The organism is Nitratireductor sp. PBL-C9, assembly GCF_050877045.1.
GTDB lineage: Bacteria > Pseudomonadota > Alphaproteobacteria > Rhizobiales > Rhizobiaceae > Nitratireductor > Nitratireductor aquimarinus.
In genome coordinates this window covers 1-56,459 of the sequence record NZ_JBPAXW010000007.1, presented here as the reverse complement: position 1 = coordinate 56,459, position 56,459 = coordinate 1, and the positions used below count along the sequence as shown (strand labels likewise).

Here is a 56,459-nt window from a genome sequence, read left to right as displayed (position 1 = left end):
AAGAGCTGACCGATGGCGGTTCGCTCTACTGGGTGATCAAGGGCACGGTTCAGTGCCGCCAGAAGCTCATCGATATCCGCCCGTTTCGCGATGCGGAAGGTGTGTCGCGCTGCCATCTGGTGCTGGAGCCGAAGCTTGTGCGCACGCAGTTTCAGCCGCGCCGCGCGTTTCAGGGCTGGCGCTATCTCGATCCCAAGGATGCGCCGGCCGATCTTGGCGCTGCCGGAGACGATGCGGAGATGCCGCCGGAACTGCGCCGCGAACTCACCGAACTCGGCTTGCTGTAAGCGCTGTTCTGGCGCAGGCTGCGGGATAGTCTTGCAACCGCTCTCAACGAGCCCATCTTTTTCATCATGAACGACAAAAAAACGCCTGCGCCGCGCCGCGTCGAATCGGACATCGCCAAAACCCGATCGTCATCGGGAGCGATTGATGCCTTCGTGCGCCATGCGCGCGCCGTCGCACCCGTGCGTGGCGGAGAAGCCGGCAGTGGCCGGCTCATTCTGGCGCTTGATGCGACCATGAGCCGGCAGCCCACCTGGGACCTGGCCTGCAAGCTGCAGGCGGAGATGTTCGATGCGGTGGGCAAGGCGGGCTCGCTCAACGTCCAGCTCGTCTATTTTCGCGGGTTCGGCGAAAGCCGCGCCTCGCGCTTCGTGCGCGACACGGATGCGCTCAAGACGCTGATGACGAAGATCGACTGCCGTGGCGGCCACACGCAGATCGGCAAGGTTCTGTCGCATGCGCTGAAGGAGACCGGACGCGAGAAGGTCAACGCGCTCGTCTATATCGGGGATGCGATGGAAGAGAGCGTGGATGACCTTGCCGAGAAGGCGGGCAGGCTGGGGCTGGGCGGCGTGCCGGTGTTCGTCTTCCAGGAAGGGCATGACCCGACAGCCGAACGCGCCTTCCGCGAGATCGCGCGGCTTTCCAAAGGCGCATGGTTCCGGTTCGATGCGCGCGCGGCCGCAGAACTTGGCAAGCTCCTTTCAGCCGTCGCCGTCTATGCGACGGGCGGGCTGAAAGCGCTGAGCGACCGCAACCGGCCCGAAGACCGCAGGATGCTGGAGCATCTGCGCGGCGGACGAGAGCGATGACCTATCCGTTTTTCTTCTTCGCACTTGTCCTGCTCGTGCTTCTGGCGGGCATGGCGTTTGTGAAGTCCAGCCCGCGCAGCATCGCAAACACGCTGCGGATCGCCGGGCCGGCGCTCATGGCGCTGGTCGGTGTGGTGATGCTTTTCATCGGAAGGGCGGGCCTGGGAGGAATGCTGCTCTCAGGCGCTGCCGCCTGGTATGGCTCTGGACGTCTCAAGATGGGGCAGAGCAAAACGCCTGGGCAAAGGTCCACCGTTCGTTCGGCAGCGCTCGAAATGGAGCTTGATCACGACAGCGGAGGATTATCCGGTGTGGTGCTTGCCGGCCGGCATGAAGGACGCCGGCTCGGCGAGATGACGCAGGGTGAACTGCTTGATCTGTACGCTGAACTTGCCAGCGACGAAGAGAGCCTGAGGCTCCTAGAAACCTACCTTGACGGAGAATTCCCCGCCTGGCGCGACAGCGCGGACACGCACGGAGACGCGGGGCAGGGACGTGCGGCGGGCACGGGCCCCATGACCAAGGAGGAGGCCTATGAGATCCTTGGTCTTGAACGCGGTGCGTCCGTTGCGCAGATCCGACAGGCTCACCGCCGCCTGATGCAGCGCCTGCATCCCGACATGGGAGGAACCTCTTCTCTTGCCGCCCGTATCAACGAGGCGCGCGACGTTCTGCTCTCCACTCACAACTGAACTCCCGGTGTGCAAGACACTTTCCTTGCTGTTCTTCAAACTGGTTCTCACTGCTGCACCGCGTAGCAGGAGATGCTCTTTTTCTTCAGAGACGCACAGGCGCCCCAGGCGTCGGATTTGCTGTTGAAGCCGACGAAGCGGGCGCGGTGATAGACGACGCCGCCCTTTTCGAAGGTCTCGGTGATCGGAACGGCGCGGGCGAGAACACTGCCGGCCTTCTGCTCCGTCTGGGCGAGAACCATGAGGGCCTCATCCTCGGTGGGAAGCGACGCAACCTGAATGACCCAGCCACCCATGGCGGCGGTCTCGGTTGCCGCGGCATTGGTGGAGGCCGTCGGCATCGGGTCGACGGCTGCGACGGCAACACGCGGACGCGGAACGGCTGCGTTCACCACGGCTGCTGCCTTGACGGGCGGCTCGGGCGCATAGGCGGTCAGGGTCTGCGGCTGCGCCTCGGGGCGATCGGTCGGAAGCGGAACATCGCTGCCGGGGATCATCGCGGCAAGTGCTGTGCGGGCGCCACCGGGCGCCTTGGCGATCAGCATGCGGTCGCGACCGGTCGAACCCTTGTTCAGGTAGCGCTTGATGAGGTCGGCCATGTGCGCGTCACGGCTGCGGGAGGTGCGTCCCCCCATGACGACGGCAACGATGCTGCGGCCATTTGCCTGCACGGAGCTGGCGAGATTGAAGCCGGAAGCACGCGTGTAGCCGGTCTTGATGCCGTCCACGCCCTTGACGCGACCGAGAAGCCGGTTGTGGTTGCCGTAACGGCGCTTCTTGTAGGTGAAGGAGCTGGTCTGGAAATAGCTGTAATACTGCGGGTAGTGCTCACGCAGTGCGATGCTGAGTTTCGCCATGTCGCGCGCAGTGGTCTTCTGCTTGCTGTTGGGCAGGCCATGCGCGTTCTTGAACGTGGTGCGGGACATGCCGAGCTGGCGGGCCTTGGCGGTCGTCATGGCCGCGAATTTCGCTTCCGAGCCACCGAGGAACTCGGCCACTGCCGTTGCCACATCGTTTGCCGAGCGGGTGACCAGCGCGCGGATCGCCTGGTCGACGGTCAGGCTGTCGCCGGGCTTGAGCGCGATGTTGGTGGGCGGCTCTGCTGCCGCGTTGCGTGAAACGGGAATGCGGGTGTTCTTGTTGATGCGACCGCTCTCCATGGCTTCGAAAAGCATGTAGGCGGTCATCATCTTGGTGAGCGAGGCCGGGTAACGCAGCGAGTCGGCATTGGACTCATAGAGGACCTTGCCGGTTTTGGCGTCCATCACGATGCCCGCATATTTGGAGTTGGCCGAAGCCTGCCCAATCACACCGAATACCATGAGACATGAAAGAAAAAGTGCGGTGAGAATCTTGCCCGGGAGCCGCACAAGATTCGCTCTACCCAACAACGCCTGACGCACAACAACACCTATTTGCACCTGGTTTCAGGCCGCGGGGCATCCCAACCCACAGGCCCATTTCCCGAAACTTTAGTGCGAGCGGCGTTACCAATCCGTTTATGGTGACCCAAACGTTGACGGAATTTCTTAACATTGAAGCGAAATTGAGCCATTCCGCAGGGGAATTGGGGGTAGAGAATCGTCTATCCGTTTGATGGCGTAGTTTTGAACGTAAAAGCCCCTGCGCCGTATTGTCAGGAACTGAGAAGGTCTTAAAATTGTCGGAAGGGTACCTACATGTCCTACGTAAGGGCTCGGCAAAGGGAATGGAATTTTTGAGCACCGGCAGCGAAGCCATGCAGCGTTACGATTGGCGATTGCAGGATGGTGAGGGCGATGGCGACGAATCCGATCGCGGAACGGCTGTCATCACGCGCACGAAGACCAAGACAAAGAAGCCGAGTCTGTATCGTGTTCTGTTGTTGAATGACGATTACACGCCGATGGAGTTCGTCATTCATGTGCTCGAGCGGTTCTTCAGGAAGGACCGCGAGGCTGCGACGCGAATTATGCTGCACGTACACAATCACGGTGTTGGTGAATGTGGCGTGTTCACGTTCGAAGTGGCCGAGACCAAGGTAACGCAGGTGATGGACTTCGCCAGACAGCACCAGCATCCACTTCAATGCGTGATGGAAAAGAAATGAGGTACTGAATGCCGGCTTTTTCCCAAGGCTTGGAGCGGGCTCTGCATCAGGCGCTCACATTTGCCAATGAGCGCCACCACGAATATGCGACGCTGGAGCATCTTCTCCTGGCGCTGATCGATGATGCCGATGCCGCCGCCGTCATGCGCGCATGCAATGTCGATCTCGATGCGCTCAAGGGGACCGTGGTCAAATATATCGACAGCGAGCTCGACAATCTCGTCACGGGCTATGACGAGGATTCCAAGCCCACCGCCGGATTCCAGCGGGTCATCCAGCGGGCGGTTATCCATGTGCAGTCTTCCGGTCGTGAAGAGGTGTCAGGCGCAAATGTGCTCGTGGCCATTTTCGCCGAGCGCGAGAGCCACGCCGCCTACTTCCTGCAGGAACAGCAGATGACCCGCTATGACGCCGTCAACTATATCAGCCATGGCATTGCCAAGCGGCCGGGTGGCTCGGAAGCGCGCACGCCGCGCGGGGCCGAGGACGATGATGCCGGCGCACCGGGCGCCGAGGCGGAAGAGGGCGCCAAAAAGAAACAGGCGCAGGACGCGCTGACGGCTTACTGCGTCAATCTGAATGACAAGGCGCGGGCCGGCCGCATCGATCCGCTGATCGGTCGCACGGCCGAGGTCAACCGCACCATTCAGGTCCTGTGCCGCCGTTCGAAGAACAATCCGCTCTATGTGGGCGATCCCGGCGTCGGCAAGACGGCGATTGCCGAGGGTCTGGCCAAGCGCATCGTCGAGGGCGATGTGCCGGATGTTCTGTCGGACGCAACCATCTTCGCGCTCGACATGGGCACGCTACTGGCCGGCACGCGCTATCGTGGCGATTTCGAGGAACGCCTCAAGCAGGTCGTCAAGGAGCTTGAGGATTTCCCGGGCGCGGTTCTGTTCATCGACGAGATCCATACGGTTATCGGCGCGGGCGCAACGTCGGGCGGCGCGATGGATGCATCGAACCTCCTGAAGCCGGCCTTATCGTCCGGCTCGATCCGCTGCATCGGCTCGACCACCTACAAGGAGTTTCGACAGTTCTTCGAGAAGGACCGTGCGCTGGTGCGCCGCTTCCAGAAGATCGACGTCGCCGAACCCTCCGTTGAGGACGCTGTCGAGATCATGAAGGGGCTGAAGCCTTACTTCGAGGACTTCCACAAGGTTCGCTACACGAACGAGGCGGTGAAGGCCGCGGTGGAACTGTCGGCGCGCTACATCAACGACCGCAAGCTGCCGGACAAGGCCATCGACGTTCTGGACGAGACCGGCGCATCGCAGAAACTTCTGCCGGAAACGAAGCGTCGCAAGACGATCAACGTCAAGGAAATCGAAGCGACCATCGCCACCATGGCCCGCATTCCGCCGAAGACCGTTTCGGCCGATGACGAGAAGGTGCTGGCGACGCTCGAGGACGAGCTGAAGCGCGTTGTTTACGGTCAGGATGCCGCGATCACGGCGCTGTCGTCGGCGATCAAGCTGGCGCGGGCCGGTCTGCGCGAGCCTGAAAAGCCGATTGGCTCCTACCTGTTCTCCGGCCCCACGGGCGTCGGCAAGACGGAAGTCGCCAAGCAGCTCGCCGCGTCGCTGGGTGTCGAACTCCTGCGTTTCGACATGTCGGAGTATATGGAGCGCCACACCGTGTCGCGCCTGATCGGCGCGCCGCCCGGCTATGTGGGCTTCGACCAGGGTGGCCTTCTGACGGACGGTGTCGATCAGCATCCGCATTGTGTGCTGTTACTCGACGAGATCGAGAAGGCGCATCCGGATCTGTTCAACATCCTGTTACAGGTCATGGATCACGGCAAGCTGACGGACCACAACGGCAAGAGCATCGACTTCCGCAATGTCATCCTCATCATGACGACCAATGCGGGCGCGGCCGATCTCGCCAAGCCGGCCATTGGTTTTGGATCGACGAAGCGCGACAGCGACGACATGGAAGCGATCAACCGGCTGTTCACGCCGGAGTTCCGCAACCGTCTCGACGCGGTCATCCCGTTCGGCTCGCTGCCGGTTCCGGTCATTCACCAGGTGGTACAGAAATTCGTCATGCAGCTCGAGGCGCAGCTCGCCGAGCGTCGCGTCACCTTCGACCTGTCGGATGACGCCATCGCCTGGCTGGCGGACAAGGGCTATGACGAGCGGATGGGCGCACGGCCGCTTGGCCGCGTGATCCAGGAGCACATCAAGAAGCCGCTGGCTGATGAAGTGCTGTTCGGCAAGCTCAAGAAGGGCGGCACGGTGCGTGTCAGCGTCGAGAAGGACGAGGCGGGCAAGAGCCACCTCAAACTCGACGCGCTTCCCGATGATGCACCGATCAAGCCGCGCGACGAGGTGCCCGAGAAGAAGGCGAAGCCGGCGGCCAAACGGACCCGCAAGCCCAAGGCGGCAGCGGCCAAGCCCAAGGCGCAGAAGCCCAAGGATCCGCCAAAGCGCAGCCTTGTGCCGCAATTGCCGCGCAAGGACTGACAGGCAGGCCCGGTACTGACAGGCAAGTCCGGTCTCGGAACTGGTCCAATTTCGAAGGCGTGGGTGCCCCAAGCACTCACGCCTTCGTTGTATCGCAGGCCTGCATGCGCTGTGCTAAATCATTTGACCGATGAGCGAGAACACGGAAGTCGAATCGGACAGTCAGGAAAAGCACGTCACCTGGTATCTGCGGGGCGTGCGCCGCTGTTTCTCCATTCCGGGTCTGGTGCTGGTCAGCGCCTTTATCGGTTTCGCCGGTCTGGCGCGCGAGGCCGGGCTTTCGCTTCCCCAAACCGTTTTCATGACAGGGGCTGTCTGGGCCCTGCCGGCGCAGGTGGTGCTGATTGGCGCCGTACTGGCGGGCAACAGCCTGTTTGCGGCGGCTTTCGCCGTGGCGCTGTCATCGGTTCGGCTTGCGCCCATGGTGGTGGCGATCACGCCTGAAATGCGCACGGAGAAGACCCGGCCCTGGGTGCTCTATTGCCTTTCGCATTTCGTTGCCGTGACCTCATGGGTGCTGGCGATGGAGAGCTTCAAGAACGTTCCGCGCGCAATGCGCACGGCCTATTACACCGGCATCGGCTCGACGCTTGTTCTGGTGAATATGGGCGTGGTGGCGACCGTCTTTCTTCTGGCCGAACGTCTGCCGCCGCAACTGACGGCCGCGCTCTTCTTCCTGACACCGCTCTACTTCCTGACATCGCTCTGGGGTTCTGCGCGGGAGCGGGCAGGGCATGTCGCCATGGTGCTCGGCCTCGCCGTAGGCCCGGTCTTTCACATTCTCCTGCCCGGTTTTGACCTTTTGGCAGCCGGGGTTATCGGTGGCTCGGTGGCCTATCTCTGGCACCGCGCGCGCGTCAGACGGGAGACTGTCGGATGAGTTTCGACGCCTTTGATGCCTGGTGGTGGCCTTATCTCTTCATCCTGCTTGCAGGCTGGCTCGCCACCGATTCCTGGCGCTATCTGGGTGTCTATCTTGGCGGCAAGCTTTCGGAAGGTTCGGACATTCTGGTGTTCGTGCGCTGTGTGGCGACGGCGCTGGTCGCCGCTGTCATCGCCAATCTGATTGTCTTTCCCAGCGGCGCTCTGGCCGATGCACCGCTCACCCTGCGGGTCGGCGCATCCATAGCCGGCTTCGCCGCCTATCTTTTCTCCCGCAAGCAGATCCTCGTCGGCATCGTGGTTGCAGAGATCATCCTGCTCACAGGTCTCTACCTGATCGATTAGTTCTTTTTTAGAACAATCTGAGGTAGAGCGGCATCAAGGGGTGGGCGATGCTTTTTCCAGCTGAACGTTTGGTTGCGCTTGTCATTGGCGCTTTCCTGATTGCTGATCTGACGCTTGTGGCCGGAAGCGCCATTTCGGTCGACTGGCGTGGTTATGGCGCTGTCGTTTCCTGTGGTGCAGTCATACTTGCGGTTGGCCTCGCATACCGCTGGAGCGGGCGTGACCAGAAGATTGCACTGGCCGCTATCGCCGCCGGGCTCTTCATCCTTTTCACCATTGTCGGTGCGGCGCTCAATTATCTGCTCATACCGGTCGGCGCCGAACGCATCGATCCGCTGTTGATCAGGCTCGATGGTCTCGTGGGCTATTCATGGCCGGGGCTTGTGGGGTGGGCGAGCGAGCATCCGGCGCTTGGAACACTGCTTCGCTGGACCTATGTCAGCTCACTGCCGCAATTCGTGATCGTCATCCTGACGCTCGGCATGACGGGGCGACGGGCGCAGCTTCACGCATTCCTCCTGACCGGCGTGCTTGCCGCCATGCTCACCATGGCCTTCTGGCTGGTTTTCCCAAGTTCCGGGCCGTCGGCCTATTTTGCGATCCCGGTCGAGACTGCTGAACGTCTCGGAATGGTGGTGGGGCCTGACTATGGTGTGGAGCTCAACCGCGTGATGACACAGGGCGCTCAGCGTCTGTCGCCGCAGGACGCACTGGGGCTGATCGCCTTTCCCTCGTTCCACACTGTCATGGCGCTGATGGCCGTCTGGTTTACCCGGTCCATCAGGGGGCTGTTTCCGGTCTTCGTCGTGATCAACACGCTCATGCTGCCCGCAATCCTGAGCCATGGCGGGCATCATCTGATTGACCTGTTCGGCGGTCTTGCTGCTTTCCTGATCAGTGTCTGGCTTGCCCGGAGTGTTCTCGCACGGGTTTCGGACACAAGGCAAAGGCCGGAGCCAGCGGCCCCGGCCGAACAGGGGCTTTAAAGCGCTGCGCGAATCTTTTCCGCCTGCTCTGCGAGAACAGCCTGATCCGCCATCTCGCCCGTGTGGGGACGCAGGGCGACGCCATCAAAACGCGGGATGATGTGGACGTGAAGGTGAAACACCACCTGACCGCCGGCTTCCTCGTTGAACTGCTGGACCGTCACGCCATCCGCCCCAAAGGCGGCCTTCGCGGCGCGGGCCAGTTTCTGCACCGTGCGCATGACGGCGGCGAGCGAATCGTGCTCGACATCGAGAATGTTGCGTGACGGCTTCTTCGGGATCACCAGGCAGTGGCCGTCGCCGCGCGGCATGATGTCCATGAAGGCAAAGGTTTCGTCGTCTTCGTAGAGCTTGTGCGAAGGCAGTTCGCCGCGCAAAATCTTGGCGAAAACATTGTCGTTGTCATAGGCGGCGCTGCTCATGGAAACCTCTCGTCTGGGCAATTGCGGCCGCATTTTTCTGCGCTAATGTCGCGCCCGTCAACTCCCGGAAGCGGGCGATTCGCCGCGCTTTTCGAAAAGGTGCCGTCCGTGACCTATCTCTTCCTGCTCGTGGCCATTCTGTTCGAAGTCGTGGCCACCACCGCACTCAAGCAGACCGAGGGGTTCACGCGTCTTGTGCCGTCGTTGATCACGCTGATCGGCTATGCGGTGGCCTTCTTTTTCCTGTCGCTGACGCTGCGCACCATGTCGGTGGGCATTGTCTATGCGCTGTGGTCAGGGGCGGGCATCGTCTTCATCACCGCCATTGGCTGGCTGTGGTTTCAGCAGTCGCTCGATACGCCGGCGCTCATCGGCGTCGCGTTGATCATCGCCGGCGTGCTGGTCATCAACCTGTTTTCAAAATCCGTGATGCACTGAAGCGTCAGCCCTTGCGGAAGGGCGTGTGGGTTTCGAGCACGCGGTTGATCTCGGCCACGTCGCGCCGCTCCAGTTCGAGATACTGCGCCACTGCGCGCCGGAGACCCGGATGCGGAATGTAGTGCGCCGAGCGCGTCGTGACCGGTTCATAGCCGCGCGCCAGCTTGTGCTGCCCTTGCGCGCCGGCCTCGACCGTCGACAGGCCGCGCGCGATGGCGAATTCGATGGCCTGATGGTAGCAGACCTCGAAATGCAGGAACGGGTGATGCTCGATACAGCCCCAGTTGCGGCCGAACAGCGTGTCGGAACCGATAAAGTTGATCGCGCCGGCGATGTAGCGGCCTTCGCGGCGCGCCATCACCAGAAGAGTGTCGTCGGCCATGCGTTCGCCGATCAGCGAAAAGAAGCGCCGGTTGAGATAGGGGCGCCCCCATTTGCGGCTGCCGGTGTCCAGATAGAAGGCGAAGAAATCGTCCCAGACGGCTTCGGTGAGCCCGGCTCCCGTCAGCCATTCGATCTCGATACCGTTTTCAAGCGCCGTGCGGCGTTCCTTCTTCAGCGCCTTCCGCTTGCGTGAGGCAAGCGTGCCCAGAAAATCGTCATAGTTTTCATAGCCGCGGTTGAAGAAGTGGAACTGCTGGTCGGTGCGCAGAAGAAAGCCCGCATCATCGAGCGCTGCAATGTCCTCGTCACGGGCAAAGGTGACATGGACAGACGAAACGCCAAGCCTGTCGGTCAGCGTCTTCAATCCTTCCGCCAGCGCATGGCGCACCGCGTCGGGCGCTATGCCATCGCGGACCAGAAGGCGCGGACCCGTTGCCGGGGTGAACGGCACCGAAACCTGCAGTTTGGGGTAATAATGTCCGCCGGCGCGCTCGAAGGCATCGGCCCAGCCATGGTCGAACACATATTCGCCCTGGCTGTGGGATTTCAGGTAACAGGGGACTGCGCCGAGCAGTACGCCATCTTCCGAGCGCAGGAAAAGATGCTGGCCAAGCCAGCCGCTTTCGCGCACCGCACATCCGCTTTCTTCAAGACTTGAAAGGAAAGCGTGGGAAACAAAGGGATTGTAGGGCGCGCCCGCTGCCTGCGGGCCAGCGCCGGCAAGCGCTTCCCAGTCGGATGCCGGCATGTCGGCGAAGGACGGTGAAACCGTCAGCGTTACATCGCCTGACATGGCGGCACTCGTTTGGGCTGATGACATGCCAGATAAGTAAGCGCGTGAGGCAGGGCGCTTCAAGGGGCAATGCCCCTTGAGGGCATGTGGATGGAGCAGCGGCATTGCCCAAAAGGCGGAAACTCCCTTCGGGTCCGGTGCTTCAGGGCGTGAAACCCTCAAACGTCATCTGGTCGGCATGCCGGAAGGTGCGGTCAACGGCTTCCTGATCCTGCACCGTCCAGGTAATGACGGGCAGCGAAAGGCGCTCGCGCACAAAACTGACGAACGGGTTCGGCAGTTCCTTCACTGCATAGGACACGAAGGACAGATCGTGCGCCAGCATGGAGAAATGCGCCTCCATGGCTTCGGGCGAAAGCCCTTCGGCCGTCAGTCCGCGCGGAATGTCCGGCGCGAATTTGGCCAATTGCCGGACAAGACGGTGCGAGAACGACATCAGCACCACTTTTCCGGAATAGTCCTGAAGCGTCTCCACGACTTTCCCGACAAGCGCGTCGTCATGCCCTTCCGAGCCCTTGAGCTCGATCACCAGCGGCACCTGGCCGGCAACCAGATCGAGCATTTCGCGAAGCGTCGGAGCGCAGTCCGACGTGCCGCCGATGGGCATTGCGCCCATTTCGGCGGCCGTTTTCTCTGCAATGGTGCCTTCCTGACCGGTGAGACGGCGCAGCGCGTGATCGTGAAAGACCATCGGAACGCCATCGGAGGAAAGATGGAGATCGCACTCGATGGAGAAGCCGCCATTGATGGCCGCCTGAAACGCGGGGAGGGTGTTCTCCCAGCGCACATTGTTCATGTCGTGCAGACCGCGATGGGCAATCGGCCGCTCGGTCAGCCAGGAAAGCGCACTCATTATTCAGCGACCTCGATGACGGCGTCGATCTCAACGGGCGCATTCATCGGCAGGGAGGCCATGCCGACGGCTGCGCGGGCGTGACGGCCACGGTCGCCCAGAGCGGCGACGAGGAAATCCGATGCGCCATTGGCGACGAGATGCTGGTCGGTGAAGTCGGGCGTGGAAGCCACGAAGACGGAAATGCGCACAACGCGCTTGATGCGCTCCAGATCGCCGAGCGCGGCGCGCGCCTGGGCGAGAATGTTGACGGTGCACCATTTGGCGGCAAGCTTGCCGGCCTCAACGCCGAGCTCGCGGCCCAGAAGGCCCATCGCCATCAGCTTGCCGTCCTTTACGGGCAGCTGGCCGGAGGTCATCAGCAGGGAGCCGGTCTGGACGTAAGGCACATAGTTCGCCACGGGGGCTGCCGCCTCGGGCAGTTCCACACCCAGCTCCAACAGTCTTTTCTCGATCTCGCTTGCCATGATTGTCTCCCGGCATTTTTTGAATTCAAACAGAGCGGGCTCCGCACTGTCGGCAGATCTAAACGTCACTCGTGACAGTTACGCAATCGAATCCGCCGTTGATGGGGAAAGCGCCGCAGGGCGAGAGGTTGCATATTTGCCTCGCTTCCGCCACGACTCTTGTCCAAACGATAACGCTCCAGGCGGTCAATCCACTCTCCGACCGCGACAATGCCGAATACCGGGAGGTCGTACATGCGCGCATCGCGCTTATTTGCCTTGGCACTCACCGCCGTTTCGAGCGCCGCGATCAGTGCAGCGGCGGCCGAGCCCAACCTGCTCCCCCATCGGGCGGTCTATGATCTCTCGCTGGAACAGGCGAGCGACCGCTCGGGCATCAATGGCATATCGGGGCGTATGGTCTATGAGTTCGCCGGCTCGGCCTGCGAGGGCTACACGACGACGTTCCGCTTCGTCATGCGGCTCGAGACGGATGAGGCATCGCGGCTTTCCGATCAGCAGACCACCACCTATGAGGATGGCAAGGGCGAGGTCTTCCAGTTCGTCAACAAGATGTATCTGGACAACATGCTCGACCGCGAGGTGAAGGGCGTCGCCCGGCTGGAAGGCGATGAAACCCTGGTCGAACTGTCAAAGCCAGAGCGGCGCAGCGAAACGCTCGAGGCGACGCAGTTCCCGGTTCAGCACATGATTGAAGTGCTGGAGAAGGCGGCTGCCGGCGGCGGCTTTTATCAGACGACACTCTATGACAGTTCGGAAGATGCCGACCGGGTCATGATGACGTCGGTCACCATCGGCCAGCCGAAGCCGATGGAGGAGGGCGATGCCGAGAAGGACGCGGCAGCGCCGCTCGACAACCAGTCCTACTGGCCCGTGAGCATCGCCTATTTCGACCCCGGCAATGAGCGGGGCGAGACGCTGCCCGACTACGATATCGGTTTCCTGCTGCATGAAAGCGGCGTCACGCGCAGCCTCGACATGAACTATGGCGAGTTTTCGATTCGCGGTCAGCTTGTCGACCTCACCCTGTTCGATAAGGCCGAAGAAGAAGCAGACTGCGCTGAATAGGCGCTTTTGCCGGCGAAACGCTTGCATTGTGCGCGATTAGTTCGTATATGCGCGCGCATTCCACACACGGATCTTGGTTCCGGTCGGGAGAAATCCGGTCGGCGCCCCCGGTGGCGGTTTCCGCCTGACGGTCCGTGGAGGTTCAACCGGAAAGGAAAAAGAATGGCACTGCCCGATATCAGCATGCGCCAGCTTCTCGAAGCTGGTGTTCACTTTGGTCACCAGACCCACCGCTGGAACCCGAAGATGTCCAACTACATCTTTGGCGCCCGCAACAACGTTCACATCATCGACCTCAGCCAGACCGTGCCGCTGATGCACCAGGCGCTGAAGGCCGTGTCCGACACGGTGGCCAAGGGCGGCCGCATCCTGTTCGTCGGCACCAAGCGCCAGGCTTCCGAGATCGTTGCCGACTCGGCCAAGCGCTCGGCTCAGTACTATGTGAACGCACGCTGGCTCGGCGGCATGCTGACCAACTGGAAAACGATCTCTCATTCCATTCAGCGTCTGCGCAAGCTCGACGAGCTGCTCGCTTCGGAAGCACAGGGCTTCACCAAGAAGGAGCGCCTGAACCTTGAGCGCGAGCGCGAGAAACTCGACCGCGCGCTGGGCGGCATTCGCGACATGGGCTCCACGCCGGACCTGATGTTCGTGATCGACACCAACAAGGAAGCGATTGCCGTTCAGGAAGCCAAGCGCCTTGGCATTCCGGTTGTCGCAATCGTCGACTCCAACTGTGATCCGGACGTTGTCGATTACCCGATCCCGGGCAATGACGATGCCGCACGCGCACTCGCACTTTACTGCGACCTGATCGCTAAGGCCGCAATCGACGGTATCGAGCGTCAGCAGGGTGCACTCGGCTTCGACATTGGCGAAGCGGTCGATGCGCCGGAAGAGGCTGCATTGAACGATGCCGCCGAGGGCGAAAACAAGGACGCCTAACAAGCGCCGTTCCGAAAATGTGGGGCTTATGGCCCCGCGACGGCCGCGCGGCAGACGACCAGCTACGCGGCCGTTTTTGTTAGAATATTGATGAAGAGGCGACGATGAGCATTACAGCTGCACAGGTCAAGGAACTGCGCGAGAAAAGCGGCGCAGGCATGATGGACTGCAAGACGGCCCTGAAGGAAAACGACGGTGACATGGAAGCAGCCATGGACTGGCTGCGCAAGAAGGGCATCGCCAAGGCTGACAAGAAGGCCGGCCGTACGGCTGCTGAAGGTCTGGTCGGCGTTGCAGGCGACGCAAACAGCGCCGTTGTCGTCGAAGTGAACTCCGAGACCGACTTCGTTGCGCGCAACGACGCGTTCCAGTCGCTCGTCAGCAACATCGCAACCGTTGCTCTGGGCACCGATGGCTCCATCGAGGCCGTTGCTGCTGCGACCTACCCGGAAACCGGCAAGTCGGTTGAAGACACCGTCAAGGACGCGATCGGCACGATCGGCGAGAACATGTCGCTGCGTCGTTCGGCGAAGCTTTCCGTCGAGAACGGTGCGGTTGCCAGCTACATCCACAACGCCGTGACCGACGGTCTTGGCAAGCTTGGCGTTCTGGTCGCCATCGAGACCACCGGCAATGCGGAAGCTGCCCGTGCATTCGGCCGTCAGGTCGCCATGCATGTTGCCGCGACCAACCCGCTGGCTCTGACCGAGGCCGATGTCGACCCGGTTGCCGCAGCGCGCGAGAAGGAGATCTTCTCCGACCAGGCACGCCAGTCCGGCAAGCCCGAGAACATCATCGAGAAGATGGTCGAAGGCCGCATGCGCAAGTTCTACGAGGAGGTTGTCCTCCTGAAGCAGGCTTTCGTCATGAACCCGGATCTCTCGGTCGAGAAGGCGCTTGCCGAAGCCGAGAAGGAAATCGGCGCACCGGCGAAAATCGTCAGCTTCGTCCGCTTCGCTCTTGGCGAAGGCATCGAGCGCGAAGAGAGCGATTTCGCAGCCGAGGTTGCGGCAGCCGCCAAGTCGTAAGACTGGTTGTATAACTGCTTGATGATAAAGGGCGCCGCGTGACAACGCGGCGCCCTTCGTGTAACGCAGGGGCAAATTTGGAGACTATGAAGATGAGCGAAGCACGCTACCGGCGCGTTGTCCTTAAGGCATCCGGCGAAGCTTTGATGGGCGAGCAGGGATTCGGTATCGATGTTTCGGTGGTCGACCGGATTGCCCGCGATATCGTCGAGGCGCGCAAGATCGGCGTCGAGGTTGGCGTTGTCATCGGCGGCGGCAACATCTTCCGCGGTGTGGCCGTTGCCTCGAAGGGCGGCGACCGTGTGACGGGCGACCATATGGGCATGCTCGCCACGGTCATCAATTCGCTCGCCCTGCGCACCTCGCTGGTCAAGATGGGCGTTGATGCGGTGGTCATGTCGGCCATTGCGATGCCGGAGCTGTGCGAAAGCTTCTCCCAGCGTCAGGCGATGAGTTACATGGACGCAGGCAAGGTGGTCATCTTCGCCGGTGGCACGGGCAACCCGTTCTTCACGACCGACTCGGCCGCCGCTCTGAGGGCTGCGGAAATCGGCGCAGACGCGCTGTTCAAGGGCACGCAGGTGGATGGCGTCTATTCCGCCGACCCCCGCAAGGACCCGGACGCCACGCGCTTTGACACTCTCAGCCATGCACAAGTTATACGTGACGGGCTGGCGATTATGGATACCGCTGCGATTGCTCTTGCGCGCGAGAACCACATTCCGATAATCGTTTTCTCGATTCATGAAGAGGGCGGATTTAACGCCATCTTGAAAGGCGGCGGACATTGCACCATCGTGTCCGATGACGCCGATACCGAACAGCGTGCCGGTGCGTAAGGAGATTTAAGAATGGCCGACGGCGTTGATTTCAAAGATCTGAAGCGACGTATGGAAGGGGCAGTCAGTGCGTTTCAGCACGATCTTGCTTCGCTTCGTACGGGCCGTGCTTCTGCCAACCTTCTGGACCCGATCCAGGTGGAGGCTTATGGCACGCCCATGCCGATCAACCAGGTGGCCACGGTGTCCGTGCCCGAACCCCGCATGATCTCCGTGTCGGTGTGGGACCAGAGCATGGTCAATGCCGTGGACCGCGCGATCCGCGAATCGAATCTCGGGTTCAACCCGATCATGGACGGTTCGACCCTGCGCATTCCGCTGCCCGAGCTCAATGAAGAGCGGCGCAAGGAACTCGTGAAGATCGCCCATCAGTACGCCGAGGGCGCCAAGGTTGCCGCGCGCCACGTGCGCCGCGACGGCATGGAGCACCTCAAAAAGGCCGAAAAGGATGGCGACATAAGCCAGGACGAACTGCACACGCAGTCCGAACAGGTGCAGAAGATGACGGATGAGACCATCACCGTCATGGACAAGCTCCTGACCGAGAAAGAAGCCGAGATCATGCACGTCTAGGTCGCCCTGCGTCCATCCGGACGCATAGGGGACGATCCAGACCAACGATGGAGCATCGGAACAATCGAAAACCGGATTCCCGTTTCGGTCCGATGCTCTACCAGCCCCAGGGCTGCTCGAACGCGAGGGGAGGCAGATACGTGAAGCCGGCGCATGTGGCGATCATCATGGACGGCAACGGTCGCTGGGCGGAAGCGCGCGGCTTGCCACGCCGTGCCGGCCACCGCGCCGGTGTGGAGGCGCTGCGCAAGGCTGTGCGCTCTGCCGGTGAGCTGGGCATCAACTGGCTGACCGTTTACGCCTTCTCCTCCGAAAACTGGTCCAGACCGCGCTCCGAGGTGAACGACCTCATGGGCCTCCTGCGCCTGTTCATCAGGCGCGATCTTGCGGAACTGCACCAGAACGGGGTTCGCGTTCGCATTATCGGCGACCGCGAAAACCTCGAAAAGGACATCAAGTCCCTTCTGCTTGAAGCGGAGAACCTGACGGCGGAAAACACCAGCATGAACCTGGTGATCGCCTTCAATTACGGTGCGCGTGACGAGATCGTGCGCGCTGCCAAATCGCTCTTCGCCGATGTGCAGGCGGGAAAGATCACCGCCGACGACATCGATATCGATGGTTTCGGAAACCGTCTCGATACCGCCGGTATTCCCGATCCCGACCTCATCATCCGCACAAGCGGCGAGCAGCGCCTGTCGAATTTCCTTCTGTGGCAGGCAGCCTATGCGGAATTCGTCTTCCTGCCGTGCCACTGGCCGGATTTCGGCCGATGCGAGCTGGAGACGGCTCTGGCCACGTTCAACGCGCGCGAGCGCCGCTTCGGCGGTGTTGGAGCACGCGAAGCGGCTCTATGAGCAAGCCCGGCGATGAAGGCGGGCCGACACGGCGCCCGCGCAGCAATCTTCAGGTGCGGGCCGTTTCAGCGCTCGTTCTTGGAAGCGTCGTCCTTCTGATCACCTATCTGGGTGGCCTGCCGTTCCGTCTCATGGCGGCGGTCATGGCCGGCGCGATCCTTTATGAATGGCTCGCGATGCGACCCGGCTCGAAGACCGGCGTTCACGCGACCATCGCCATCGCACTTCTGGCGGTGGTGATGGCAATGATGATACTCGGCCTTTCAGCGGGCGCGGTTTTTCTGGCGCTGGCCGGTATTCTTGTCGTGCTTGCGCTTCATGGATGGGCGTCGGGCGAGGGGCTCGGAACCACGGCCGGCGTCGCTTATGCCGCAGCACCCGCAATCGCCCTGGTGCATTTGCGGGCGGACGACCAGTCCGGTTTCCTGGCAATCCTGTTTCTGTTCGCCGTGGTCTGGACCTCGGACATCATGGCCTATTTTACCGGCCGCAGTCTGGGCGGGCCGAAGCTTGCACCTTCGATTTCTCCCGGCAAGACGTGGAGCGGCGCGATTGGCGGCGCGGCCTTTGCGGTTGTCGCAGGCGCGGCTTTCGCCATGCATGAAAGCACCGTCCATGGCGTGGTTCTGCTGGCGCTCATCGCGCTTGTTCTCTCTGTCATCTCGCAGCTTGGCGACCTGTTCGAATCAGCCCTGAAGCGCCGCAGCGGCGTGAAGGATTCGAGCAATCTCATACCCGGCCATGGCGGGGTCATGGATCGTGTCGACGGGCTGATGGCGGCAGCGCTCGCCCTATATCTCGTGGCGGCGCTGCTCGGCAGTCCGGAGATGCCGGCGCACGCCTTTTTCCGGTTCTAGGGGCTGAGGGCGTTTGCCTTCGCCATGCCGGAATGGCATTGAAGTGTCGAATTCCGGGATTCGCCGTACAGCGTCGACGGAATCCCGCAGGCTGTTAAGCAGCAGCTTATTGGAACAGTGCAGCTGACGTTCTGAAAGTCATGCAGACATTTCGGATCGAGGCGCTGATGCAAACCGTAATCGAGTGGAACAACCGTGACCGATTTTTTCAGCACCATATTCAGCACGGACGGATTGCTGATCGGCACCATCGTGCCGTTTCTCTTCGTCCTGACCGTTGTCGTGTTCGTGCACGAGATGGGGCATTATCTGGTGGGGCGCTGGTGCGGCATCGGCGTGAAGGCGTTCTCGATCGGTTTCGGGCCGGAACTCTTCGGCTTCAACGACAGGCATGGCACACGCTGGAAGCTCTCGGCCATTCCGCTCGGCGGCTATGTGAAGTTCACCGGCGACATGTCGGTGACCAGCACGCCCGATCCCGAATCGACGGAGCGCCTGTCGCCCGAAGAGCTGCGCGTCGCCTTCCATACCCAGCCGGTATGGAAGCGCGCGGCCACGGTTTTTGCCGGCCCGCTGTTCAACTTCCTTCTCACCATTGCGGTTTTCGCGGTGATGTTCGCCGGTTTCGGGCGCTATGTGATGGAGCCGATGGTGGCCGAGGTTCGGCCCGACACGCCGGCCGCCATTGCCGGTTTCGAACCGGGCGACCGCTTCGTTTCCGTCGATGGATCGCAGGTGCGCAGCTTTGGCGATGTGCAGCGTCTCGTGTCCGGGCGGTCGGGCGACGAACTCTCCTTCGTGGTGCGTCGTGGTGATGAAGAGCTGGAGCTCAAGGCGACGCCCGAAATGGTCGAGCAGAAGGATGCGCTCGGCAACACGGTGAAGATCGGAATCATCGGCGTCGTCAATGATGAGGAAATGGGCCAGCCGCGACTGGTTGAGTATGGCCCGCTGGATGCGCTGGGCGAGGCGGTCAAGGAAACCGGCTATGTGATCTATCGCACCGGCCAGTTTCTAAAACGCTTTGTCGCAGGGCGTGAGGACAGGTGTCAGCTTGGTGGCCCGGTGAAGATCGCCGATATGGCCGGCAAGGCGGCCCAGCTCGGCTTCGAATGGCTCGTACAACTTGTTGCATTATTGTCAGTCGGTATCGGTGTTCTTAATCTTTTGCCCATTCCCCCCCTTGATGGCGGGCATCTGGTGTTCTACGCCATAGAAGCTGTAATGCGTCGTCCTGTGTCCGAGAGGGTCATGGATGCGGTTTACCGCGTCGGCTTGTTCGCCGTTCTCGCATTCATGGGATTCGTTTTCTGGAACGACCTGTTCGGATGCTGAGGGAGGATCGGGAAGGCGGAATGTGTAAAAATTGAGACGATATTTACCATGGCTTTGAATTTCGCGTGACGCGAATGCCACTAAGCGGTGGTTCGTAAACGCAAATTAACCAGAAGGCTTGCGTGTAGGGAAAATCTGGCTATTACGATAGCTGCTTTTTTAGATTGTTCCTATTTCTCGCTGCGGGGACAAAGAGAATAGAGGTTTTCAGGCCCAATGAAGGCATCTTCTAGCTTTAAGAACGCCGTTTCGGCAGTAGCCCTTTCGGCGGGGTTGGCGATGACGGGGACGGTTGCCGTCCAGCTCGCCGCCATGGAAGCGGCCGAGGCCGCGACGGTCAGCCGTATCGAGGTGCGTGGAAACCGCCGCGTCGAAGACGAGACCATTCGCAACTATATCGACATTCGTCCGGGGCGCTCTTTCTCGAACGATGATGTGAACGAGGCCGTCAAGCGCCTGTTCGCAACCGGCCTGTTTGCCGACGTGTCGATCAGCCAGTCCGGCGGCGCGCTGATCGTGACCGTTGACGAGTATTCGATCGTCAACCAGGTCATTTTCCAGGGCAACAAGAAGATCAAGGACGCGAATCTGGCGCGCGCTGTTCAGCTGCAGCCTCGCAAGTCCTTCTCCAACCAGTCGCTCCAGGCTGATGAGGAGACGATTCGGGAAGCCTATCGCCGCATCGGTCGCGACGACGCAACCGTTACCGGCCGCACGCAGGCGCTTGACGACGGTCGCGTCAACGTCATCTTCGAAGTTCAGGAAGGTGGCCGCACGAAGATCGCCGCGATCAACTTTGTTGGCAACGAAGCTTTCGGCAATGGCCGTCTGCGCGACGTGATTTCGACCAAGCAGTCGAACTTCCTCTCCTTCCTGATGCGCGACGACATTTATGACGACAATCGTCTGCGCGCGGATGAAGAGACGCTGCGCCGTTTCTACTACAACCGTGGTTATGCGGATTTCCGCGTGATCTCGGCGACCGCCGACTTAGACGAAGTCGAGAACGCCTACACGGTGACCTTCACCGTGGACGAGGGCGAGCGCTATCGCTTCGGCAATATCGGCGTCGAGAGCACGGTCACCGGTATCGACACGGACGCTCTCAATGCAGAGATCAAGACCCGTCAGGGCAATGTCTACAGCGCCAAGAACGTTGAAGACTCCATCATTGCGCTGACCGAGAATGTGGCTGGCAAAGGCTATGCCTTCGCCCAGGTGACGCCGCGCGGCAACCGCAATTTCGAGACCCGCGAGATCGACGTCGTGTACTCGATCGACGAAGGTCCGCGCGCTTACATCCAGCGCATCGAGATCCGCGGCAACCAGCGCACGCGTGACTACGTGATCCGTCGCGAGTTCGATCTGAGCGAGGGCGACGCCTTCAATCAGGTGCTCGTGCAGCGCGCAAAGCGCCGCCTCGAAGGCCTCAACTTCTTCCAGACCGTCAACATCTCGACGGTTCCGGGTTCGCAGCCCGATCAGGTCATTCTGGTCGTTGATGTGGTTGAGAAGTCGACCGGTGAGTTCTCCATCGGCGCCGGTTACTCGACGGCTAGCGGCGACAGCAGCAGCGGCGGCTTCTCCGTTGAAGGCTCCGTCACCGAGCGCAACTTCCTCGGCCGTGGCCAGTTCGTCCGCATCGCGGCCGGCGGTGGCAAGGACTCGCGCGACTACTCGTTCTCCTTCACCGAGCCGTATTTCCTCGGTCGCCGGATTTCGGCTGGTTTCGACGTCTACCGCCGCACCCGCAAGTTCGACGACAAGTATGATCGCGACACCACCGGTGCGACGATCCGCTTCGGTCTGCCGATCACGGAAGCCCTGTCTTCGCAGCTCGCCTACAACTTCTCCCAGGAGGAGTACACGGGCGTCGGCGTTTGCGAAAACCCGTATGACGCAAGCTGTAATCTGGCCCCGGCTCTGCAGGACGCCATCGACGACGGCAAGTGGATCAAGTCCTCGGTTAGCGGCTCGCTGGTCTACAACACGATCGACGACATGAAGAACCCGCATTCGGGCCTTTATGCGAACCTCACGCTTGAGGTTGCCGGTCTCGGTGGCGATGCGAAGTTCGTGAAGGCGACGGCGCGCGGCACCTACTACCAGACGCTGTCCGAAGAACTCGATCTCGTCGGCCTGTTCACGGTTGGCGCCGGTCACATCCAGGCTCTGGATGGCGATCTGCGCGTGTTCGACCACTTCTCGAGCAGCGACCGCATCATTCGTGGCTTCGATTACAACGGCATCGGCCCGTACCAGAACGCTTCGGGTGGCGGCATCGACCACATCGGCGGCAAGACCTACTTCAACGCTTCGGCAGAAGCGCAGTTCCCGTTCCCGGTCCTGCCGGAGAGCTTTGGTCTTCGCGGCGCGGTCTTTGCTGATGCGGCAACGCTCTATGGCAGCGATATCGCAGGCGCCATCGGAACGGATCTGCAGTGGCGCGCTTCGGTCGGTGCCGGTCTGATCTGGGCTTCGCCCTTCGGTCCGCTGCGTGTCGATTACGCATACCCGATCTTGAAAGAAGACACAGACGACGTGCAGAACTTCAACTTCGGTATTTCGACGCGCTTCTAACCGGTTGACGTTTTCTGGCACACCCTGTTTAGCCCGGGCCCCGGTGGCCCGGGCGAAAGGTTTCCATGAAGGATCCTGAATTCTTTGCTCCCGCGCGCCGCATAACGGCAGGCGAGATCGCCTCGCTGACGGGAGCGAATCTCACGCATGCAGAGCATGCCGGGATTGTTATTGAAAGCGTTGCGGCAGCCTCTGAGGGCGGTGCCGGAACGCTTGTTTTCGTTGAAGGAAAGCGCAACGCCGATCTGGCAAAGGGCACAACGGCTTCAGCCGTTCTGTGCAGGGATGAGATCGCGGGCCATGTTCCCGAAGGTGTTGCCGTCCTCGTGGTCGACAAACCGCAGGCCGCTTTCGCGCAGATAACACGCCTTCTTTTCCCTCAGGCCATGCGCCCGGGCTCTATGACCGGCGAAACCGGTGTCTCCGCCCGTGCAAGCGTGGCCTCCGATGCAATTCTTGAAGACGAAGTCACCATCGAGCCGGGAGCCGTTATCGGCTCCGGCGTGCATATCGGCAGCGGAACGATCATCGCCCCCAATGCGGTGATTGGAGCGGGCACGCGAATCGGACGCGAAAGCTATATCGGCCCCGGCGCCACCATTCAGTGCGCGATGGTCGGCGACCGCGTGATCATTCACGCCGGTGTGCGCATCGGTCAGGATGGGTTCGGCTATCTTCCAGGCCCCACCGGGCTCGAAAAACTGCCCCAGATCGGACGCGTCGTCATTCAGGACGATGTGGAGATCGGCGCAAACACCACAGTCGACCGTGGCGCGCTGGTCGACACGATCATCGGGCAGGGGTCCAAGATCGATAATCTCGTGCAGATCGCGCACAATGTCCGCCTTGGCCGGGGATGCATTGTTGCAGGCCATTGCGGGCTGTCCGGTTCTGTCACACTTGGCGATTTCGTGATGCTCGGCGGACGTGTCGGCATCGCGGATCACATTACCATCGGCTCAGGCGCGCAGCTTGCGGCTTCCAGCGGCGTCATGAATGACGTGCCGCCGGGAGAACGCTGGGCTGGCTCGCCGGCGCAGCCGATGCGGGAAGCTTTCCGCGAACTGGCCGCGCTGCGCGGTCTTGTTGGTGGAAGGAAGAAGAAACAGAGGGATGGGGATGACTGACTCCGCTTCGACCACGCTTGAAAGCCTCGACATCATGGACCTGATGCGGTTGCTGCCGCATCGCTATCCGTTCCTGCTGGTCGACAAGATTATCGAGATTGACGGCGACCGCTCTGCCATCGGCATCAAGAACGTGACGGCCAATGAGCCGCACTTCACCGGTCACTTCCCAACGCAGCCGGTCATGCCGGGCGTGCTGATCGTTGAGGCCATGGCGCAGACCGCCGGTGCAATCTGCATTAACAATGCGGGTGATGAGAGCCCGTCTCTCGTCTATTTCATGACCATCGACAATGCGAAGTTTCGCAAGCCCGTCGTGCCGGGGGATCGCATGGAGATCCACGTCACCAAGGTCAAGCAGCGCGGCAGCATCTGGAAGTTCGACTGCGTGGCCAAGGTTGATGAGGCGAAGGTTGCCGAGGCCACGATTTCGGCACTGATGTCTGTCGAACAGGCTGGCTGACGGAAGAATATAGAATAGATGACCCGAGAGACCGTCATTCATCCCTCATCCATCATCGAACCCGGCGCAGAGCTGGGCGAGGGGGTGCGGATTGGCCCGTTCTGCCATGTTTCCGCTCAGGCGAAGCTGCACGACGATGTGGAGCTGATCGGCCATGTCACCATCATGGGCGACACCACGCTTGGCGCAGGCTGCCAGGTCTATCCGCAGGCGGTTCTCGGCGCTCCGCCGCAGAATTTCGGCCACAAGGGCGGTCACAGCACGCTTGAAGTGGGCGAACAGTGCGTCGTGCGCGAGGGCGTGACCTTTCACGCCGGCACGGACACCAGCCGTGGCAAGACCACGGTCGGTTCCCATGGCCTCTTCATGGCCTATTCCCATGTCGCGCATGACAGCGCGGTGGGCAATCATGTGACCATGGCGAATTATGCCGGTCTTGGCGGACATGCCGAGATTGGCGATCACGTCATCATCTCCGGCTATGCTGCGGTTCATCAGTTCGTGCGCATCGGTCATCACGCCTTTCTGGGCGGCTTTGCTGCCGTTGTCGGCGATGTGATCCCCTACGGCATGGCTGTGGGCGACCGTGCGCGCCTGCGCGGCCTCAATCTGGTCGGGCTCAAGCGCTCGGGCATGCCGCGTGAAGACATTTCGGCGCTGCGCAAGGCCTACAGGATGCTCTTTGCCGAAGGCGCTTCGCTTGAAGAGAATGCGGCCGCCGTTCTGCGCGCGTATCCCGATTCGGAACTGATCGGCGACGTGGTGGCCTTTGTCGGTGCAAAGGACAAGCGGCACTTCACGCTACCGGCGCGCGGCAAGGGCGCGGCCGAGGATAATGAGACAGCCTGACCCCAAGTCGGTCCTGCCAGCGGGCGCCCGCGTTGCCGTGGTCGCCGGCAGCGGCGGTCTGCCACGCGATGTGGTGCGCACGCTGGTGAAAAATGGCCACAGGCCGCTCGTCGTCGCCATGGAAGGCGAGGCAGACTGGGTGGCCGGTGAAGATCAGAGCGCATTTGATCTCTGGCCGACGCCCGTTGAGCGTCTGGCGCTCTTTCTTCCAAAACTCAAGCGCGCAGGCGTGACGCATCTGGTTCTGGCCGGCGGCGTCAGCCGGCGACCGCCCATCCGCAAGGTGCGGCTCGGCTGGGACGTATTCCGGGCGCTGCCGAAGCTGATCGCCGCTTACGCCAAGGGCGACGATGGCCTGCTGCGGGCGGTGATCGCCTATATCGAATCAAAAGGTATCCGGGTTCTGGGCGCGCATGAGATCGCGCCGGAGCTTTTGTCGCCTGAAGGTGTCATGACCCGCACAAAGCCCGGCGCCAGGGATCGCAAGGATCTCGCCGCCGCTTATGAAGCTGCGCGCATGATCGGTGGTCTCGACATCGGACAGGCCGCCATCGCCGTCGGCGGGCGCGCTGTGGCCCTGGAAGGCATTGAGGGCACGGCCGGCCTGTTGGACCGGATGCGCGACATGCGCAACCATGGCCGCCTTGCAGGCAAGTCCGGGGGCGCTTTGGTCAAATGTGTGAAACCGGATCAGGATGAACGCGCAGACCTGCCGACCATCGGGCCGAACACCATCGAGGCGGCGCATGCAGCCGGCCTTGCCGGTGTGGGGCTGGAGGCGGGCCGCTCGCTGATCATAGATTATGCCGACACGATTGGCCGGGCCGACGCGCTTGGCCTGTTCATCGTTGGCCTTGAGCCGGAGGGGCGGGCATGAGCGCGAAAGGCGGGGCATTGAAACTGGCGATCATCGCCGGCGAGGAATCCGGTGATCTGCTTGGCGCGGATCTGGTCAAGGCGCTGCGGGTCGAAAGCGGCGCAGAGGTCGAACTCACCGGCGTCGGCGGGCGCAATTTGATGGCGCTTGGGTTGGAGCCGATCTTCAATGCCGAGGAAATAGCGCTGATGGGCGTCAGCGCCATCCTGCGCGACCTGCCGCGTCTCCTGCGCCGTATCGGCCAGACAGCGCAGGCCATCGTCAAGGCGAAGCCCGATTGCCTCGTCACCATCGACAGCCCCGAGTTCAGCCTGCGCGTGGCGAAGAAGGTCCGCGCCCTCGATCCCTCCATCCCCATCATCCATTATGTCTGCCCCAGCGTTTGGGCCTGGCGACCGGGCAGGGCCATCGCGATGCGCCCGCATGTGGACGAAATCCTCTGCCTGCTGCCATTTGAACCGGCGGAGCTGGAACGGTTGAAAGGTCCGCCCGGAACCTTTGTCGGACATCGTCTGGCCACCGACCCCGATATTCTTGCAGCCGCCAGCGCACATCTTTCCGGACCCGCCAAGCCTGGCGATGCGCAGCGCGCGCTGCTGCTCCTGCCCGGATCGCGCCGGGGCGAGGTGTCGCGTCTTCTGGAGCCGTTTGGAGAGACTGTTCGGCACCTCCATGAAGCCGGGCACGATTTCCGCCTGCTCATGCCCACCGTGCCGCATGTCGCGCCCATGGTGGAAGCCGCCGTGAAAGACTGGCCCGTTCAGCCGGAGATCATTCTGGAGCCTGCGCGCAAGTGGGAGGCCTTCGCCGAAGCCGATGCAGCCCTTGCCTGTTCGGGCACGGTGTCGCTGGAACTGGCGCTTTCACGGGTTCCGACAATCCTTTGTTACAAAACGGATTTTGTTGCGCGGGCGCTGATTCCGCTCATCACCGTCTGGTCGGCGGCGCTGCCCAATCTCATTGCCGGCTGGCCTGTCGTTCCGGAGCACTTCAACCAGTATGTCCGCCCGTCCTATCTGGCGCGTCAGCTCACCGGGCTGTGGGCGGACAAGCCGCCGCGCGCAGCACAGATGGACGGTTTCCAGCAGGTCGCAGATGCGCTCGAAACGCCGCGCCCCTCCGGCCAGATCGCGGCCGAAGTCGTTATGCGGCACATCGCAGGCGCGGCCTGAAAACGGTGTATTCAGACGCCGAGCGCTTGCCGTTTGATCAGGCGCGCTCGTGTTCCGAGACAGGTCAACACCGAACGGCTTCTTGACGTTTGCCATCGTTCCCGCTAGATGGCGGTTGGCTGCAGACGCCCGCCGCCCGCTGACACATGTCCCGGTGAAGTTCTGCCTCAGACTGATTTCTTCGTCCTCCACGCTCGTCGCGCGGATGGAAATGCGGGCCCCATCCAGTTCCAGCGCGGCCTTTGCGACAGGAGAATGGGGATTTGTCTGAAACGTCCTCCAATACATTTACGGAAGGCCCACTGGGGCCGATCTACGCAAAAACGGCGCTGCCGATCATCTTTGTGATGGGGATGAACGGTCTTCTTGCCGTGTGCGATGCGCTCTTTCTGGGGCATTTTGTCGGCCCGGATGCGCTTGCCGCCGTCACGCTGATGTTTCCCGTCTACATGCTCATCGTCGCAATGGCGACGCTGGTCGCAAGCGGCATGTCCAGCCTGCTTGCCCGCCACCTCGGTGCATCCTCGATGGATGATGCGCAGGCGGTGTTCGCAGGCGCGCATGGTCTCGCCCTTCTTCTGGGCGGTGTCCTCATCCTCCTGTTCCTGCTCTTCGGTGCTCCGGTTGCGCTGCTTGCCGCGGGCGGCTCGGTTCCTCTGGCCGAGATGGGGCTCGTCTATCTGCGGATCACGGTGTTCTGTTCGCCGCTTCTGTTCATCCTCTCGGTCAATTCCGACGCTCTGCGCAATGAGGGGCTCATCAACCTCATGGCGGGCATGAGCCTTCTGGTGTCCGTCGCGAATATCGGTTTCAACTATCTGTTCATCGCCATTTTGGAGATGGGGGTTGCCGGTTCCGCCTATGGCACGGCGATGGCGCAGGCGCTGGCTTTCGTCATCATTCTGGCGTTTCGGCTGCGCGGACGCACGCAACTGCGTCCCAGCGTTCTGCTGCGCCACCGGCTCGATACGGCCTGGACGCGCATCCTGGCGCTCGGCGCCCCCCAGAGCCTCAACTTCATGGGGCTGGCGCTCGGGTCTGCGGCGATCATCATCGCCCTGCAATGGGTGAACGCGCCCGGTTACGGCGATACGGTGTCCGCCTATGGCATCATCACGCGGGTGATGACCTTCTGCTTCCTGCCGCTTCTGGGGTTGAGCCACGCGATGCAGACGATCACCGGCAACAATTACGGCGCGCGCGACTGGGCGCGTTCCGACCGGAGCCTGCGCATCGCCGTTGTCACGGCCTTCGTCTACGCGCTGGTGGTCCAGTCCTTGCTGACCGTCTTTGCCGCGGACATCGGACGAGGCTTCGTTGATGATCCGGCTGTGGTCTCGGAGGTTGAGCGCGTTCTTCCGATCATGGTGGCGCTGCTCTTTGCCGGCGGGCCGCTGATGATGATTGCGATGCATTTTCAGGCCATCGGCGACGCCAGTCGCGCCGCACTGCTTGGTCTGTCAAAGCCCTATCTGTTCGGCATCCCGCTCACCTTTATCCTTGCCGACATGGTGGGTGAGCGCGGCATCTGGATGGCCGGGCCCGTTGCGGAACTGCTCCTGTTCTGTCTGACACTGATCGTTCTCTTCCGCACGGCGCGCACGCGCTCTCTGAAATGGGGCCTGTTTCAGGCCGGTGCAGCGGAGCAGGCATGATGAACCAGATCCCGACCATGGCGGAAGCCAAGGCGCTCGCAAAGAAACTGCGGGCGCATCTGGAGAGCCAGGGACGTGCAACGTCTCATGCGCAGGCTCTGGAAACGGTCGCGCATCAGCATGGCTATCGCGACTGGAACACGTTCTGCGCGGTGATTTCCGCCCGTGAGGAAGACCCGTGGGAGCCTGGCATGCGCGTGCAGGGGGCCTATCTGGCCCAACCCTTCAAGGGCAGCATCATCGCCAAGATGAAGCAGGGGCCGGGCTGGTTCAGGCTGGTGCTCGATCTGGACGAGCCCGTCGATGTGGTGATGTTTGAAGGCTTCTCCAACTACCGCAGGCGCATTCGCGGCATTGTGGGTCCGGATGGTCATTCCAGAGAACGCACATCCAACGGCGTTCCGCATCTGCGCGTCGAAGCCGAAAAATAGGCAGAAGCTTCTCCGTCCCTGAGAGAGGAGCAACGGCTCAAAGAAAAAGCCCCGCCAGTCTGGCGGGGCTTTTTTTGAATGTCGAACAATCAGCGCTTGGCGATCGGAACGTAGTCGCGGTGCGTTGCGCCCGTGTAGAGCTGACGCGGACGGCCGATCTTCTGCTTCGGATCCTCGATCATTTCCTTCCACTGGGCGATCCAGCCGACGGTGCGCGCGAGCGCGAAGAGCACCGTGAACATGGTGGTGGGGAAGCCCAGCGCCTTCAGCGTGATGCCGGAGTAGAAGTCGATGTTCGGGTAGAGCTTCTTCTCGATGAAGTACTCGTCCGTCAGGGCGATGCGCTCCAGCTCCATGGCGATGTCGAGCTGCGGATCGTCCTTGATGCCCAGTTCGCTTAACACCTCATGGCAGGTCTTCTGCATGATCTTGGCGCGCGGATCGTAGTTCTTGTAGACCCGGTGACCGAAGCCCATGAGACGGAACGGATCGCTCTTGTCCTTGGCGCGGTCGATATATTCGGGGATACGGTCAACGGAGCCGATTTCGTCGAGCATGTTGAGCGCGGCTTCGTTCGCGCCGCCATGGGCAGGGCCCCAGAGGCAGGCGATGCCGGCAGCGATACAGGCAAACGGGTTTGCGCCCGAAGAACCGGCCAGACGCACCGTCGAGGTGGAGGCGTTCTGCTCGTGATCGGCATGGAGGATGAAGATCCGCTCCATGGCGCGGGCCAGAACCGGGTTCACCTTGTAGTCTTCGCACGGCACCGAGAAGCACATGTGCAGGAAGTTGGCCGCGTAACCGAGATCGTTCTTCGGGTAAACGAAAGGCTGGCCGACATGGTACTTGTACGCCATGGCCGCGATGGTCGGCATTTTGGCGATCATGCGCAGGCTGGCGACCATGCGCTGATGCGGATCGGAGATGTCGGTGGAGTCGTGATAGAAGGCAGACATCGCGCCGACAACGCCGCACATAACGGCCATCGGGTGCGCATCACGGCGGAAGCCGGTGAAGAAGCGGTTCATCTGCTCATGCACCATGGTGTGGTGCGTCACGCGGTAATCGAAGTCTGCTTTTTCCGTCTTCGTCGGAAGCTCGCCGTAGAGCAGGAGGTAGCAGGTTTCCAGAAAGTCGCCGTGCTCAGCGAGCTGTTCGATGGGGTAGCCGCGGTGCAGCAGAATGCCTTCATCGCCATCGATATAGGTGATCTTCGATTCGCAGCTTGCGGTCGACGTGAAGCCGGGATCGTAGGTGAACAGTCCGGTGTCTTTGTAAAGCGAGGCGATGTTGACCACATCCGGGCCCACGCTGCCCTTCAATACCTCGAATTCGTGCCCTTCTTCCTGGCCGCCAATTTCCAGCTTCGCAGTTGGTTTGGTCATCGCAATCACCTCTCACTTCAAGGAACTTGGCGCCAGAAATCTGTCGCCCAAAATAATGGCTGGCGGTCGAGCGCGCGAAATAGCTAACGCATTTCCCCCGTGGTGCCAAGCGCGTGCAGCATGCAAATATTGCAGTGCAGCACGCACTCGGTGATCAAACCCGTTCCGCAAGCCAGGTCCTTTGCGGGACGAAGCTAGGCAGCCTGATCGCTGATACGCGCCAAACTCTCCTCGCGCCCAAGAACGGAGAGAACATCGAAGATGCCTGGCGATGTGGTGCGCCCGGTGAGCGCTGCCCTGAGGGGTTGGGCGACTTTGCCAAGCTTGCGTTCGGTCTGCTCCGCGAATTTGCGGACAGCTGCTTCGATGTTCGCAAGGGTCCAATCGCCGACATTTTGCAATACGGGAAGAATTTCCGCAAGAAGCTGACGCGCATTCTCATCGAGAAGCTGCTGTGCCTTCTCATCGAAGGAGAGTGGCCTCTGATCGAAGATAAACGCTGCACTTTCAACGAGTTCAGTCAGTGTCTTCGCACGCTCCTTAAGGCCGGGAAGGGCGGCAAGAAGCTGCGCCTTGCGCTGCTCGTCCAGCGCGGAAAGAAGCGCTTCGCCACCTTCAAGATGCGGCAATGTGTCTATCAGTCGGGAAAGCAGCTCTTCATCGGCCATCTGGCGCATGTGAACGCCGTTCAGCGCCTCCAGTTTCTGGAAGTCGAAGCGTGCAGCGCCCTTGTTCACATCGGTGATGTCGAACCAGCGAATCATGTCCTCATCCGACATGATTTCGTCATCGCCATGGCTCCAGCCAAGGCGGGCCAGATAATTGCGCAGTGCCGAAGGCAGGTAGCCCATGGCGCGGTACGCCTCGACGCCGAGCGCGCCATGACGCTTGGAAAGTTTTGCGCCATCGGCGCCATGAATGAGCGGAATATGCGCCATCACCGGCACGTCCCAGCCCATGGCCTTGTAGATCACCGTCTGGCGCGCAGCGTTGGTCAGATGGTCATCGCCACGGATGATGTGGGTCACGCCCATGTCGTGATCGTCGACCACCACGGCATGCATATAGGTCGGCGAACCGTCGGAGCGCAGGATGATGAAATCGTCCAGATCCTTGTTCGGGAAGCGCACCGTGCCCTGCACCTGGTCTTCGACGACCGTCTCGCCTTCCTGCGGGGTCTTGATGCGAATGACGGGCTTCACGCCTTCAGGCGCTTGGGAAGCATCGCGGTCGCGCCAGGTGCCGTCATAGCGCGGCGGGCGTCCCTCTGCGCGCGCCTTTTCGCGCATCGCCTCCAGCTCTTCGGGAGAGCTGTAGCAGTAATAGGCTTCGCCCTTGGCCACCAGTTCCTCGGCCACCGCGCGGTGCCGGTCTGCGCGGGCAAACTGGGAAATCGGCTCGCCGTCGCAGTCGAGGCCCAGCCAGGCAAGGCCGTCGAGGATCGCGGCGGTTGCGGCTTCGGTGGAGCGCTGACGGTCGGTGTCCTCGATGCGCAGAAGCATCTTGCCGCCCGTATGCTGCGCATAAAGCCAGTTGAAGAGCGCCGTGCGTGCCCCGCCGATGTGCAGGTAGCCGGTGGGTGAGGGCGCAAAGCGCGTGACGACGGGTTTTGTCATGGGGTCTTTCCCGGGAATTGTCGCGGTCTCCCGGCCCGCAAGGGGTAGGTGATACCGCAGGTGGCATTCGACTGGCAGTCATGTAGCATACAACGCTCGGGGCGCAAGCATTGCACGGGGGACCACGCCATGGGGGGCGAGGTGGCATCGGCGCGCGCCGATGAACGCATGCAGTTCACCGACACAGAGCCGGCTCCCGTCGCAGTGGACAGTTGCGGCCCTGCGCCTGCCATTGAGGCGCGCGCGCTTCGCTCTTATGAGGCGCGTAAGATCCCGAGCCATGGCGCCAGGCCCGTTGCGGCAGGAATCCGCTTCGCCATCGCGCAGGAAGTGGCGCGGGGCACGATTTTTCTATGGCTTCCGGTCCTTCTGGGCAGCGGGGCGCTCATCTATTTCGCCCTGCCGGTCGAACCGCCGGCCTATGCACTGGTCAGCGGGCTGGCGCTCTGTGTTCTGGCAGCGCATCTGGCCGGCGCAAAGGCCCGGCTGCGCCTTGCCCTTCTGGCCGGTCTCGTCGTGCTTCTGGGGCTCGTGGCCGCAAAGGTGGAGACCTGGCGCGCCAGCACGCCCATGGTCGGCTCCGACATCACCACACGCATCACCGGGCGCGTGCTCAAGGTCGAGCATCGCGCCGATGGCCGGTTCCGCCTGACCATCGATATTCTGTCCACGGCACGCCCGCAGCTGCGCTATGCGCCGGAGCGCGCGCGGCTTTCCGCCCGCACGATCCCGCCAGACCTGAAACCCGGCGAGGGTCTGAGCGGGCTTGTCCGGCTCATGTCGCCTTCAGGTCCGGTGCGCCCCCATGCCTATGATTTCTCGTTCGAGAGCTATTTTGACCGCCTTGGCGCAGTCGGTTTCTTCATGCGGGAGCCGGCGCGCATCGCCCTTGATCACCCTGTCGGGCTGCTGCAGCGGCTTGCCGCCCGCCTGCAGGCGGTGCGCGAAGCGCTTGCCGCCCGGCTGCGCGAGAAAATCGGCGGCGCGGAGGGCAATGTCGCCGCGGCACTCATCACCGGCCTGCGCAGCGGCATTCCGGAAGAGGTCAATGAGGATCTGCGCCGGGCCGGGCTCGCGCATGTGCTGGCGATCTCGGGCCTGCACATGGCGCTCGCAGCCTTCACCATCATCGGCGCGGCGCGGCTGGGCTTTGCGCTCTTTCCCGGTTTCTCCTCAAGGCACCCGGTCCGCAAATATGCGGCCGGCGCAGCACTTATGGTCTGCTTCCTCTACCTTTTCATTTCCGGAGCGGGCGTGGCCGCGCAGCGCAGCTTTCTCATGCTGGCCGTCATGCTTCTGGCGCTTCTGTTCGACCGCGCCGCGCTCACCATGCGCAATCTGGCCATCGCTGCGCTGGTGGTGATTGCGGTTTCGCCGCATGAGGTGGTCGGTCCGGGGTTTCAGATGTCCTTTGCTGCGACGGCGGCGCTCATTGCCGGCTATGCGGCCTGGAACCGACGTCGTGAAAGGGCATTCGGACGCAACTCAGCCGGGATCGAACCTTCGGGCGCGCGCCGGCTTTTCCGCCTTGTTCTGGTCTATGTGGGCGGTCTGGCGCTCACTTCGCTGATCGCGGGTGTGGCGACCACGCTCTATGGCGTCTGGCATTTCCAGCGCGCATCGCCACTGGCGCTTGGGGCCAATCTCGCGGCCATGCCCGTCGTCTCTCTTGTCGTCATGCCATCGGCGGTCGCGGCCATGGCCACGATGCCCTTCAATCTCGATGGCTGGGCGCTTGCCCTCATGGGGCGGGGCATCTCGACAGTCATGGCTATCGCGCATTGGTTCTCTGAGCGCACGCCATTCGATGCGACGGGAGCGATCCCGCTTTCAGCCACACTGAGCCTGAGCTGCGCGCTGGCCATTCTCACCCTCACAACCACCCGCTTGTGGCTGGCGGCTGTTCCGTTCCTGCTGGCGGGCGGCGTGCTTCTGGCAAACCACGATCTGCCCGACATGTTCGTTTCTGAAGATGCGCGGCTGGTCGCGGTCCAGATCGGGGACGACACGCTCGCCGTCAACCGCGCGCGCCCCAACGGGTTTTCTATCGAGAACTGGTTGCGCGCAGCGGGCGCGGGAATGGTGCGCAAGCCCGCCGGTTCGAAAGGCGCGTCGCTGGCCGACCTTCTCGCGGATCAGAGCGTCGGCCGTTTCCTGTGTAATCAATCGATCTGCGTTCTGCGGCATCCAGAGGGTATGCGGATCGCGCATGTGAAAAAGTCGGACGATGCCGCGACCGTGCGGCGCAGCATCATCGCTCTTTGCGCATCGGTCGATCTTGTCGTGGTGAATGATCCAACGCTTGATCGGCATTGCAGTGAAGATGGCGCGCGCATCATCACGGCGCGCGATCTTGCGCGTCGCGGCAGCGCCGAAGTCCGCTTTTCAGAAGGCGCCGGGATGCCGCACATCGCCTTCGCGATCCGCGAGCCATACCGGCCCTGGCATGAACACCGGCAATACTCACGGGCATCGAGAGGGCTTGGCCCCTACAGGCGTAAAGACAAAGAATGAGCGGCGCACCATCGTTCGCATAATCAATGAAAACAGATAGATACGCCGCTATATTGACTCTCTACATGCGCTTTCGCGTGCGGCCTGAAGCGAGATCAGCCGACAAGGCCCATGAAGGCTTTTGCAGCATGCGGGGCGCGGATCTTTCCTTCATGAATGAAGTAGACGAACACATCGCGCGGTTTTTTCTCCGGCGTGAAGCCGGGGTCAACAATCGGCAAATCGTCTGGCTGTCCGCCTTCGGCCCATTGTTCTGCGCGTCTGGCCCAGCCCTCCAGTTCGGCGGGCGGATAGGCCGTGGGCACATCGTCCTCGCCACGCTGGAGGCGCGCATAGACGAAGTCACCCGTCACATCGGCAATCTCGGGATAGGTGTTGTGGTGGGCGTAGCAGATGGCCGCGCCATATTTGCGAACCAGCTGCGGGAATTCAGGCATGCAGAAGGAATCGTGCCGCACTTCAAGAACGTGCCGCAGCGCGATGCCGTCACGCTCAGCCGGCAACAGTTTCAGGAACCCTTCGAAATCTTCCGGGTCGAACGTCTTCGTGGGCGCGAACTGCCAGACGAGCGGGCCGAGCTTGTCACCCATTTCCGTGATGCCGGAACCCAGAAATTTCTCAAGAGAAGCAGAGGCTTCCGAAAGAACCTTGCGGTTCGTCACGAAGCGGTTCCCTTTGAGTGAAAAGACAAAACCATCCGGGGCCTCATCCGCCCATTTGGCATAGGTGGCCGGCTTCTGGCTGCCGTAATAGGTGCCGTTCACTTCGATGGTCGGCACCTGTCGCGCCGCATATTCCAGCTGCCGCTTCTTCGGGAGGTCGTCCGGATAGAACGTGCCTTCCCAGGGCTGAAACGTCCAGCCGCCCATGCCGGCGCGAATGGTGCCTTCGCTCATCGTCTCACTCCGCTGCCTGGGCTTTGCCGGCTGGCCGGCGCTCCAGAAGTTCTTTCAGGAATTTGCCCGTGTAGCTGCGCGGCTCGGCCATCACATCGTCGATGGAGCCGCAGGCCACGAGCTCGCCGCCACCATCACCGCCTTCGGGGCCGAGGTCCAGAATCCAGTCGGCAGTCTTGATGACTTCGAGATTGTGCTCGATCACCACCACCGTGTTGCCCTGGTCCACCAGCTCGTGCAGCACTTCAAGCAGCTTGGCCACATCGTGGAAATGCAGACCCGTGGTGGGCTCGTCCAGAATGTAGAGCGTGCGCCCGGTTGCCCGTTTGGAGAGTTCCTTGGCGAGCTTGATGCGCTGCGCCTCACCACCGGAAAGCGTGGTCGCCTGCTGGCCGATATGGATATAGCCGAGCCCCACGCGCGAGAGCGTGACGAGCTTGTCGCGCACGGCCGGAACGGCGGAGAAGAACTCCACGCCTTCATCCACCGTCATCTCGAGCACGTCGGCAATCGACTTGCCCTTGAAGGTAACGTCGAGCGTCTCGCGGTTGTAGCGCTTGCCGTGGCAGACGTCGCAGGTCACATAGACATCCGGCAGGAAGTGCATTTCGATCTTGATGACGCCATCGCCCTGACAGGCCTCGCAGCGCCCGCCCTTCACATTGAAGGAGAAGCGACCCGGCTGATAGCCGCGCGCCTTGGCCTCGGGCAGGCCCGCGAACCAGTCGCGGATCGGCGTGAACGCGCCTGTATAGGTGGCCGGGTTGGAGCGCGGCGTGCGGCCGATGGGCGACTGGTCGATGTCGATGACCTTGTCGAGATGCTCAAGCCCTTCGAGCCGGTCGTGATCGGCCGGTTGCTCGCGCGACCCCATGATGCGGCGCGATGCGGCCTTGAACAGCGTCTCGATCAGAAGCGTGGACTTTCCGCCGCCAGAAACGCCGGTGACGCAGGCAAAAGTGCCAAGCGGCACATCCGCCGTCACGTTTTTCAGATTGTTGCCGCGCGCGCCCACGACGCGAATGCGCCGCTTCTTGGAGATTTCGCGGCGCTGTTCCGGCATCGGGATTGCCATTTCGCCGGTGAGATATTTGCCGGTGATCGAGGCCGGATTGGCCATGATCTCCTGCGGCGTGCCTTCAGCGATGATCTGTCCGCCATGAACACCGGCTGCCGGGCCGATATCGACCACATAGTCGGCGGTCAGAATGGCGTCCTCGTCGTGCTCCACCACGATCACCGTGTTGCCGAGATCGCGCAGATGTCTGAGCGTCGCCAGCAGGCGGTCATTGTCGCGCTGGTGCAGGCCGATAGAGGGTTCGTCCAGCACGTAGAGCACGCCTGTCAGGCCGGAACCGATCTGCGAGGCCAGACGAATGCGCTGGCTTTCGCCGCCCGACAGCGTGCCCGAATTGCGCGACAGGGTGAGATATTCGAGCCCGACATCGTTGAGGAAGCGCAGCCGCTCGCGGATCTCCTTGAGGATGCGCACCGCGATTTCGTTCTGCTTGTCGTTCAGATGCTCCGGCAGTTCCTCGAACCATGCGCCGGCCTTGCTGATCGACATGCCCGTGACCTGGCCGATATGCAGGCCGTCGATCTTGACGGCGAGCGCCTCGGGTTTGAGCCGGTGTCCATCGCAGGCGGGGCAGGGATGGGCCGACATGTAGCGCTCGATCTCCTCGCGCATCCAGGCCGATTCCGTCTCCTTCCAGCGCCGCTGAAGATTGACCACGACACCCTCGAAAGGCTTGGTGGTGCGGTAGCTGCGCAGGCCGTCATCGTAGTCGAAGACGATTTTCCTGTCGCCGGTGCCGTTCAGGATCGCGTCCTTGCCGTCGTCCGGCAGATCGCGCCAGCGGTCGCCCACCTTGAAGCCGAATTCGCGGCCAAGCGCTTCCAGCGTCTGCAGATAATAGGGCGACGTGGATTTGGCCCAGGGCGCGATGGCGCCTTCGCGCAGGATCGCATTGTCGTCCGGCACCACGAGATTGGGGTCGATGGCGCGCTGGCTGCCCAGACCGTCACAGGTGGGGCAGGCGCCGGCCGGATTGTTGAACGAGAAGAGACGCGGCTCGATCTCCGGAATGGTGAAGCCGGAGACCGGGCAGGCGAATTTTTCGGAGAAAACGATGCGCTCATGCGTCTCGTTTTTCGATTTGTTTGCGCCGCCGCCCTTGGCGGTCGCGCCTTCTGAAAGAGGTTTGTCGGCAAACTCGGCGACAGCCAGCCCCTCGGCGAGCTTCAGGCAGGTTTCGAGCGAATCCGCCAGGCGCGTCGCCAGATCTTCACGCACCACGACGCGGTCCACCACCACATCGATGTCGTGCTTGTACTTCTTGTCGAGGGCGGGAACATCGGCGATCTCGTAGAAGGTGCCGTCCACCTTTACCCGCTGAAAACCCTTCTTCTGAAGCTCGGCCATCTCCTTGCGGTATTCGCCTTTGCGCCCGCGCACGATGGGGGCGAGAATGTAAAGGCGGGTGCCTTCCTCCAGCGCCATAACCCGGTCGACCATCTGGCTCACGGTCTGGCTTTCGATGGGGAGGCCGGTCGCAGGCGAATAGGGCACGCCCACACGCGCGAAGAGAAGGCGCATATAGTCGTAGATCTCCGTCACCGTGCCGACGGTGGAGCGGGGATTTTTCGACGTGGTCTTCTGCTCGATGGAAATGGCCGGCGAAAGCCCGTCGATCTGGTCGACATCCGGCTTCTGCATCATTTCCAGGAACTGGCGCGCATAGGCCGAAAGGCTTTCGACATAGCGCCGCTGACCTTCGGCATAGATCGTGTCGAAGGCGAGCGAAGACTTGCCCGAGCCCGACAGGCCGGTCATGACGATCAGCTTTTCGCGCGGAAGGTCGAGATCGACATTCTTGAGATTGTGCTCGCGCGCGCCGCGAATGGTGATGGACTTGTGTTCTGGCATGCCCCGTCGCTGCCTGTCTCATTTATCTGGTGTGGCCGGCAGCATGCCGGACCATGCTTCATGTAGGAAACGCGCCGCAAATGTCGATGGGCCGCGCGGCCCGCTGACAGACGAGGGCGTTTCGACGTTGCGGGGGTTGTCCCTCGTTTTAAAAAAAAGAGCAAGGGAAAAGAACAAATATCGAACACGCTCCTGACACGATCGTCCTGCGCCGGGCTGGCTCTCGTGAGCATCCGTTACAGATGATCACAATTTCGCCCGCGCCGCCGCATCGCCTTGACCGCCATTAACCAAAGGCGCAGTATCATTTTCGTCAGTGCTCGTGGCTGTTGGCCGCCCTTGAAACCGCGCCGGTGGGCGCTTCGGGCGCGCATGGTTGCTTGAGCACGCTGACACCGAGCAAAGCCTCGTAACGCGAAGAAGGAGGGAGGCATGACTCCACCTGACCGACGCATCGGGCTTCGCCTATTGCGCGAAGCCACAGCTGGCTGATCGGTCCCGAGCGCATAACCGTCTCGTACGATCATGCGTTCCCGACGCGGTCCATGGCGATTGAGGACACTGCACTGCAGAACCTTCTTCGTCGGCAGGCACGACAACGCTGGCGGCTGGCTGCCCCACGAAAATCTAATCTTTATGAAGACAGGGACGGTGAAACCCGTCCTGCCTGATGATTACCGGTAAACCACTCCCGGTACGGAGGGTCAGAAGACCCGAAGCCCCGCGCGCTCGAAACAATGCGGCGGGGCTTTTCCTTTTTCTCTGTTCCTTTTTCTGTTGCGCCTTTCTGCGCGCCCCGGAAGGGGCTCATTGACAGGCATCCCGCCAAGTGCGAACATAAGAAGAACAAATGAGCTGTGGACGAGACCGGAGCAGGGGCAGCGGGAGAGCGCGCGCCAGCCCCGCTTGCGATAAAGTGCGCGGCAGATTTCGGATAAGCGTGGAGAAGCGTTATGGCGGGCAGCGTCAACAAGGTCATTCTGGTGGGAAATCTGGGTGCAGACCCGGAAATCCGCCGGCTCAACTCCGGTGATCCGGTGGTCAACATCCGCATCGCGACCTCGGAAACCTGGCGTGATCGCCAGTCCGGCGAGCGGCGCGAGCGCACCGAGTGGCACAATGTCGTGATCTTCAACGACAATCTTGCCAAGGTGGCGGAACAGTATCTGAAGAAGGGCGCCAAGGTTTACGTCGAGGGCCAGCTCCAGACGCGCAAATGGACCGACCAGAACGGTCAGGACCGCTACACGACGGAAATCGTTCTGCAGAAGTTCCGTGGCGAACTGCAGATGCTCGACACGCGCGGGCAGGGCGGTGACAACCAGGTCGGTTATGGCGGCGGCGGTGGTCGCAGCTCCGATTTCGGCCAGTCCGGTCCCGCCGATACCGGTGGCAGCAGCGGCGGCGGCGGTGGCGGTTACTCGCAGAACCTCGACGACGAAATTCCGTTCTGAGACGGAACAATCGCATGAAAAAGCCCGGCAGAGCCGCTTCGACCGCACCGTGTCTGAGCAGGCCTGCCGGGCTTTTCTTTTTTGCGGTGGCGACGGCCCTTGCGCCATCGCCGGTGAATGCCGGTGAAGCGGATGTTGTCGCGGTCGAAATCATTGCTGACGGTGATGGAGCCCATCGCTTCGACGTGACGGTCGAGCATGGGGACGAGGGCTGGGATCACTATGCAGACCGCTCGGATGTGTTGGATGACGCTGGCAAGGTCATCGCCTCTCGAACGCTTCTTCACCCACATGTGAATGAACAGCCTTTTACGCGCAGCCTTTCAGGTGTCGCGCTGCCCGAGGGGCTCGGTCATGTGACTGTACGTGCGCATGACACCGTGCACGGGCTTGGCGGTCGCATCATGCGCGTCGCAATCCCCGGGCGCGAAGGCGAGGGCGGTTAATGCCTGCTCTCTACAGCGCAGCGGGCTGACATTGCGCAGAATGGCAAGCCGGGCTGGCGCGGTGTGCTGACGACGATCCACCGGATTTCGCAGCACTTCTGGCTGTAACCATCGGGTGCGAAGCACTCACCCAAGCATCAGCACACGGCAGCGATCGCCTTCTTCAGCTGCCGGCGAGCCGGGCTCGCGCACGATCAGCGCATTGGATGCGGCCAGCGTGGTCAGCATGGAGGAATCCTGCAGCGTGAACGGCGTGGCGATCAGCCCTTCGGAACCGGGCGCCACCGAGGCGCGAACATAGTCGCGGCGTTCATCGTTTGCCCGCAGCGCCTTTGCCAGAACAGCCGAGCGCAGATCCGGCGCGTAGCTGCGCTGGCCAAGCCGGGCAATGAGCGGACGCAGAAACAGATGCGCGCAGACGAGGCTGGAAACCGGGTTGCCAGGCAGGCCAAGCACACGCATGTCACCCAGCCGCCCGAACATCAGCGGTTTGCCGGGGCGCATGGCGATTTTCCAGAAATCAAGCGACATGCCCGCATCGAGCAGCGCCTGCCGCACCAGGTCGCGCGCACCGACCGAAGCGCCGCCAAGCGTCACCAGAACATGCGCACCGGCGGCAGCGGCCCTGCGCACCGCGTCGGAGATCGCGGCGCTGTCGTCGGGGATGATGCCGAGATCGAGAATGCGCGCGCCTTCCCTGCGCGCCAGAGCGCCGATGGCAAAGCCGTTGGATGCAACGATCTGGTCCGGGCCACAGGGCTCGCCCGGCCGCACCAGCTCGTCGCCCGTGGCGATCACCGCCACCAGCGGGCGCTGCGTCACATCAAGCGTTGCATGGCCTGCCGCAGCCGCCAGCCCTATTCCCGCAGGTCCGAGCCGGCGTCCCTGTTCGAGAACGCTGTCGCCCTTTTGAAAATCGAGCCCTGCGCGGCGGATATGGCGTCCGGCAGCGACGGTATCGGTCGCCTCGATCCGGCCATCGTCCAGAATGTCCGCATTTTCCTGAATGAGTATCGTGTCCGCGCCTTCGGGCACCGGCGCGCCGGTGAAGATCCGCACGGTTTCGCCGTCGGCCACTGCGCCGTGATACCGGCTGCCCGCGGCAGATTCTCCAATAAGCTTTAGCGGCATTGCGCGCGGCGTCGCCACATTGGCGGCGCGCACGGCATAGCCGTCCATGGCCGAAGCGTCGAAGGGCGGCTGTGTGCGGGTGGCTGCGAGGGGCGCTGCCAGAACGCGACCGTCGGCCTCTTCAATGGGCACTGTTTCGCCGGGTAGTGCTTTCACGCCCTCGAGAATGCGCTCCAGCGCTTCATCCACCGGCAAAAGGCTCATGGTCAGTTCTCCGCTACGCGCCAGTGGCCGGATTTTCCACCCGTCTTCTCAAGAAGGCGGATGCCGTCGAGCACCATGCCCTTGTCCAGCGCCTTGGCCATGTCATAGATCGTCAGGCAGGCAACCGAGGCAGCGGTAAGCGCTTCCATCTCCACGCCCGTCTGTCCCGTCACGCGCACACGCGCCATCACCCTGAGCCCCGGCAGTTCGTGGTCGGGCTCGATGTCCACCACCACTTTCGAGAGCGCCAGCGGGTGGCAAAGGGGAATGAGATCATGCGTCTTCTTGGCGGCCATGATGCCTGCGATGCGCGCGGTTGCCAGAACGTCGCCCTTCTTGGCGTTGCCCGCCAGAATGGCCTCCAGCGTTTCCGCCTTCATCACCACGGCGCCTTCCGCCAGCGCTTCCCGGCTGGTTTCCTGCTTGCCGCTCACATCGACCATATGCGCTTCGCCGGAAGCGCCGATATGGGTCAGGCCTGCCGCTTTCTCGCTCATCGGCTCAGCCCGCAAGTTTGGCGGCGTCGAGCCCCAGAAGCGTGCGCGTGGCAGCGGTCACATCATCCTGCCGCATCAGGCTTTCGCCCACCAGGAACGTGTTCATGCCCGCACGCGCCAGCCGCCGGCAGTCGTCATTGGTGAAGATGCCGCTCTCGCCGATCACCAGGCGGTCTTCGGGCACACGCGGGGCCAGCCGCTCACTTGTTTCAAGACTTGTCTCGAAGGTGCGCAGGTCGCGATTGTTGATGCCGATCAGCCTCGAGGAAAGCTCCAGCGCGCGTTCCAGCTCGCGCTCGTCATGCACCTCGATCAGTGAATCCATGCCCAGTTCCAGCGCCGTTTCTTCAAGCGCGCGGGCTTCGTCATCCGTCAGGCTCGCCATGATGATCAAGATCGCATCCGCACCCCAGCTGCGGGCCTCGTAGACCTGATAGGGCTCGAACAGGAAATCCTTGCGCAGCGCCGGCAGGCCGCAGGCGGCGCGCGCCTGTTCCAGATAGGCGGGCGCCCCCTGAAAGGACGGACCGTCGGTCAGAACCGAAAGGCAGGCCGCTCCGCCATCCTCATAGGCTGCCGCCAGTCGCGGCGGGTCGAAATCCGCACGAATCAGGCCGCGCGAGGGGCTCGCCTTCTTGATCTCGGCGATCAGGCCGAAGCGCCCGCGCTCCTGCCTGGACAACAGCGCATCACCGAAGCCACGCGGCGCTTCCACGTCGCGGGCGCGCGCCACCAGTTCAGGCAGCGGGCAGGCCGTCTTCGCGGCGGCGATTTCCTCGCGCTTGTAGGCCTCGATTTTGCGGAGAATGTCAGTCGTCATCGCTGTTCGTGCCCCTGTTGGAAACTTCGATGAGGCGTTCCAGCGTTGCCAGAGCCTGTCCGCGGTCGAGCGACTCCGCCGCCAGTTTGATGCCGTCTTTCAGGGTCTTGGCGCGTCCGGCCACGACCAGCGCAGCGCCGGAATTCAGAACCGAGATGTCGCGATAGGCGTTCTTTTCGCCTTCGAGAACGGCCCTGAGCGCGCGCGCATTGTAGTCTGCCTCGCCGCCCTTCAGGTCGGCCATGGTCACGCGCTTGAGGCCAACATCCTCCGGCGTGATCTCGAAATGGCGGATCTGGCCGTCTTCGAGCGCGGCGACCTGCGTGGTTCCGGCGGTGGTCAGTTCGTCAAGACCCGCGCCATGCACCACCCAGGCGGTTTCCGTTCCAAGCTGCTTCAGCACCTCGGCAATCGGTCCCACCCATTCCGGCGCAAAAACGCCGATGAGCTGGCGGCGCACGCCAGCCGGGTTGGACAGGGGGCCAAGCAGGTTGAAGATCGTCCGCGTGCCAAGCTCAACCCGCGACGGGCCCACATGGCGCATGGCGGAGTGATGTGCCGGCGCAAACATGAAGCCGAGGCCGGCTTCGCGGATGCAGTCCGCGATCTCGTTTGGCCCAAGCTCGATATTGATGCCGAGAGCCGCCAGCGTGTCGGCAGCGCCCGAGCGCGAGGAGAGCGCCCGGTTGCCGTGTTTGGCGACGGGAACGCCGGCGCCCGCCACGATAAAGGCCGAGCAGGTGGACACATTGTAGGAGCCGGAGGCGTCGCCGCCCGTGCCGACGATGTCCACGGCATCTTCCGGCGCGGTGACTGTCAGCATCTTGTCGCGCATGGTGGCGACTGCGCCCGAGATTTCCTCAACGGTCTCGCCACGCACCCGCAGCGCCATCAGAAAACCGCCGATCTGGCTCGGTGTCGCATTGCCCGACATCATGATGTCGAACGCCTCGCGCGCATCGTCAAAACTCAGCGGCTCGCCCGAGGCTGCCTTGGCGATATAGGTTTTGAATGCCTTCATCGTCGGCCTCAGAAGCTAAGGGCTTCCTGCATTGCAGCCCGGTTCACGGTCACCGGATGCTTGCCCTGCAGGCGTGCAACCATCTGGTCGAGAAGATCGTCGGCAAGCCCGGTGCGCATGGCGTCGCGCTGGTTTTCGGGAATGCTCTGCGCCGTCGCGCTCGCCGGCTCGAAGACCTCGGTGACGCGGAACAGAACCTGCCCGTCGCCGGCCGGGTTGGCAAACACGCCGCTGCCATCGCGCGGAACGGAGAACACCGCCGCAACACCGGCCTGGCCAAGGTCGGCGTCGTTCGCCGTGCGCTTGACGCCACGCTTCACCTGCTTCTGCTGGTCGATTTCCAGAGCGATGTCGTCCAGCGAAACGCCGTCCTTCACCTTCTGGGCCAGCTCGGCAGCGCGCGCAGCCAGAAGGCGATCCGTCTCGGCTGCGATCCAATCCTGCGTGACCTCTTCGCGCACTTCGTCAAGCGTGCGGTCGCGCTCGGGCGTGATGCCTTCCACTTCGTAGAAGATGAAGCCATTGCCGCCCATGGAGAGGGGCGCGTTCTCGATGCCGGAATCGCTCTCGAACACTTCGCGAATCAGCTCTGCCGAAACGGGCAGATCACCAACGATCGCGCCATCAGGGCGACGCGCAGTGGCGTCGATGGCTTCAATCGTGCGCATGGTCAGGTTCATGCGCTCGGCTGCTTCCGCCATGGTCGCGCCGCCGGCGCGGGCGTCTTCGTAGGCATCGTGCACATCGAGCAGAACGCGCGACGCTTCCTCAAGCGCCAGGTCCTGACGGATCTCGTCTTCCACTTCGCTGAGGGGCTGAACCACCTCGGCCTGAACTTCCGAGACATTCACGATCACCGGTCCGAACGTGCCGTCAAGCACGTCGCTGAACTGGTTTTCGCTGAGCGCGAAGGCCGCTTCGGCGATGGCGCTGTCTGCGATTTCGCCCTGGGCGAGCGTGCCGAGCGCGATGTCGTCGGCGCTCTTTCCGGCGGCCGTCGCCACGTCTGCGAAGCTCTGGCCGTCGAGCAGGTTTTTCAGCGCAGCTTCGGCTGCTTCGCGATCCGGGAAGACGATCTGTTCGATCGTGCGCTTCTCCGGCGTCGTGTAGCGGTTGCGCAGGTCGTCATAGGCCTTCTTGACCTGATCTTCGGACACGGAAGCCGGGTCGGAAATGTCGCTCGGCTCAAGCTTCACATAGCTGAACTTGCGGTATTCCGGGGCGGCATAGTCTGCCTTGCGCTCGTCAAACCAGGCTTGCAGCGTCGCGTCGTCCGGCGTTGCGACGGGCTCGACCAGAGCCTGCGGCAGCGCCACATATTCTATGGTGCGGTCTTCACCGCGATAGAGCGCCAGGTTCTTGAACAGCTCATCCGGCACGCTCATGCCGTCCGTTGCCGCTTCCACGATCTGCTGGCGAATGGCCACCTGTTCGCGGTTGCGCAGATAATCTTCGGGGCGCATGCCGATCTGGCTCAGAACGAAATCGAACTGCTGGCGGTTGAAGCGACCGTCCGGTCCGCGGAACGCCGGGTCGTCGGCGGTCAGCTGCGCAAGCCGGTCGCTGGAAAGGCCAAGGCCGAGCTTGCGGGCTTCCTCGTCCAGAAGCGCGCCGGCGGCCAGCTGCTGCAGAACCTGTTCGTCAATACCGAAGGCAACAGCCTGTTCGCGCGTGACGCGCGTGCCCAGACGCTGCGAAAGCGTGTTGATCTGGCGGTCATAGGCCAGCCGGTAATCCAGCATGGAAACGGAGGAATCTCCGACCGTCAGCACATTGCGCGACTGATCGTTCAGGATCTGGCCCGAAATGCCCCAAACCGCAAAGCTCAGGACGAGAAGGCCCAGGAGCAGCTTGGCGATCCAGGTAGAGGCGGCGTTTCTGAGACTGTCGAGCATGGCTTTTCCGAAGTTCCTCGCGTGATTTCAGGGACTGGCCCCAACACAGCGCAATAACGCCCCTGACGCCGGGTGTCGATAGTTGAGTGGGAATTGCAGGCCCAATTGCTTTTGCATTAGCGCGTGTTTTTGCTAGGGAAGCTGCCGAGTTTGATTTTTGTAAGGACGCTGACGCATGACGCCAGGTATTCGCCCCCTGATTGCAGGCAACTGGAAAATGAACGGTCTTTCGGCCGACCTCGGTGAACTCGCAGCGATGGGCGAGGGCGCCTTTGGCGGCGCGGAAGGGCTGATCTGCGTTCCCGCAACGCTCCTGTCGCGCGCAAGCGATGCGCTCGCCGGCAGCAAGCTGCGCCTTGGCGGTGAAGACTGTCATGCGGCAGCCTCCGGCGCGCATACGGGCGATGTCTCCGCCGAAATGCTGGCCGATGCGGGGGCGAGCCATGTGCTGGTCGGTCACTCGGAGCGCCGCACCGATCATGGCGAGAGCGATGCCGTCGTGGCCGACAAGGCGAAGGCCGCATGGCGCGCCGGCCTCACGGCAGTGATCTGCATCGGCGAAACCAAAGAAGAGCGCGAAGGCGGCAAGACGCTTTCCGTCCTCTCCAGCCAGATCCCGGGTTCGGTTCCGGCGGACGCCACGGCGGCAAACACCGTGGTTGCCTATGAGCCGGTCTGGGCCATCGGCACGGGCCTTACGCCCACGGTCGAGGACATTACTGAAGCACACAGACATATCCGCACCGAACTCAAGACGCTGCTCGGCGACGAAGCCGACAAGATGCGTCTTCTCTATGGCGGGTCGGTGAAGCCCGGCAACGCGACCGAGCTTCTCTCGATTGAGAATGTGGACGGTGCGCTGGTCGGCGGGGCGAGCCTCAAGGCGGTCGATTTTCTTGCCATCGCGGCTGCCTGTCCGAGCTGAGTGAAGAGAAAAGTCTTGCGTTGCTCGCTCAACCGCCTATGTGAGAGCGAGCTTCGCTCAAATGCCGTCATTTGATGTGGTTTGAGCGAAAACGCGTTTGAAATGCCGCAAAACCGTATGCGGTGCGGTCCTTTTAAGGGCAAAATTACGGGGTATCGAAGACGAGACCCTGTGAGTGAGCACCCGGCGGTCTTGGAAAAGCGGTCTTGGAAAAACGGTGAAAGCCGTGTAATGAGCCGCGTCCGCATTCAAGCGGATGCTTCGAGCCGGAAAGCCGGAAGGAAACATGCAGACCGTTATCATCGTCATTCATCTGATCGTCGTGGTCGCGCTGGTCGGCGTCGTCCTCATGCAGCGCTCCGAGGGTGGCGGCCTTGGTGTCGGCGGCGGTTCCGGCTTCATGTCCGCGCGCGGTGCGGCCAACGCGCTGACGCGCACGACGGCGATCCTCGCCGCAGCCTTCTTCGCAACCTCGCTTGCTCTTTCGCTGATCGCCCGTTACGGCGCGAGCCCGACAGATATTCTGGACCGTATCCCGGCCGGAAGCGAGCAGACCGAAGGCACTGGCGGCGTTCTCGACCAGCTTGGCGGCGCAGGCGCATCGGTTCCGACCGACGAGCCGGCAGCTCCTGCCGAAGCAAATCCTGAAGATCAGGTTCCCACGGGGCAGTAAGCCCACGCTTGCAAGGCTTTCCGGCCGCCTGAATGGTGCGGCCGGTTTTGCAGTGCGCAAGAGTTATTCACCGCGGGGCGCAAAAAGATTTGCGTCTCGTTATTTTTTGCTGGCGGAATCGCCTGTGTCCGGATAAGCGATGAGTCCCATGGCGCGATATGTTTTTATAACCGGCGGCGTGGTCTCCTCCCTCGGAAAAGGCATTGCAGCAGCGGCCCTTGGCGCGTTGCTTCAGGCCCGTGGGTACCGCGTTCGCATCCGTAAACTCGATCCCTACCTGAATGTTGATCCGGGCACGATGTCGCCCTATCAGCACGGTGAGGTTTTCGTCACCGATGACGGTGCCGAAACCGACCTGGACCTTGGCCATTACGAGCGCTTCACAGGGCGTTCGGCCAACAAGCAGGACAACATCACCACGGGTCGGATCTACCAGAACATTCTGGAAAAAGAGCGTCGTGGCGACTATCTGGGCGCCACGGTGCAGGTGATCCCGCACGTCACTGACGAGATCAAGCAGTTCGTCCTTGAAGGCAATGAGGATTACGATTTCGTGTTATGCGAAATCGGCGGAACCGTTGGCGACATCGAGGCGATGCCGTTCCTCGAGGCGATTCGTCAGCTCGGCAATGAACTGCCGCGCGGCAACGCCGTCTATGTGCATCTGACGCTGATGCCGTGGATTCCGGCGGCGGGCGAACTCAAGACGAAACCGACCCAGCACTCGGTCAAGGAACTGCGTTCCATCGGCATTGCACCGGATATCCTTCTGGTGCGCGCGGATCGCGAGATTCCGGCCGAAGAACGGCGCAAGCTGTCGTTGTTCTGCAATGTGCGCGAATCAGCCGTGATTCAGGCGCTCGACGTTGCGCATATCTATGATGTGCCGATCGCCTATCACGAAGAAGGGCTCGATTCGGAAGTGCTGTCGGCCTTCGGCATCGATCCGGCGCCGAAGCCGCGCATGGAGCGCTGGGAAGAGGTTGCAGACCGCATCCACAATCCGGAAGGCCAGGTCACGATTGCCGTCGTCGGCAAGTATACGGGCCTGAAGGACGCCTACAAATCGCTCATCGAGGCCCTGTCTCATGGCGGCATGGCGAACCGGGTGCGCGTCAAGCTCGAATGGATCGAAGCGGAAATCTTCGAGAAGGAAGATCCGGCTCCGTGGCTCGAAAAGGTGCATGGCATTCTGGTGCCGGGCGGCTTTGGCGAGCGCGGTGCGGAAGGCAAGATCCTGGCGGCCAAGTTCGCGCGTGAGCGCAAGGTGCCTTATTTCGGCATCTGCTTCGGCATGCAGATGGCCTGCATCGAGGCGGCCCGCTCGCTGGCTGGCATCGAGAATGCCTCCTCGACCGAGTTTGGTCCGACCAGCGAACCCGTTGTCGGCCTGATGACCGAGTGGCTCAAGGGCAACATGCTCGAGAAGCGCACGGCCTCTGGCGATCTCGGCGGCACGATGCGCCTCGGCGCATACGAATCGATGCTCGTTGAGGGCACCAAGATTGCGGAGATCTATGGTTCGGAGGAAATCTCCGAGCGTCACCGCCATCGCTACGAGGTGAACATCGGCTATCGTCAGAAGCTGGAAGAGTGCGGTCTGGTGTTTGCCGGCCTGTCGCCCGATGGCGTTTTGCCGGAGACGGTGGAGTATGCCGACCATCCCTGGTTCATCGGTGTGCAGTATCACCCTGAGCTGAAGAGCAGGCCCTTCGAGCCGCATCCGCTTTTTGCTTCCTTCATCGCAGCTGCGGTGGAGCAGTCACGCCTCGTGTGATTTCATTTCCCCGCCTTCGTGGCGGGGAAACCTTCATTGGCCGGCTCTGCACTTGCAAAGCGCCCGGGCTTCGGGCACATGCGGTGCATGGTATCTGAAGACAAGATGCGATCTCCGCGCAGCCTCGATCGCAAGCTTAATCGCAAGCTTGATCATTGTGTGTTGCCAACTGCGGGCCTGACGGTCGCGCGGGAACGGCTGGAAGCGCTTGGCTTCACGGTCGCCGCAGACGCGGCGCATCCTTTCGGCACCGGCAATTGCTGCGTTTTTCTCTCAGACGGCTCCTATCTCGAACCCCTGGCCCGCATGGACCAGAAGGCTGCCCTTGAGGCGGAAGCCGACGGCAATGTCTTCATTGAGCGGGACAGCGTCTTTCGTCAAACCTATGGCGATGAAGGGTTTTCTGCCGTGGTTCTGGGAACGGCGGACGCCGATGCCGATCACGCGCGCTTTGTCGACGCAGGGATTTCTGCGGGAAAGCCGCTGTCCTTCTCGCGTCCATTCCGCGACGCTGAAGGACGTGAGGCCACGGCTTCGTTCCGGCTGGCCTTTGCCGCTCCGGAAATCGCCGACGGCCACTTTTTCTTCACCTGCCAGCGCATCAACATGCCGACTGCGGGGCGCGGCGCGCTCGAGTCGCATTCAAATGGCGTGACGGGCACCGCACGCATCGTCATCCTTGCTGCATCGCCGGACGATTATGCAGGCTTTCTGGACGCATTTTCCGATGAAGCGCATGAGCGGCTGGTGGATGGCGAAGTCGATCTGAGGCTCGGCAACGCGGTTTTGACGGTGATGACGCCCGACCGCTACGCAATGCGTTATGGTCCAGACCGTGTTTCTCAACATGGCCGGTTCGATCTCGCGGCAATCGTCTTTGAGTGTCTGGATATTGCCAGATTGCGCGAGCAATTTTCGATTCGTGAGATCCTGTTCGCCGACGAAGCCGGTTCCATCATCGTGCCGCCGGCGGCCGGGCAGGGCGCAGTATTTGTCTTTGAGGAGTCTTCCCTATGAAACCCAATCCGCGTGTCACGGTCGGCAATGTCGTTTTCGGCAACGACGCTCCGCTGGCTCTGATCGCCGGTCCCTGCCAGATGGAGACGCGGGAGCACGCCTTCGACATGGCTGGCGCGCTGAAGGAAATGACGGACGAGCTTGGCATCGGTCTCGTCTACAAGAGCAGCTTCGACAAGGCGAACCGCACATCGCTTTCGGGCAAGCGCGGTGCGGGGCTGGAGGCAGCCCTGCCGATCTTCGCGGATCTGCGCAAGGAATTCGACGTTCCGGTTCTGACGGACGTCCACACCGAGGAGCAGTGCCGCATCGTCGCTGAAGTGGTCGATGTGCTTCAGATCCCGGCCTTTCTGTGCCGCCAGACCGATCTCCTGATCGCGGCTGCCGAGACCGGCAAGGTGGTGAATGTGAAGAAGGGCCAGTTCCTCGCGCCATGGGACATGGAGAACGTCATTTCCAAGGTGACGGCTTCGGGCAATCCCAATGTGATGGCGACCGAGCGGGGCACCTCGTTCGGCTACAACACGCTCGTCTCCGACATGCGCGGTCTGCCGCAGATGGCGGCCATGGGTGCGCCGGTGATCTTCGATGCGACCCATTCGGTTGCGCAGCCCGGCGGTCTCGGCGGTTCGTCGGGCGGCCAGCGCCAGTTCGTGGAAACGCTTGCGCGGGCGGCCGTGGCCGTTGGCGTTGCCGGCGTCTTTATGGAAACGCACCAGGACCCCGACAACGCGCCTTCGGATGGTCCGAACATGGTGCCGCTGAACGAGATGAAAGGGCTTCTTGAACGTCTCATGGCGTTCGACCGGATCGCAAAGGCTGCCTGAACGTCAGGCGCGACATTGAGTTTTCACGTGTCTGCGCTAAGAAAGCGCGGACACTTCCTCCCGGGTGCTTACCTTACGGGGTTCTTGCCCCCGGGTTCATGCCCAGGTTCAACCTCCAGATCAGAAAGAGTTAAAATGACTGCCATTCTCGACATTGTCGGACGCGAAATACTGGACAGCCGCGGCAACCCCACCGTCGAGGTCGATGTGGTTCTGGAAGACGGCTCGATGGGCCGCGCCGCCGTGCCTTCGGGTGCGTCCACCGGCGCGCACGAGGCCGTGGAACTGCGCGATGGCGGCAAGCGCTATCTCGGCAAAGGCGTCGAGCAGGCCGTCGATGCGGTCAATGGCGAGATCTTCGAGACGCTGAGCGGTCTCGAAGCCGAGAACCAGATGCAGATCGACCAGGCGATGATCGATCTCGACGGCACGCCGAACAAGAGCCGTCTCGGCGCAAACGCCATTCTCGGCGTTTCGCTGGCCGTGGCGAAGGCCGCTGCCGAATCCTCCAACCTGCCGCTTTACCGCTATGTGGGCGGCGCGTCGGCGCATGTCCTGCCGGTGCCGATGATGAACATCGTCAATGGCGGTGCGCATGCCGACAACCCGATCGACTTCCAGGAATTCATGGTGATGCCGATTGGCGCATCCTCCATCCGTGAAGCCGTGCGCTGGGGTTCGGAGATTTTCCACACGCTGAAAGCGGGTCTGAAGGATGCCGGCCACAATACCAATGTGGGCGACGAAGGCGGCTTTGCGCCAAACCTGAAGAGCGCCGAGGATGCGCTGGACTTCGTTCTCGCCTCCATCGAGAAGGCCGGCTACCGCCCGGGTGAAGATGTGGGCATCGCGCTCGATTGCGCCGCCACCGAGTTCTTCAAGGAAGGCAAATACGTCTACGAAGGCGAGGGCCAGACGCGCGACGGCAAGGCGCAGGCCGAGTATCTTGCCAAGCTGGTCGGCAACTACCCGATCATCTCCATCGAAGACGGCATGTCGGAAGACGATTTCGAAGGCTGGAAGATTCTCACCGATCTGGTTGGCGACAAGGCCCAGCTCGTTGGCGACGATCTGTTCGTGACCAATTCGGCGCGTCTGCGCGACGGCATCAAGATGGGCATCGGCAATTCGATCCTGGTGAAGGTGAACCAGATCGGTACGCTGACCGAGACGCTGGATGCCGTGGAGACGGCGCACAAGGCCGGCTACACCGCGGTGATGTCGCACCGCTCGGGCGAGACCGAGGATTCCACCATTGCCGACCTGGCTGTCGCGACCAATTGCGGGCAGATCAAGACCGGTTCGCTGGCGCGCTCCGACCGGACCGCGAAGTACAACCAGCTCATCCGCATCGAAGAAGAGCTCGACCGTCAGGCGCGTTACGCCGGAAAGTCGTTCCTGCGCGGATAAAAATGCAAATGGACGCGCCGAAATAACGGTCCATTAAGCAAGATATGAACACATGCGGGAGAAGGGTTTTTTCCGCATGTGGACACGTCATCACAAACGCCGCAACACTGGTCGCCTGATCGTTCCGACGATCACGGGCCTGTTTCTCGCCTATTTCGGCTTTCATGCCTATCACGGCGAATACGGCATCTATTCCAAAATACAGCTCGAATCCCGCATTGCCGAGGCGCAGGCCAGGCTCGACACGCTTGTCGCCAAGCGCAGGGAGCTGGAGCATCGTGTTGCGCTGGTGAATGACGGCAGCCTCGAGAAGGACATGCTGGACGAGCAGGCCCGGCGCGCGCTCAATGTCGCGCGTGAAAATGAGGTCATTATCCTCATTGGCGCGGATCGGTGAATTAACCGACTTTCAGTTAATCGATAAGAAGGTGTGCAAATCCAAGCATTTAGCTGCATGGCAGCTATGCGGATTTTGAATGGCCGAAATGTGAACTACGTGCTAGCTTTGTCATCTATAAGCGGGAGATGACGGGAGGCTCACGGCGCAATTTTGCCGCGCTCCACCGTTGCACAAATTCCCCGGATTGTCAGCTAGGGAGTAGAGGCATGGCGCGAGCCGCAAGCAAGACCAGTGGCAACAGGTCACGCTCGACCGGAAAAGGGGCGGCAGCAAGTGCCGGCCAGACACCAAAGGCTCCAAAGCCCGAGGAATTCGACAAGGAGCAGGAGCTTCACGCCTATCGTGAAATGCTGCTCATTCGCCGCTTCGAGGAAAAGGCCGGCCAGCTTTACGGCATGGGCCTGATCGGCGGTTTCTGTCACCTTTATATCGGCCAGGAAGCCGTCGTCGTCGGCATGCAGATGAGCATGAAGGAAGGCGATCAGGTCATCACCGGCTATCGCGACCATGGTCACATGCTCGCAACAGGCATGGAAGCGCGCGGCGTGATGGCCGAGCTCACGGGGCGCCGCAATGGCTACTCCAAGGGCAAGGGCGGCTCCATGCACATGTTCTCCAAGGAGAAGAAGTTCTACGGCGGTCACGGTATTGTCGGCGCGCAGGTGCCGCTGGGCACCGGGCTTGCCTTTGCCAACCGTTACCGCGGCGACGACAGCGTTTCGATCACCTATTTCGGAGATGGCGCGGCCAACCAGGGCCAGGTCTATGAGAGCTTCAACATGGCCTCGCTGTGGAAGCTGCCGGTGATCTACATCATCGAGAACAACCGCTACGCCATGGGCACGGCGGTCGCGCGTTCCTCCGCCGAGACCGATTTCTCGCATCGCGGCCTTTCGTTCAAGATCCCCGGCATCCAGGTGGATGGCATGGATGTACGTGCAGTCAAGGCGGCCGGTGAGCTGGCCGTTGACTGGTGCCGTTCGGGCAAGGGGCCGATCATCCTCGAGATGCAGACCTACCGCTATCGCGGCCATTCCATGTCTGACCCCGCGAAATACCGCTCCAAGGACGAAGTGCAGAAGATGCGCTCCGAGCACGATCCGATCGAGCAGGTGAAGCAGCGTCTTCTGGCCAGCAAATGGGCGGATGAAGATGCGCTGAAGGCCATCGACAAAGAGGTGCGTGACGTGGTCGGCGATTCGGCCGAATTCGCACAGACGGATCCGGAGCCGGATGTGTCTGAACTCTACACCGACATTCTGCTTTGAGGGGAGGGCCGACATGCCAACCGAAATTCTCATGCCCGCGCTCTCTCCGACCATGGAAGAGGGCAATCTTTCCAAATGGATCAAGAAGGAAGGCGACGCCGTCGCTCCCGGTGACGTGATCGCCGAGATCGAGACGGACAAGGCAACCATGGAAGTGGAAGCCGTGGACGAAGGCACGCTCGGCAAGATCCTGATCGCCGAAGGCACCGAAGGCGTGAAAGTGAACACGGCCATCGCTGTTCTTCTGGGTGAGGGCGAAAGCGCCTCCGATCTCGACAGGCAGGCTGCAAAGCCGGCTGCCGAAGAGACGAAGGCTGCTGACGACAGCGCCGCAAAGGCGGAGTCGGAAGAAAAGTCTTCCGGTGGCTCCGTGCCGGCTGCACCGGAAATCAAGGTCGCTGCCGATCCGGATATTCCCGAAGGCACCGAGATGGTTTCGACGACCGTGCGCGAAGCGCTGCGCGACGCCATGGCCGAGGAAATGCGCCGTGACGGCGACGTCTTCGTCATGGGCGAGGAAGTGGCCGAGTATCAGGGCGCCTACAAGGTGACCCAGGGGCTCCTGCAGGAATTCGGCGACAAGCGCGTCGTCGACACGCCGATCACCGAGCACGGCTTTGCCGGCGTCGGCGTTGGCGCGGCCTTTGCCGGTCTGAAGCCGATCGTCGAGTTCATGACGTTCAACTTCGCCATGCAGGCGATCGACCAGATCGTCAACTCGGCGGCCAAGACGCTCTACATGGCCGGCGGCCAGATGGGCGCGCCCATCGTGTTCCGTGGTCCCAACGGCGCTGCTGCCCGCGTGGCGGCACAGCATTCGCAGTGCTACGCCGCCTGGTACGGGCACATTCCGGGCCTCAAGGTGGTGATGCCCTACACGGCAGCCGACGCGAAGGGCCTTCTGAAGGCCGCGATCCGTGATCCGAACCCGGTGATCTTCCTGGAGAACGAGATCCTCTACGGCCAGAGCTTCGACGTTCCGAAGATGGATGATTTCGTTCTGCCGATCGGCAAGGCGCGCATCCACAAAACGGGCAAGGACGCGACCATTGTTTCCTTCGGCATCGGCATGACCTATGCGGTCAAGGCGGCTGAGGAACTGGCTGCCGAGGGCATCGACGTGGAAATCGTCGACCTGCGCACGATCCGGCCGATGGACCTCGATACGGTGATCGAATCCGTCAAGAAGACCAACCGTCTGGTGACGGTCGAGGAAGGATTCCCGCAGTCGTCGGTCGGCGCGCATATCGCCAGCCAGGTGATGCAGCGGGCCTTCGACCATCTCGACGCGCCGGTGATCACGGTGGCCGGCAAGGACGTTCCGATGCCCTATGCCGCCAATCTCGAAAAGCTGGCGCTCCCGAGCGTCGCCGAAGTGGTCGAGGCGGTGAAAGCCGTTTCCTATCGCAACTGAGGGGGAGGACACCATGCCGATCCAAGTCACCATGCCCGCCCTTTCGCCGACGATGGAAGAGGGCAATCTCGCCAAGTGGATGGTCAAGGAAGGGGATTCCGTCGCTCCCGGTGATGTGATCGCCGAGATCGAGACCGACAAGGCGACCATGGAAGTGGAAGCCGTGGACGAAGGCACCGTCGCCAAGATCGTCGTGCCGGAAGGCACCGAAAGCGTGAAGGTGAATGCGCTGATCGCGGTTCTCGCCGAGGAAGGCGAGGACGCTGCCGACGCCGTGAAGGCTGCCGAAGGCGGCGCAAGCGCAAAGGCCGGGGCGAAGGCTCCGGAGGCCGAGAAGCCCGCTGAAGCCGAAGCACCGGCGGAAAAGGCCGAAGCGCCCGCGCAGGCAAAGCCGGCAGAGGCGAAGTCTGCTTCATCCGGCGATGGAGAGCGTGTGTTTGCCTCTCCGCTCGCCCGCCGTCTGGCGAAGGAAGCCGGTCTCGACCTGTCCGCCATCGCCGGTTCGGGTCCGAAGGGCCGGATCGTCAAGGCCGACGTGGAAGCAGCCGGCAAGGATGGCGGTGCTAAGGCCGCTGTAGCCGCACCGGCTGAAGCAGCTTCCGCCGCGGCGTCCGCGCCGCAGGCCATGTCCGATGATCAGGTGCTGAAACTGTTCGAGGAAGGCTCCTACGAGCTCGTCCCGCATGACAGCATGCGCAAGACCATCGCCCGTCGTCTGGTCGAGGCCAAGTCCACCATCCCGCATTTCTACCTGACGCTCGATTGCGAGATCGACGCGCTTCTGGCGCTGCGCAAGCAGCTCAACGATGCCGCGCCGAAGGTGAAGACCGGGGATGGCGAGAAGCCGGCCTACAAACTGTCGGTCAACGACATGGTCATCAAGGCCCACGCGAAGGCGCTGGCCATGGTGCCGGACGCAAATGTGTCGTGGACCGAGAACGCCATGGTGAAGCACAAAAACGCCGATGTGGGCGTTGCCGTGTCGATCCCCGGCGGTCTGATCACGCCGATCGTGCGCCGCGCCGACGAGAAGACGCTGTCTGCCATCTCCAACGAGATGAAGGATCTGGCCGCGCGGGCGCGTTCGCGCAAGCTGAAGACGGAAGAGTTCCAGGGCGGCAACACGGCCGTGTCCAATCTGGGCATGTTCGGCATCAAGGACTTCGCCGCCGTCATCAACCCGCCGCATGCGACGATCCTTGCGGTCGGCGCGGGCGAGCAGCGGGCCGTGGTGAAGGATGGCGAAGTGAAGGTGGCGACCGTGATGTCGGTGACGCTTTCGACCGACCACCGTGCAGTCGACGGCGCGCTCGGCGCAGAACTCCTCGCCGCCTTCAAGCAGGTCATCGAAAACCCGATGGCGATGCT

52 protein-coding genes (1 of these 52 running past the window's edge) are annotated in these 56,459 nt (G+C 62.1%); 38 read left to right on the top strand and 14 right to left on the bottom strand.

Annotation, left to right across the window (positions count from 1 at the left end; translation table 11 throughout):
* The 3 genes from ACRTG1_RS15385 to ACRTG1_RS15375 all read left to right on the top strand — a co-directional run.
* On the top strand, positions 1 to 287 hold the 3' portion of the coding sequence (locus tag ACRTG1_RS15385) for a DUF1489 family protein (RefSeq protein WP_432516517.1). The gene continues 148 nt to the left of window position 1, outside the view; the window shows 287 of its 435 coding nt (coding positions 149-435); the start codon falls outside the window, past its left edge; the stop codon is at positions 285 to 287.
* Between the two features lie 66 nt (positions 288 to 353).
* Positions 354 to 1,097 carry a VWA domain-containing protein gene (locus ACRTG1_RS15380; protein WP_113155126.1) on the top strand — a complete coding sequence of 248 codons (744 nt, stop codon included), beginning with the start codon at positions 354 to 356 and terminating at the stop codon, positions 1,095 to 1,097.
* A complete protein-coding gene (locus ACRTG1_RS15375) occupies positions 1,094 to 1,789 on the top strand; it encodes a DnaJ domain-containing protein (RefSeq protein ID WP_432516516.1) in 696 nt (231 codons plus the stop codon). Before ACRTG1_RS15380 ends, ACRTG1_RS15375 begins: the two co-directional genes overlap by 4 nt.
* A 47-nt stretch (positions 1,790 to 1,836) precedes the next feature.
* On the opposite strand, the gene ACRTG1_RS15370 is transcribed toward ACRTG1_RS15375, so the two are convergent.
* Positions 1,837 to 3,159 (bottom strand): D-alanyl-D-alanine carboxypeptidase, encoded by a 1,323-nt coding sequence (locus tag ACRTG1_RS15370; RefSeq protein ID WP_297561060.1) that lies wholly within the window; start codon positions 3,157 to 3,159, stop codon positions 1,837 to 1,839.
* A gap of 368 nt (positions 3,160 to 3,527) precedes the next feature.
* Here ACRTG1_RS15370 and clpS point away from each other — a divergent pair, with 368 nt between their 5' ends.
* From clpS to ACRTG1_RS15345, 5 genes are all read left to right on the top strand, one after another.
* Positions 3,528 to 3,878 (top strand): ATP-dependent Clp protease adapter ClpS, encoded by a 351-nt coding sequence (clpS, locus tag ACRTG1_RS15365; RefSeq protein WP_113156290.1) that lies wholly within the window; start codon positions 3,528 to 3,530, stop codon positions 3,876 to 3,878.
* Between the two features lie 8 nt (positions 3,879 to 3,886).
* Positions 3,887 to 6,346, top strand: coding sequence for an ATP-dependent Clp protease ATP-binding subunit ClpA (gene clpA, locus ACRTG1_RS15360; protein WP_432516515.1), 2,460 nt, complete (start codon positions 3,887 to 3,889; stop codon positions 6,344 to 6,346).
* Between the two features lie 130 nt (positions 6,347 to 6,476).
* On the top strand, positions 6,477 to 7,226 hold the full coding sequence (locus ACRTG1_RS15355) for an AzlC family ABC transporter permease (RefSeq protein ID WP_206993431.1): 750 nt from the start codon (positions 6,477 to 6,479) through the stop codon (positions 7,224 to 7,226).
* Entirely contained in the window at positions 7,223 to 7,573 is a 351-nt protein-coding gene (locus ACRTG1_RS15350) for an AzlD domain-containing protein (RefSeq protein WP_206547611.1), read from the top strand. Before ACRTG1_RS15355 ends, ACRTG1_RS15350 begins: the two co-directional genes overlap by 4 nt.
* Positions 7,574 to 7,620: 47 nt before the next feature.
* Positions 7,621 to 8,559, top strand: coding sequence for a phosphatase PAP2 family protein (locus ACRTG1_RS15345; protein ID WP_432516514.1), 939 nt, complete (start codon positions 7,621 to 7,623; stop codon positions 8,557 to 8,559).
* On the opposite strand, the gene ACRTG1_RS15340 is transcribed toward ACRTG1_RS15345, so the two are convergent.
* On the bottom strand, positions 8,556 to 8,981 hold the full coding sequence (locus tag ACRTG1_RS15340; protein WP_113155132.1) for an HIT family protein: 426 nt from the start codon (positions 8,979 to 8,981) through the stop codon (positions 8,556 to 8,558). The genes ACRTG1_RS15345 and ACRTG1_RS15340 overlap by 4 nt on opposite strands.
* A 108-nt stretch (positions 8,982 to 9,089) precedes the next feature.
* On the opposite strand from ACRTG1_RS15340, the gene ACRTG1_RS15335 reads away from it, so the two are divergent.
* The gene (locus tag ACRTG1_RS15335; protein ID WP_113156291.1) at positions 9,090 to 9,419 is read left to right on the top strand and encodes a DMT family transporter; all 330 of its coding nucleotides are present in this window, start codon (positions 9,090 to 9,092) and stop codon (positions 9,417 to 9,419) included.
* Positions 9,420 to 9,423: 4 nt separating this feature from the next.
* Here the strand turns inward: ACRTG1_RS15335 and ACRTG1_RS15330 are convergent, their stop codons facing one another.
* From ACRTG1_RS15330 to ACRTG1_RS15320, 3 genes are all read right to left on the bottom strand, one after another.
* On the bottom strand, positions 9,424 to 10,551 hold the full coding sequence (locus tag ACRTG1_RS15330) for a GNAT family N-acetyltransferase (RefSeq protein WP_432516637.1): 1,128 nt from the start codon (positions 10,549 to 10,551) through the stop codon (positions 9,424 to 9,426).
* 187 nt (positions 10,552 to 10,738) lie between these two features.
* On the bottom strand, positions 10,739 to 11,449 hold the full coding sequence (locus ACRTG1_RS15325; RefSeq protein WP_432516513.1) for a glycerophosphodiester phosphodiesterase: 711 nt from the start codon (positions 11,447 to 11,449) through the stop codon (positions 10,739 to 10,741).
* Positions 11,449 to 11,916, bottom strand: coding sequence for a RidA family protein (locus ACRTG1_RS15320; protein WP_113155135.1), 468 nt, complete (start codon positions 11,914 to 11,916; stop codon positions 11,449 to 11,451). The genes ACRTG1_RS15325 and ACRTG1_RS15320 overlap by 1 nt, the downstream gene beginning before the upstream one ends.
* Positions 11,917 to 12,150: 234 nt before the next feature.
* Between ACRTG1_RS15320 and ACRTG1_RS15315 the strand changes: the two genes are divergently transcribed.
* From ACRTG1_RS15315 to ACRTG1_RS15240, 16 genes are all read left to right on the top strand, one after another.
* Positions 12,151 to 12,984 carry a cell envelope integrity EipB family protein gene (locus tag ACRTG1_RS15315; protein WP_432516512.1) on the top strand — a complete coding sequence of 278 codons (834 nt, stop codon included), beginning with the start codon at positions 12,151 to 12,153 and terminating at the stop codon, positions 12,982 to 12,984.
* Positions 12,985 to 13,146: 162 nt separating this feature from the next.
* Positions 13,147 to 13,929 (top strand): 30S ribosomal protein S2, encoded by a 783-nt coding sequence (rpsB, locus tag ACRTG1_RS15310; RefSeq protein WP_113155137.1) that lies wholly within the window; start codon positions 13,147 to 13,149, stop codon positions 13,927 to 13,929.
* A 104-nt stretch (positions 13,930 to 14,033) separates the two neighbouring features.
* The gene (gene tsf, locus ACRTG1_RS15305) at positions 14,034 to 14,957 is read left to right on the top strand and encodes a translation elongation factor Ts (protein WP_432516511.1); all 924 of its coding nucleotides are present in this window, start codon (positions 14,034 to 14,036) and stop codon (positions 14,955 to 14,957) included.
* A 92-nt stretch (positions 14,958 to 15,049) separates the two neighbouring features.
* A complete protein-coding gene (gene pyrH, locus ACRTG1_RS15300) occupies positions 15,050 to 15,796 on the top strand; it encodes a UMP kinase (RefSeq protein WP_113156292.1) in 747 nt (248 codons plus the stop codon).
* 12 nt (positions 15,797 to 15,808) lie between these two features.
* Positions 15,809 to 16,369 (top strand): ribosome recycling factor, encoded by a 561-nt coding sequence (gene frr, locus ACRTG1_RS15295; protein ID WP_113155139.1) that lies wholly within the window; start codon positions 15,809 to 15,811, stop codon positions 16,367 to 16,369.
* Positions 16,370 to 16,461: 92 nt separating this feature from the next.
* Complete coding sequence (locus ACRTG1_RS15290) at positions 16,462 to 17,226, top strand: isoprenyl transferase (RefSeq protein WP_113155140.1); 765 nt, start codon at positions 16,462 to 16,464, stop codon at positions 17,224 to 17,226.
* Positions 17,223 to 18,083 (top strand): phosphatidate cytidylyltransferase, encoded by an 861-nt coding sequence (locus ACRTG1_RS15285; protein ID WP_206545349.1) that lies wholly within the window; start codon positions 17,223 to 17,225, stop codon positions 18,081 to 18,083. The genes ACRTG1_RS15290 and ACRTG1_RS15285 overlap by 4 nt, the downstream gene beginning before the upstream one ends.
* A 195-nt stretch (positions 18,084 to 18,278) precedes the next feature.
* Positions 18,279 to 19,418 (top strand): RIP metalloprotease RseP, encoded by a 1,140-nt coding sequence (rseP, locus tag ACRTG1_RS15280; RefSeq protein WP_206547606.1) that lies wholly within the window; start codon positions 18,279 to 18,281, stop codon positions 19,416 to 19,418.
* A gap of 216 nt (positions 19,419 to 19,634) precedes the next feature.
* Positions 19,635 to 21,998, top strand: a complete 2,364-nt coding sequence (bamA, locus tag ACRTG1_RS15275) for an outer membrane protein assembly factor BamA (protein ID WP_206547605.1) — start codon at positions 19,635 to 19,637, stop codon at positions 21,996 to 21,998.
* Between the two features lie 65 nt (positions 21,999 to 22,063).
* Complete coding sequence (gene lpxD, locus ACRTG1_RS15270) at positions 22,064 to 23,125, top strand: UDP-3-O-(3-hydroxymyristoyl)glucosamine N-acyltransferase (RefSeq protein WP_432516510.1); 1,062 nt, start codon at positions 22,064 to 22,066, stop codon at positions 23,123 to 23,125.
* Positions 23,118 to 23,588 (top strand): 3-hydroxyacyl-ACP dehydratase FabZ, encoded by a 471-nt coding sequence (fabZ, locus tag ACRTG1_RS15265; RefSeq protein WP_113155145.1) that lies wholly within the window; start codon positions 23,118 to 23,120, stop codon positions 23,586 to 23,588. The genes lpxD and fabZ overlap by 8 nt, the downstream gene beginning before the upstream one ends.
* An 18-nt stretch (positions 23,589 to 23,606) precedes the next feature.
* Positions 23,607 to 24,437: an acyl-ACP--UDP-N-acetylglucosamine O-acyltransferase gene (gene lpxA, locus ACRTG1_RS15260; protein ID WP_206545347.1), complete on the top strand. Its 831-nt coding sequence runs from the start codon at positions 23,607 to 23,609 to the stop codon at positions 24,435 to 24,437.
* Positions 24,424 to 25,314: an LpxI family protein gene (locus ACRTG1_RS15255; protein WP_283800488.1), complete on the top strand. Its 891-nt coding sequence runs from the start codon at positions 24,424 to 24,426 to the stop codon at positions 25,312 to 25,314. The genes lpxA and ACRTG1_RS15255 overlap by 14 nt, the downstream gene beginning before the upstream one ends.
* Positions 25,311 to 26,486, top strand: coding sequence for a lipid-A-disaccharide synthase (gene lpxB / locus ACRTG1_RS15250; RefSeq protein WP_432516509.1), 1,176 nt, complete (start codon positions 25,311 to 25,313; stop codon positions 26,484 to 26,486). Before ACRTG1_RS15255 ends, lpxB begins: the two co-directional genes overlap by 4 nt.
* Before the next feature lie 263 nt (positions 26,487 to 26,749).
* Complete coding sequence (locus ACRTG1_RS15245) at positions 26,750 to 28,141, top strand: MATE family efflux transporter (protein WP_432516508.1); 1,392 nt, start codon at positions 26,750 to 26,752, stop codon at positions 28,139 to 28,141.
* A complete protein-coding gene (locus tag ACRTG1_RS15240; protein ID WP_432516507.1) occupies positions 28,138 to 28,572 on the top strand; it encodes a glyoxalase superfamily protein in 435 nt (144 codons plus the stop codon). Before ACRTG1_RS15245 ends, ACRTG1_RS15240 begins: the two co-directional genes overlap by 4 nt.
* 89 nt (positions 28,573 to 28,661) lie before the next feature.
* Here the strand turns inward: ACRTG1_RS15240 and gltA are convergent, their stop codons facing one another.
* Both gltA and gltX read right to left on the bottom strand, forming a co-directional pair.
* Positions 28,662 to 29,957 carry a citrate synthase gene (gene gltA, locus ACRTG1_RS15235; protein WP_113155150.1) on the bottom strand — a complete coding sequence of 432 codons (1,296 nt, stop codon included), beginning with the start codon at positions 29,955 to 29,957 and terminating at the stop codon, positions 28,662 to 28,664.
* A gap of 194 nt (positions 29,958 to 30,151) precedes the next feature.
* A complete protein-coding gene (gene gltX, locus ACRTG1_RS15230; protein WP_432516506.1) occupies positions 30,152 to 31,573 on the bottom strand; it encodes a glutamate--tRNA ligase in 1,422 nt (473 codons plus the stop codon).
* A gap of 129 nt (positions 31,574 to 31,702) precedes the next feature.
* On the opposite strand from gltX, the gene ACRTG1_RS15225 reads away from it, so the two are divergent.
* Positions 31,703 to 34,087 (top strand): ComEC/Rec2 family competence protein, encoded by a 2,385-nt coding sequence (locus ACRTG1_RS15225; protein WP_432516505.1) that lies wholly within the window; start codon positions 31,703 to 31,705, stop codon positions 34,085 to 34,087.
* A 95-nt stretch (positions 34,088 to 34,182) separates the two neighbouring features.
* Here ACRTG1_RS15225 and ACRTG1_RS15220 read toward each other — a convergent pair whose 3' ends face one another.
* Both ACRTG1_RS15220 and uvrA read right to left on the bottom strand, forming a co-directional pair.
* Positions 34,183 to 34,983, bottom strand: a complete 801-nt coding sequence (locus ACRTG1_RS15220; protein WP_432516504.1) for a DUF72 domain-containing protein — start codon at positions 34,981 to 34,983, stop codon at positions 34,183 to 34,185.
* Between the two features lie 4 nt (positions 34,984 to 34,987).
* Positions 34,988 to 37,912, bottom strand: a complete 2,925-nt coding sequence (gene uvrA / locus ACRTG1_RS15215) for an excinuclease ABC subunit UvrA (RefSeq protein ID WP_432516503.1) — start codon at positions 37,910 to 37,912, stop codon at positions 34,988 to 34,990.
* Positions 37,913 to 38,865: 953 nt separating this feature from the next.
* Between uvrA and ACRTG1_RS15210 the strand changes: the two genes are divergently transcribed.
* A complete protein-coding gene (locus ACRTG1_RS15210; RefSeq protein WP_113155155.1) occupies positions 38,866 to 39,366 on the top strand; it encodes a single-stranded DNA-binding protein in 501 nt (166 codons plus the stop codon).
* 14 nt (positions 39,367 to 39,380) lie between these two features.
* Positions 39,381 to 39,812: a hypothetical protein gene (locus ACRTG1_RS15205; RefSeq protein ID WP_432516502.1), complete on the top strand. Its 432-nt coding sequence runs from the start codon at positions 39,381 to 39,383 to the stop codon at positions 39,810 to 39,812.
* Between the two features lie 126 nt (positions 39,813 to 39,938).
* Here ACRTG1_RS15205 and ACRTG1_RS15200 read toward each other — a convergent pair whose 3' ends face one another.
* From ACRTG1_RS15200 to ACRTG1_RS15180, 5 genes are read right to left on the bottom strand one after another with little or no spacing between them, the layout of a single operon-like run.
* Positions 39,939 to 41,147 carry a molybdopterin molybdotransferase MoeA gene (locus ACRTG1_RS15200; protein ID WP_432516501.1) on the bottom strand — a complete coding sequence of 403 codons (1,209 nt, stop codon included), beginning with the start codon at positions 41,145 to 41,147 and terminating at the stop codon, positions 39,939 to 39,941.
* Positions 41,148 to 41,149: 2 nt separating this feature from the next.
* Positions 41,150 to 41,644 (bottom strand): cyclic pyranopterin monophosphate synthase MoaC, encoded by a 495-nt coding sequence (gene moaC, locus ACRTG1_RS15195; RefSeq protein ID WP_283800499.1) that lies wholly within the window; start codon positions 41,642 to 41,644, stop codon positions 41,150 to 41,152.
* A gap of 4 nt (positions 41,645 to 41,648) precedes the next feature.
* Positions 41,649 to 42,464, bottom strand: a complete 816-nt coding sequence (trpC, locus tag ACRTG1_RS15190; RefSeq protein ID WP_206993417.1) for an indole-3-glycerol phosphate synthase TrpC — start codon at positions 42,462 to 42,464, stop codon at positions 41,649 to 41,651.
* Positions 42,454 to 43,485, bottom strand: a complete 1,032-nt coding sequence (gene trpD / locus ACRTG1_RS15185) for an anthranilate phosphoribosyltransferase (RefSeq protein ID WP_113155159.1) — start codon at positions 43,483 to 43,485, stop codon at positions 42,454 to 42,456. The genes trpC and trpD overlap by 11 nt, the downstream gene beginning before the upstream one ends.
* 8 nt (positions 43,486 to 43,493) lie before the next feature.
* Positions 43,494 to 45,380 (bottom strand): SurA N-terminal domain-containing protein, encoded by a 1,887-nt coding sequence (locus ACRTG1_RS15180; RefSeq protein ID WP_206547593.1) that lies wholly within the window; start codon positions 45,378 to 45,380, stop codon positions 43,494 to 43,496.
* A gap of 175 nt (positions 45,381 to 45,555) precedes the next feature.
* Between ACRTG1_RS15180 and tpiA the strand changes: the two genes are divergently transcribed.
* From tpiA to ACRTG1_RS15130, 10 genes are all read left to right on the top strand, one after another.
* A complete protein-coding gene (gene tpiA, locus ACRTG1_RS15175; protein ID WP_432516500.1) occupies positions 45,556 to 46,305 on the top strand; it encodes a triose-phosphate isomerase in 750 nt (249 codons plus the stop codon).
* A gap of 286 nt (positions 46,306 to 46,591) precedes the next feature.
* A complete protein-coding gene (gene secG / locus ACRTG1_RS15170) occupies positions 46,592 to 46,978 on the top strand; it encodes a preprotein translocase subunit SecG (protein ID WP_113156294.1) in 387 nt (128 codons plus the stop codon).
* 148 nt (positions 46,979 to 47,126) lie between these two features.
* The gene (locus tag ACRTG1_RS15165; protein WP_162742309.1) at positions 47,127 to 48,755 is read left to right on the top strand and encodes a CTP synthase; all 1,629 of its coding nucleotides are present in this window, start codon (positions 47,127 to 47,129) and stop codon (positions 48,753 to 48,755) included.
* A gap of 159 nt (positions 48,756 to 48,914) precedes the next feature.
* Positions 48,915 to 49,772 (top strand): VOC family protein, encoded by an 858-nt coding sequence (locus tag ACRTG1_RS15160; RefSeq protein WP_432516499.1) that lies wholly within the window; start codon positions 48,915 to 48,917, stop codon positions 49,770 to 49,772.
* Complete coding sequence (gene kdsA / locus ACRTG1_RS15155) at positions 49,769 to 50,599, top strand: 3-deoxy-8-phosphooctulonate synthase (protein ID WP_113155164.1); 831 nt, start codon at positions 49,769 to 49,771, stop codon at positions 50,597 to 50,599. Before ACRTG1_RS15160 ends, kdsA begins: the two co-directional genes overlap by 4 nt.
* Before the next feature lie 135 nt (positions 50,600 to 50,734).
* The gene (gene eno / locus ACRTG1_RS15150; RefSeq protein ID WP_113155165.1) at positions 50,735 to 52,009 is read left to right on the top strand and encodes a phosphopyruvate hydratase; all 1,275 of its coding nucleotides are present in this window, start codon (positions 50,735 to 50,737) and stop codon (positions 52,007 to 52,009) included.
* Between the two features lie 76 nt (positions 52,010 to 52,085).
* The gene (locus tag ACRTG1_RS15145; RefSeq protein WP_113156295.1) at positions 52,086 to 52,406 is read left to right on the top strand and encodes an FtsB family cell division protein; all 321 of its coding nucleotides are present in this window, start codon (positions 52,086 to 52,088) and stop codon (positions 52,404 to 52,406) included.
* A 209-nt stretch (positions 52,407 to 52,615) separates the two neighbouring features.
* Positions 52,616 to 53,677, top strand: coding sequence for a pyruvate dehydrogenase (acetyl-transferring) E1 component subunit alpha (pdhA, locus tag ACRTG1_RS15140; RefSeq protein WP_113155166.1), 1,062 nt, complete (start codon positions 52,616 to 52,618; stop codon positions 53,675 to 53,677).
* Between the two features lie 13 nt (positions 53,678 to 53,690).
* A complete protein-coding gene (locus ACRTG1_RS15135) occupies positions 53,691 to 55,091 on the top strand; it encodes a pyruvate dehydrogenase complex E1 component subunit beta (RefSeq protein ID WP_206552608.1) in 1,401 nt (466 codons plus the stop codon).
* 13 nt (positions 55,092 to 55,104) lie between these two features.
* Positions 55,105 to 56,459 (top strand): pyruvate dehydrogenase complex dihydrolipoamide acetyltransferase (locus ACRTG1_RS15130; protein ID WP_432516498.1); only part of this gene is annotated, 1,355 nt, incomplete at its 3' end.

What these genes read in the sequence shown, in the direction of transcription:
- ACRTG1_RS15345 (WP_432516514.1), top strand. Translation starts at nt 7,621, where the DNA reads ATGCTTTTTCCAGCTGAACGTTTGGTTGCGCTTGTCATTGGCGCTTTC.
- moaC (WP_283800499.1), bottom strand. Translation starts at nt 41,644, where the DNA reads ATGAGCGAGAAAGCGGCAGGCCTGACCCATATCGGCGCTTCCGGCGAA.
- rpsB (WP_113155137.1), top strand. Translation starts at nt 13,147, where the DNA reads ATGGCACTGCCCGATATCAGCATGCGCCAGCTTCTCGAAGCTGGTGTT.
- ACRTG1_RS15220 (WP_432516504.1), bottom strand. Translation starts at nt 34,983, where the DNA reads ATGAGCGAAGGCACCATTCGCGCCGGCATGGGCGGCTGGACGTTTCAG.
- lpxD (WP_432516510.1), top strand. Translation starts at nt 22,064, where the DNA reads ATGAAGGATCCTGAATTCTTTGCTCCCGCGCGCCGCATAACGGCAGGC.
- frr (WP_113155139.1), top strand. Translation starts at nt 15,809, where the DNA reads ATGGCCGACGGCGTTGATTTCAAAGATCTGAAGCGACGTATGGAAGGG.
- ACRTG1_RS15330 (WP_432516637.1), bottom strand. Translation starts at nt 10,551, where the DNA reads ATGCCGGCATCCGACTGGGAAGCGCTTGCCGGCGCTGGCCCGCAGGCA.
- ACRTG1_RS15355 (WP_206993431.1), top strand. Translation starts at nt 6,477, where the DNA reads ATGAGCGAGAACACGGAAGTCGAATCGGACAGTCAGGAAAAGCACGTC.
- secG (WP_113156294.1), top strand. Translation starts at nt 46,592, where the DNA reads ATGCAGACCGTTATCATCGTCATTCATCTGATCGTCGTGGTCGCGCTG.
- ACRTG1_RS15255 (WP_283800488.1), top strand. Translation starts at nt 24,424, where the DNA reads ATGAGACAGCCTGACCCCAAGTCGGTCCTGCCAGCGGGCGCCCGCGTT.
- tsf (WP_432516511.1), top strand. Translation starts at nt 14,034, where the DNA reads ATGAGCATTACAGCTGCACAGGTCAAGGAACTGCGCGAGAAAAGCGGC.
- lpxB (WP_432516509.1), top strand. Translation starts at nt 25,311, where the DNA reads ATGAGCGCGAAAGGCGGGGCATTGAAACTGGCGATCATCGCCGGCGAG.
- tpiA (WP_432516500.1), top strand. Translation starts at nt 45,556, where the DNA reads ATGACGCCAGGTATTCGCCCCCTGATTGCAGGCAACTGGAAAATGAAC.
- uvrA (WP_432516503.1), bottom strand. Translation starts at nt 37,912, where the DNA reads ATGCCAGAACACAAGTCCATCACCATTCGCGGCGCGCGCGAGCACAAT.
- ACRTG1_RS15225 (WP_432516505.1), top strand. Translation starts at nt 31,703, where the DNA reads ATGGGGGGCGAGGTGGCATCGGCGCGCGCCGATGAACGCATGCAGTTC.
- pyrH (WP_113156292.1), top strand. Translation starts at nt 15,050, where the DNA reads ATGAGCGAAGCACGCTACCGGCGCGTTGTCCTTAAGGCATCCGGCGAA.
- ACRTG1_RS15180 (WP_206547593.1), bottom strand. Translation starts at nt 45,380, where the DNA reads ATGCTCGACAGTCTCAGAAACGCCGCCTCTACCTGGATCGCCAAGCTG.
- ACRTG1_RS15240 (WP_432516507.1), top strand. Translation starts at nt 28,138, where the DNA reads ATGATGAACCAGATCCCGACCATGGCGGAAGCCAAGGCGCTCGCAAAG.
- gltA (WP_113155150.1), bottom strand. Translation starts at nt 29,957, where the DNA reads ATGACCAAACCAACTGCGAAGCTGGAAATTGGCGGCCAGGAAGAAGGG.
- fabZ (WP_113155145.1), top strand. Translation starts at nt 23,118, where the DNA reads ATGACTGACTCCGCTTCGACCACGCTTGAAAGCCTCGACATCATGGAC.
- ACRTG1_RS15210 (WP_113155155.1), top strand. Translation starts at nt 38,866, where the DNA reads ATGGCGGGCAGCGTCAACAAGGTCATTCTGGTGGGAAATCTGGGTGCA.
- kdsA (WP_113155164.1), top strand. Translation starts at nt 49,769, where the DNA reads ATGAAACCCAATCCGCGTGTCACGGTCGGCAATGTCGTTTTCGGCAAC.
- ACRTG1_RS15205 (WP_432516502.1), top strand. Translation starts at nt 39,381, where the DNA reads ATGAAAAAGCCCGGCAGAGCCGCTTCGACCGCACCGTGTCTGAGCAGG.
- bamA (WP_206547605.1), top strand. Translation starts at nt 19,635, where the DNA reads ATGAAGGCATCTTCTAGCTTTAAGAACGCCGTTTCGGCAGTAGCCCTT.
- ACRTG1_RS15380 (WP_113155126.1), top strand. Translation starts at nt 354, where the DNA reads ATGAACGACAAAAAAACGCCTGCGCCGCGCCGCGTCGAATCGGACATC.
- clpS (WP_113156290.1), top strand. Translation starts at nt 3,528, where the DNA reads ATGCAGCGTTACGATTGGCGATTGCAGGATGGTGAGGGCGATGGCGAC.
- eno (WP_113155165.1), top strand. Translation starts at nt 50,735, where the DNA reads ATGACTGCCATTCTCGACATTGTCGGACGCGAAATACTGGACAGCCGC.
- trpC (WP_206993417.1), bottom strand. Translation starts at nt 42,464, where the DNA reads ATGACGACTGACATTCTCCGCAAAATCGAGGCCTACAAGCGCGAGGAA.
- ACRTG1_RS15290 (WP_113155140.1), top strand. Translation starts at nt 16,462, where the DNA reads ATGCTCTACCAGCCCCAGGGCTGCTCGAACGCGAGGGGAGGCAGATAC.
- ACRTG1_RS15135 (WP_206552608.1), top strand. Translation starts at nt 53,691, where the DNA reads ATGCCAACCGAAATTCTCATGCCCGCGCTCTCTCCGACCATGGAAGAG.
- ACRTG1_RS15325 (WP_432516513.1), bottom strand. Translation starts at nt 11,449, where the DNA reads ATGAGTGCGCTTTCCTGGCTGACCGAGCGGCCGATTGCCCATCGCGGT.
- lpxA (WP_206545347.1), top strand. Translation starts at nt 23,607, where the DNA reads ATGACCCGAGAGACCGTCATTCATCCCTCATCCATCATCGAACCCGGC.
- ACRTG1_RS15350 (WP_206547611.1), top strand. Translation starts at nt 7,223, where the DNA reads ATGAGTTTCGACGCCTTTGATGCCTGGTGGTGGCCTTATCTCTTCATC.
- ACRTG1_RS15340 (WP_113155132.1), bottom strand. Translation starts at nt 8,981, where the DNA reads ATGAGCAGCGCCGCCTATGACAACGACAATGTTTTCGCCAAGATTTTG.
- ACRTG1_RS15285 (WP_206545349.1), top strand. Translation starts at nt 17,223, where the DNA reads ATGAGCAAGCCCGGCGATGAAGGCGGGCCGACACGGCGCCCGCGCAGC.
- ACRTG1_RS15320 (WP_113155135.1), bottom strand. Translation starts at nt 11,916, where the DNA reads ATGGCAAGCGAGATCGAGAAAAGACTGTTGGAGCTGGGTGTGGAACTG.
- ACRTG1_RS15200 (WP_432516501.1), bottom strand. Translation starts at nt 41,147, where the DNA reads ATGAGCCTTTTGCCGGTGGATGAAGCGCTGGAGCGCATTCTCGAGGGC.
- ACRTG1_RS15375 (WP_432516516.1), top strand. Translation starts at nt 1,094, where the DNA reads ATGACCTATCCGTTTTTCTTCTTCGCACTTGTCCTGCTCGTGCTTCTG.
- pdhA (WP_113155166.1), top strand. Translation starts at nt 52,616, where the DNA reads ATGGCGCGAGCCGCAAGCAAGACCAGTGGCAACAGGTCACGCTCGACC.
- gltX (WP_432516506.1), bottom strand. Translation starts at nt 31,573, where the DNA reads ATGACAAAACCCGTCGTCACGCGCTTTGCGCCCTCACCCACCGGCTAC.
- trpD (WP_113155159.1), bottom strand. Translation starts at nt 43,485, where the DNA reads ATGAAGGCATTCAAAACCTATATCGCCAAGGCAGCCTCGGGCGAGCCG.
- ACRTG1_RS15145 (WP_113156295.1), top strand. Translation starts at nt 52,086, where the DNA reads ATGTGGACACGTCATCACAAACGCCGCAACACTGGTCGCCTGATCGTT.
- ACRTG1_RS15315 (WP_432516512.1), top strand. Translation starts at nt 12,151, where the DNA reads ATGCGCGCATCGCGCTTATTTGCCTTGGCACTCACCGCCGTTTCGAGC.
- clpA (WP_432516515.1), top strand. Translation starts at nt 3,887, where the DNA reads ATGCCGGCTTTTTCCCAAGGCTTGGAGCGGGCTCTGCATCAGGCGCTC.
- ACRTG1_RS15165 (WP_162742309.1), top strand. Translation starts at nt 47,127, where the DNA reads ATGGCGCGATATGTTTTTATAACCGGCGGCGTGGTCTCCTCCCTCGGA.